37 protein-coding genes and 4 pseudogenes are annotated in these 40,454 nt (G+C 38.0%); 7 read left to right on the plus strand and 34 right to left on the minus strand.

Going from position 1 to position 40,454, the window contains the following annotated elements; translation table 11 throughout:
- Nucleotides 1–125 precede the first annotated feature (125 nt).
- From ACQKMR_RS23455 to speB, 8 genes are all read right to left on the minus strand, one after another.
- Nucleotides 126–659 (minus strand): GNAT family N-acetyltransferase, encoded by a 534-nt coding sequence (locus ACQKMR_RS23455; RefSeq protein ID WP_427699442.1) that lies wholly within the window; start codon nt 657–659, stop codon nt 126–128.
- Between the two features lie 186 nt (nt 660–845).
- A complete protein-coding gene (locus tag ACQKMR_RS23460; protein WP_427699443.1) occupies nt 846–1,025 on the minus strand; it encodes a DUF3885 domain-containing protein in 180 nt (59 codons plus the stop codon).
- Nucleotides 1,026–1,448: 423 nt separating this feature from the next.
- A complete protein-coding gene (locus tag ACQKMR_RS23465) occupies nt 1,449–1,976 on the minus strand; it encodes a DUF4309 domain-containing protein (protein WP_427699472.1) in 528 nt (175 codons plus the stop codon).
- 660 nt (nt 1,977–2,636) lie between these two features.
- On the minus strand, nt 2,637–2,729 hold the full coding sequence (locus tag ACQKMR_RS23470; RefSeq protein ID WP_220126990.1) for a putative holin-like toxin: 93 nt from the start codon (nt 2,727–2,729) through the stop codon (nt 2,637–2,639).
- Between the two features lie 170 nt (nt 2,730–2,899).
- Nucleotides 2,900–3,835 carry a D-2-hydroxyacid dehydrogenase gene (locus ACQKMR_RS23475; RefSeq protein ID WP_427699473.1) on the minus strand — a complete coding sequence of 312 codons (936 nt, stop codon included), beginning with the start codon at nt 3,833–3,835 and terminating at the stop codon, nt 2,900–2,902.
- 220 nt (nt 3,836–4,055) lie between these two features.
- Nucleotides 4,056–4,817 carry a class II aldolase/adducin family protein gene (locus ACQKMR_RS23480; RefSeq protein WP_427699444.1) on the minus strand — a complete coding sequence of 254 codons (762 nt, stop codon included), beginning with the start codon at nt 4,815–4,817 and terminating at the stop codon, nt 4,056–4,058.
- A gap of 46 nt (nt 4,818–4,863) precedes the next feature.
- A complete protein-coding gene (locus tag ACQKMR_RS23485; RefSeq protein ID WP_427699445.1) occupies nt 4,864–6,285 on the minus strand; it encodes a sodium:solute symporter in 1,422 nt (473 codons plus the stop codon).
- Between the two features lie 104 nt (nt 6,286–6,389).
- Nucleotides 6,390–7,388 carry an agmatinase gene (gene speB, locus ACQKMR_RS23490; protein ID WP_427699446.1) on the minus strand — a complete coding sequence of 333 codons (999 nt, stop codon included), beginning with the start codon at nt 7,386–7,388 and terminating at the stop codon, nt 6,390–6,392.
- Between the two features lie 528 nt (nt 7,389–7,916).
- On the opposite strand from speB, the gene ACQKMR_RS23495 reads away from it, so the two are divergent.
- The 3 genes from ACQKMR_RS23495 (at nt 7,917) to ACQKMR_RS23505 (ending at nt 10,837) form a co-directional block, all read left to right on the plus strand.
- Nucleotides 7,917–9,308: a sigma-54 interaction domain-containing protein gene (locus ACQKMR_RS23495; RefSeq protein ID WP_427699474.1), complete on the plus strand. Its 1,392-nt coding sequence runs from the start codon at nt 7,917–7,919 to the stop codon at nt 9,306–9,308.
- 491 nt (nt 9,309–9,799) lie between these two features.
- The gene (locus ACQKMR_RS23500; protein ID WP_427699447.1) at nt 9,800–10,306 is read left to right on the plus strand and encodes a hypothetical protein; all 507 of its coding nucleotides are present in this window, start codon (nt 9,800–9,802) and stop codon (nt 10,304–10,306) included.
- An 18-nt stretch (nt 10,307–10,324) separates the two neighbouring features.
- The gene (locus tag ACQKMR_RS23505) at nt 10,325–10,837 is read left to right on the plus strand and encodes a hypothetical protein (RefSeq protein WP_427699448.1); all 513 of its coding nucleotides are present in this window, start codon (nt 10,325–10,327) and stop codon (nt 10,835–10,837) included.
- A gap of 241 nt (nt 10,838–11,078) precedes the next feature.
- On the opposite strand, the gene ACQKMR_RS23510 is transcribed toward ACQKMR_RS23505, so the two are convergent.
- The 7 genes from ACQKMR_RS23510 to ACQKMR_RS23540 all read right to left on the minus strand — a co-directional run bounded on the left by ACQKMR_RS23510 (nt 11,079) and on the right by ACQKMR_RS23540 (nt 18,734).
- Complete coding sequence (locus ACQKMR_RS23510; RefSeq protein WP_427699449.1) at nt 11,079–11,762, minus strand: YjjG family noncanonical pyrimidine nucleotidase; 684 nt, start codon at nt 11,760–11,762, stop codon at nt 11,079–11,081.
- Nucleotides 11,763–11,979: 217 nt separating this feature from the next.
- A complete protein-coding gene (locus tag ACQKMR_RS23515; RefSeq protein ID WP_427699450.1) occupies nt 11,980–13,530 on the minus strand; it encodes a BCCT family transporter in 1,551 nt (516 codons plus the stop codon).
- A 175-nt stretch (nt 13,531–13,705) separates the two neighbouring features.
- Nucleotides 13,706–14,809 (minus strand): tartrate dehydrogenase, encoded by a 1,104-nt coding sequence (locus ACQKMR_RS23520; RefSeq protein ID WP_427699451.1) that lies wholly within the window; start codon nt 14,807–14,809, stop codon nt 13,706–13,708.
- 17 nt (nt 14,810–14,826) lie between these two features.
- On the minus strand, nt 14,827–16,278 hold the full coding sequence (locus tag ACQKMR_RS23525; RefSeq protein WP_427699452.1) for an aldehyde dehydrogenase family protein: 1,452 nt from the start codon (nt 16,276–16,278) through the stop codon (nt 14,827–14,829).
- Complete coding sequence (locus tag ACQKMR_RS23530) at nt 16,271–17,353, minus strand: aromatic ring-hydroxylating oxygenase subunit alpha (RefSeq protein ID WP_427699453.1); 1,083 nt, start codon at nt 17,351–17,353, stop codon at nt 16,271–16,273. Before ACQKMR_RS23530 ends, ACQKMR_RS23525 begins: the two co-directional genes overlap by 8 nt.
- A gap of 87 nt (nt 17,354–17,440) precedes the next feature.
- Nucleotides 17,441–17,689: a ferredoxin gene (locus tag ACQKMR_RS23535; RefSeq protein ID WP_427699454.1), complete on the minus strand. Its 249-nt coding sequence runs from the start codon at nt 17,687–17,689 to the stop codon at nt 17,441–17,443.
- A 25-nt stretch (nt 17,690–17,714) separates the two neighbouring features.
- On the minus strand, nt 17,715–18,734 hold the full coding sequence (locus ACQKMR_RS23540; RefSeq protein ID WP_427699455.1) for an NAD(P)/FAD-dependent oxidoreductase: 1,020 nt from the start codon (nt 18,732–18,734) through the stop codon (nt 17,715–17,717).
- A 297-nt stretch (nt 18,735–19,031) separates the two neighbouring features.
- Here ACQKMR_RS23540 and ACQKMR_RS23545 point away from each other — a divergent pair, with 297 nt between their 5' ends.
- Complete coding sequence (locus tag ACQKMR_RS23545) at nt 19,032–20,405, plus strand: sigma-54 interaction domain-containing protein (protein ID WP_427699456.1); 1,374 nt, start codon at nt 19,032–19,034, stop codon at nt 20,403–20,405.
- Between the two features lie 433 nt (nt 20,406–20,838).
- On the opposite strand, the pseudogene ACQKMR_RS23550 reads toward ACQKMR_RS23545, so the two are convergent.
- The 14 genes and pseudogenes from ACQKMR_RS23550 to ACQKMR_RS23615 all read right to left on the minus strand — a co-directional run.
- Nucleotides 20,839–21,060, minus strand: a pseudogene (locus ACQKMR_RS23550) (gluconate permease); the annotation flags it as partial.
- A 209-nt stretch (nt 21,061–21,269) separates the two neighbouring features.
- Nucleotides 21,270–22,081 (minus strand): annotated as a pseudogene (locus ACQKMR_RS23555) (transposase); the annotation flags it as partial.
- Between the two features lie 405 nt (nt 22,082–22,486).
- Nucleotides 22,487–24,007, minus strand: a complete 1,521-nt coding sequence (locus ACQKMR_RS23560; RefSeq protein ID WP_427699457.1) for a CoA-acylating methylmalonate-semialdehyde dehydrogenase — start codon at nt 24,005–24,007, stop codon at nt 22,487–22,489.
- Nucleotides 24,008–24,018: 11 nt separating this feature from the next.
- The gene (locus ACQKMR_RS23565) at nt 24,019–24,939 is read right to left on the minus strand and encodes an NAD(P)-dependent oxidoreductase (protein WP_427699458.1); all 921 of its coding nucleotides are present in this window, start codon (nt 24,937–24,939) and stop codon (nt 24,019–24,021) included.
- Between the two features lie 97 nt (nt 24,940–25,036).
- The gene (locus ACQKMR_RS23570) at nt 25,037–26,266 is read right to left on the minus strand and encodes a GntP family permease (protein WP_427699459.1); all 1,230 of its coding nucleotides are present in this window, start codon (nt 26,264–26,266) and stop codon (nt 25,037–25,039) included.
- A 169-nt stretch (nt 26,267–26,435) separates the two neighbouring features.
- Nucleotides 26,436–28,277: a sigma 54-interacting transcriptional regulator gene (locus ACQKMR_RS23575; RefSeq protein WP_427699460.1), complete on the minus strand. Its 1,842-nt coding sequence runs from the start codon at nt 28,275–28,277 to the stop codon at nt 26,436–26,438.
- Between the two features lie 625 nt (nt 28,278–28,902).
- Nucleotides 28,903–30,009: a GerAB/ArcD/ProY family transporter gene (locus ACQKMR_RS23580; protein WP_427699461.1), complete on the minus strand. Its 1,107-nt coding sequence runs from the start codon at nt 30,007–30,009 to the stop codon at nt 28,903–28,905.
- Nucleotides 30,010–30,141: 132 nt separating this feature from the next.
- Complete coding sequence (locus ACQKMR_RS23585; RefSeq protein ID WP_427699462.1) at nt 30,142–31,236, minus strand: GerAB/ArcD/ProY family transporter; 1,095 nt, start codon at nt 31,234–31,236, stop codon at nt 30,142–30,144.
- A gap of 616 nt (nt 31,237–31,852) precedes the next feature.
- Nucleotides 31,853–32,011 carry a GerAB/ArcD/ProY family transporter gene (locus tag ACQKMR_RS23590; RefSeq protein WP_427699475.1) on the minus strand — a complete coding sequence of 53 codons (159 nt, stop codon included), beginning with the start codon at nt 32,009–32,011 and terminating at the stop codon, nt 31,853–31,855.
- Between the two features lie 209 nt (nt 32,012–32,220).
- Complete coding sequence (locus ACQKMR_RS23595) at nt 32,221–32,424, minus strand: hypothetical protein (RefSeq protein ID WP_427699463.1); 204 nt, start codon at nt 32,422–32,424, stop codon at nt 32,221–32,223.
- A 14-nt stretch (nt 32,425–32,438) separates the two neighbouring features.
- Nucleotides 32,439–33,626 carry a Ger(x)C family spore germination protein gene (locus tag ACQKMR_RS23600; RefSeq protein WP_427699464.1) on the minus strand — a complete coding sequence of 396 codons (1,188 nt, stop codon included), beginning with the start codon at nt 33,624–33,626 and terminating at the stop codon, nt 32,439–32,441.
- A gap of 53 nt (nt 33,627–33,679) precedes the next feature.
- Nucleotides 33,680–35,272 carry a spore germination protein gene (locus ACQKMR_RS23605; protein WP_427699465.1) on the minus strand — a complete coding sequence of 531 codons (1,593 nt, stop codon included), beginning with the start codon at nt 35,270–35,272 and terminating at the stop codon, nt 33,680–33,682.
- Nucleotides 35,273–35,520: 248 nt separating this feature from the next.
- Complete coding sequence (locus ACQKMR_RS23610; RefSeq protein ID WP_427699476.1) at nt 35,521–35,652, minus strand: glucuronate isomerase; 132 nt, start codon at nt 35,650–35,652, stop codon at nt 35,521–35,523.
- 186 nt (nt 35,653–35,838) lie between these two features.
- A complete protein-coding gene (locus tag ACQKMR_RS23615) occupies nt 35,839–36,093 on the minus strand; it encodes a BCCT family transporter (RefSeq protein ID WP_427699466.1) in 255 nt (84 codons plus the stop codon).
- 32 nt (nt 36,094–36,125) lie between these two features.
- On the opposite strand from ACQKMR_RS23615, the pseudogene ACQKMR_RS23620 reads away from it, so the two are divergent.
- Nucleotides 36,126–36,257: pseudogene (locus tag ACQKMR_RS23620) on the plus strand (IS3 family transposase); the annotation flags it as partial.
- A 282-nt stretch (nt 36,258–36,539) separates the two neighbouring features.
- Here ACQKMR_RS23620 and ACQKMR_RS23625 read toward each other — a convergent pair.
- Nucleotides 36,540–36,743 (minus strand): zinc ribbon domain-containing protein, encoded by a 204-nt coding sequence (locus tag ACQKMR_RS23625; RefSeq protein WP_427699467.1) that lies wholly within the window; start codon nt 36,741–36,743, stop codon nt 36,540–36,542.
- 391 nt (nt 36,744–37,134) lie between these two features.
- Between ACQKMR_RS23625 and ACQKMR_RS23630 the strand changes: the two genes are divergently transcribed.
- Both ACQKMR_RS23630 and ACQKMR_RS23635 read left to right on the plus strand, forming a co-directional pair.
- Entirely contained in the window at nt 37,135–37,329 is a 195-nt protein-coding gene (locus tag ACQKMR_RS23630; protein WP_427699477.1) for a CDGSH iron-sulfur domain-containing protein, read from the plus strand.
- 150 nt (nt 37,330–37,479) lie between these two features.
- Nucleotides 37,480–37,722 (plus strand): annotated as a pseudogene (locus tag ACQKMR_RS23635) (transposase); the annotation flags it as partial.
- A 292-nt stretch (nt 37,723–38,014) separates the two neighbouring features.
- Here ACQKMR_RS23635 and ACQKMR_RS23640 read toward each other — a convergent pair.
- The 4 genes from ACQKMR_RS23640 to ACQKMR_RS23655 all read right to left on the minus strand — a co-directional run bounded on the left by ACQKMR_RS23640 (nt 38,015) and on the right by ACQKMR_RS23655 (nt 40,135).
- The gene (locus tag ACQKMR_RS23640) at nt 38,015–38,320 is read right to left on the minus strand and encodes a cell division protein FtsK (protein WP_427699468.1); all 306 of its coding nucleotides are present in this window, start codon (nt 38,318–38,320) and stop codon (nt 38,015–38,017) included.
- A gap of 259 nt (nt 38,321–38,579) precedes the next feature.
- A complete protein-coding gene (locus ACQKMR_RS23645; protein ID WP_427699469.1) occupies nt 38,580–38,918 on the minus strand; it encodes a hypothetical protein in 339 nt (112 codons plus the stop codon).
- Nucleotides 38,919–38,934: 16 nt separating this feature from the next.
- On the minus strand, nt 38,935–39,591 hold the full coding sequence (locus ACQKMR_RS23650; RefSeq protein WP_427699470.1) for a hypothetical protein: 657 nt from the start codon (nt 39,589–39,591) through the stop codon (nt 38,935–38,937).
- Nucleotide 39,592: 1 nt separating this feature from the next.
- A complete protein-coding gene (locus ACQKMR_RS23655) occupies nt 39,593–40,135 on the minus strand; it encodes a sigma-70 family RNA polymerase sigma factor (RefSeq protein ID WP_427699471.1) in 543 nt (180 codons plus the stop codon).
- Nucleotides 40,136–40,454 lie beyond the last annotated feature (319 nt).

The raw sequence follows: 40,454 nt of genomic DNA on the forward strand, positions 1-40,454 counted from the left end.
ATGGCCTTTCACTAAAGTAATTTCATACAAAAAAATGAGAATATGGTGGGCTTATTTAAGTATGGCCTTTCACTAAAGTAATTTCATACAAAAAAAGCTGATCGTCACAGTCCTTTATCCGTTGTTTACTTATTATTTTTAAGTAATGAATAGACATATGTATCATGTGCTTCACCATTTTGATACATATATTTCTGCAAAACTCCCTCTTTTTGAAAACCAATTTTAGTTAGTAAACTATTAGATGCTTCATTGTCAATAAATACAACAGCACCTATACGAGTTAAATCCATAACATCAAAACCATATGAAAGAACTCTAGATACTGCTTCTGAAGTATATCCTTTTCTCCACTGCTCTGGATGGATTTCGTACCCTATTTCTGCTCTTTTATGTTTAGGCAACCAAGCATTAAAGCCAATTGTTCCAATTATACCTTTGGTCTCTTTTCTTTCAATCCCCCAGCGTATGCCTCTTTTTTCATTGTAGTTATTTGAAAAGAAATCAACGAACTTCTCTGCTTGTTCTATACTCTCTAATGTATCTTGTCCATAATAACGTGTTACATTTTCGTTAGAAAAGCAAGCAAAAATACCTTCTGCATCCTCTTTTGTAATTTCTCTTAATATTAGTCTTTCTGTCTCTAATATTGGAAACATTTCATCTCTCCTTCTTTTTATTACTATAATTAACTATTCTTTTTAAATGGTAAAAATCCCTTTATAAATTGAATTTTGTATTGCACTATCCTGAACTGTTAGTTTGCATAAAAAAAAAGCTTCCATAAAGACAGCCCCGATCTTAAGCAAATTCACCATTAGTTGAAGAAGAATATCATTTTCTACCTAAACATAAGGTCTTCGGTCATAAACCAAAATCCAATCGGTACATTCTTCATAAAGGACTCTAATAGCTTCTTTATCAGCTGCTAAGATATCGCACCCATGACCATCGTACAAATGAAAAATTTTATTGGGGAGATTAACAAAATAAATCTCATACCCACTTACAGGATTTTTTTTCAAAATAGTAGATGGATGAAGTTTTCATAACTAAAAGTCTTGAGGATGTTTTATTTCGGTTTTCTTGTAATAAGCACCAAACGATGAGTCACAGATTGATCACCTTCTTCGTCTTCATCTTTGAAAACATTGGTAAAAGGAAATGCTGTAATTTGTATAATTTTTGTTTATCTTTTATGTATTTTAGATATAGGTTTAACGGTTTTTTTGAAGAAAAAGCTTGTTATTAGAAGTATGTAAGTATGTAAGTCCGTAACAAATAGAATTTCATCTTCCTCCCCATACACCTTATTAGCTCATTGAGAAATTTTCTTCAAATTCGTCTTTCCAACATGGCGGATTTTCTTTGCTATTGCCAACATTTTTTTGAATGAACCGTCCCTATAAAATACAGAGACGATTCCTTATGTGACTTGTTACTTATCATTATTCATCTGCAGATTCAGCTGTATACATATACAATTTTGGATCAGGGTTTATCCAGGCGCTTTCAAACAGGAAGACCACTTTATAATTTTCGTTATCAGTATAGGTGACATAGTACATTCCTTCTTGCTCCTCTTCACTTACAGGTTTACCAATCAATCCCTTCAACTCAGATAAATGAATGGTTTGCAACTGCGGATCAAAGTCATCAATGCCGGTAATCTTTTTTCTACCTGTTGAATCGTCATAGAGGAATCGAACATTACGGCTCCAATAATTGGCTGCAACAGTACTTAGATCTTCAGGTGGACCCCAGGCTTTTTCTACTTTTTTCAACGAATCACCAACAGAAAAAGGTTTACTGTTAATCGATTGTTGGGATTCATAAGCTAAACCCATGATTTTCCGAATCAAGAGATCTGGCGTAGAATTCGATGATTCTGAAGCAGCAGAAGCAAAAGCTGCCCCTCCGCTAAACATGAGAAATGCAAGTGTTAAAATTGTGAAGCTTCGGATAAAACCTTTCACTTGTTTCAAAATTAAACACCCTCTCTAAACAGGAATTGACAATTACCATATATTGCTCCCTAAATATAATACGCATTTTCCCCCAAAAAAGAACACTGATAATTATCGGTAATCCAGCAGTACTCTACCGAGAATAAGCAACCCACCACCACTCCTCTCGTACTGAAGAGTAAAGGTCTCTGTTACATCAAAATGAGATAGTTAAAAAAAGACTATCCTTATACCTTTATAAGCTATTAAAAGCTAATAAGTGCGTTCTAGGCTTTTGCAGTCTCTCACATTTATGTCACTAGTTTCACATGCAAAATTTGAATTTTCCATATTCCCAAACCCAGGTTTCATTCTCTAATCGTTTAAGCTATATATCAGACTATCCTTGGTGATTCAACTTACTTATTTTTATCTGCCCTAGCAGAATCACTCCTCGAGATTTATATCAATCGGTCTATTATGATATGTTATTTTTTGTAAATATAGATAGCAACATGTTAAATGAAGGATTTACTTCAATTAAGGCATACCTATACAACAAAAAGAACACCTCATATTGGTGTTCTCTGCAAGTTTAAAGAAACGAGGAAATCAATACATTCTATACAGAATCCGGTATTTTTTTAACGCTTCCATAATTAATCAAAACATCCGCCTGTCTTCGTTACTTCAAGGATTCTTGTCATGATTTTTGAAATCAAGAATAGCAATTACAAACATGCCAAAGCTTAGCATTAGGGAAATAACTTCGAAAGTACCCATTCATACATCGCCTCCTTACATCCAGCTTTTCCTGTTCAGAGATTGTCCTATACAAGAAAAACATAAGCAGTGGCTTTTAAACAAAAAAAGCAAACCCTATCAGGGTCTGCTCTCGTACTCCATTCTTATCATTGATCTTTGAAGCTTTCTTTTCAAATGGCCCATTACTGTCAATAACCCAGTTTTTTTTCAACAACATTCATTAGGGGTTTACCGTCAGAAAAAAGCTTTAAATTTTGCAAAAATAACTCCATCACACGATCCAGATGTTTTGAAGAGTTGTATGCGTTATGTGGAGAAACTATTACATTTTCCAGTTGCCAAAAAGGATGATCTTTAGGTAAAGGCTCTACTTCAAACACATCCAGTGCCGCCCCGGCTATGTGCCCATTGCTCAAACATTCAATTAAATCTCCATCCACAATAGTATTACCACGACCAACATTAACTAAATAACTACCTTTTTTCATTTTATTTAACCGTTCTTTATTTAAAAAATTAGAGGTCTCTTTGGTAAATGGTAGAGCTAATACAATAAAATCTGATTGAGAAAGTACTTCATCCACTTGATCCATTCCCATAATCAAATCAGCAGGTTCATATTCTTTGTTCTTTTTGTCCGGATTCCGACGACAGCCTATCACTCTCATTCCAAGTGCTTTACATCTTTTTGCAATTTCAAAGCCAATATGAACATACCCAATAATTCCCACTGTTGATTTTTCAATATATATCACAGGAATTTCCATCCAATTTTTATTTATTTGATTTCTGATTATTGTCGGCACACCTCTTGCTAATGAAGATAGCATCGCAATTGTATGCTCGGCAATCGGGACAGATGTGCAACCTTTTACATTGGTGATGGTAACATCGCTGTTTTGAATGTCTTCATTCAGCATGGCCTCCACTCCCGCACTGTCAGAATGGATCCATTTAATCTTTGAAGCCTTTTTAAGAATGTTAAGGTTATCGTGAAGTCCCATCGTGTAGAGGACATTAAACTCTGATAAATCTACAGTGGACTCTGGTTCAGGTTCGCCAAATTCCCAAGGTTCGATAATGACTTCAGAACAAATCTCCTTAAATGTATTTTTCCGGTATATCGACCCTTATATAAAGTGAAGGAGCTGCTTTCTTAGAACCGGGCATTATAAAAACCTCCTCAAGAACCTATTGATTCCTTTTTATTCATTGTAGGGGCGGCAATCTGTGAATTTGAATTCTTCGTCTATTTCGCTGCATCTTCATTACAATAGGTGAAGCCTAACCAAGAACTCCACCGTTTGATTCTTTGTATCTTCTTTCTGAAATTACTTTTTATGTTCACTTCAAGAAATCTGGTTGCTCTTTTCTAATTCTATCCCAAAGAGGTTGAAAACTCAGCCATCCCTCATATTCAGTTCCGGTTTGTTCTGCTGTTAATTTTGCATACTCTTCTTCTATAAAAATAGGCTTACCGACAGATTCAGCCATAATCTGCGCTTGACACGAACGTTCCATTGTTATGAACCACCAAGCAGCTGAATCTACAGATTGCCCTACTGTTAACAGCCCATGGTTTCGAAGGATAACCGCTTTGTATTGACCAAGAGCCCTAGCGATTCGTTTCCCTTCTTCAGTCGCATAAACCACACCAGTAAAATCATCGAATAATGCATGGTCATTAAAGAATTGGCAGGCATCTTGCGTAATCGGATCTAGTAATCTCCCTAAAGAAGACCACGTCTTACCGTAGACCGAATGAGCATGTGCCGCTGCAATGGCATCCGGTCGGGCTTTATGAATTTCTGAATGAATGGCAAAGGCAGCACCATTCACTGAATGTTCACCCTCTACAATTTCCCCCTTATGGTTAACCAGTAAAAGATCAGATACGGAAATTTGACTAAAATGCATCCCAAACGGATTGACCCAGAAATGGTCTGTATATTTAGGATCGCGGACCGTAATATGGCCCGCTATCCCTTCATCGAAACCAAACTTTGAAAAAAGACGGAATGAAGCTGCTAACCGTTCTTTCCGATGATTACGTTCTTCTTCCAGTGTATTAAATGTTGCGGGTTGCAGTGATATTGTCTTTGTCATTTTTCTTTCCTCCTCAAATCCGTTTCTGCTTTTTTTAGGTGAAACATCAATTAGCTATGGTGTCCACGTCTTTACCTTTTACATCTTTATTTACGTGTTCATTTTTGGAACTTAGCAATGTAAGTGTGGTGATGACCACAAAACTAGTAGCCAGTCCGTATAGAATTGGTTGAGTGGAGGAAGGCCCAGTAATGATCAATCCAACAATAATAACGATCATGCTAGCTAGTATGGAGTAAAATGCAGCTGTTGCCGTGACTCTCTTCCAAAAGAAACCAAGGATGATTGGAAAGAAAACAGCGCCGGATAAAATTGCGTAAGCTACATCCAAGGCAACTAAAATGTCTTGAATCCATATCGAAACGATTATGGTTAATACACCAATCGTTAAAGTTGTAATCCGAGATGTTTTTAAAAATTGACGTTCACTCATTCCTGGACCGATATATTTTTTAATGATGTCATTTACAACTAAAGTAGATGAAGCAAGTAATGTTCCTGAAGCAGTGGACATAAGGGCGGAGACCACACTTGCAATGACAACACCTAATAGACCAACAGGCAGAGTTTCCATTGCTATACTAGTAAATGCATTTTGTGGATCGCCTAAATTAGGAAGGATAATAAAAGCGCACATTCCAATGATACTGATTGCAATCGCGTAAAAAACACTATATATTCCTGCTCCAACCGTTCCGCCACGAGAGATCGTTTTGGTTCGTGCGGTAAAAAGACGCTGCCAAATATCTTGACCCACAACTACCCCTAAAGTAAATAGTAAAAAATATTGAAAAATTGTCTCTCCGCCAATGTTACCTAACTCAAAATGTGATGTAGGGAGATTTTCTTTAAGCGAGCCCCACCCTCCTGCCTTAGAGATGCTCATTGGAAGCATGATAAAGAAAATACCGATCGTCATAATGACGAATTGCACGACATCAGTCATGGTGACTGACCACATTCCTCCTAATATTGTATAAAATAAAACGATTCCACCCCCGACTATCATGGAAATTGTTAAATTCCAACCAGCCAAAACATGTAAAATCGTCCCCATTCCAATCACTTGTGTTACAGTCAACATAAATGTATAGATAACCGAGACTAAGGCACTGATCAATCGTGTTTGTGAATTGTAACGCTTCTCCAGCATTTCACTGATCGTCAAAACTTTTAAATCAAATATCTTAGTTGTTAAAAACAACCCTATTGCGATAATGCCTAGCCCGATCATTACCACTAGCCAAATACCGGATATTCCAAACTGATAACCCAACTTTGCCGTTCCTAGTGTTGAAGCGCCCCCTAATATTACAGCCGCTAAACATGATAAATACATAAAATGACCTAGATTACGCCCTGCTACAATGAAATCATCTGCTGTTTTTGCCCGTTTAGATCCGATTACTCCAACAATGATTAAAACAGAAAAATATAGAATCATGATCGTTATATCCAAAAAATGCATTTACACATCTCCTTTTGGGTTTGTTTGGTTTTATATATCACTGTGTTTTAAAGATGGAAGGAAGGGTATTTTCACTGATTCCTTCCATCCAATTGAAAAGGAAATTATTTGTTAAGCTGTGTTTCCAAATCTTCCAATCTCTCTTTTTTCTCCAGTTTTTCTTTTTTTGCAAGAGCGATAAGTGTGATGAACTCATAGACAATATTAGCGGCGGCGGCGGCCGTGATTTGTCCGTGATCGTATGCAGGTAAAACCTCAACAAGGTCAAATCCTACAAAATCAATATTCGTCAATCCTCTTACTAAAGTTAAAGCATCATCAATGCTAGCCCCTGAAACTTCTGGTGTCCCCGTTCCAGGTGCATAAACAGGATCTAGAAAATCAATATCAAAGGATAAAAAGACAGGACCATTTGCTACACGCTCATGAATGACCTCTAGCGTCTTTTCGACACCCATTCGTTTATAATCGTTTGTCGTATAAACGCCTAAGCCTAAATCCCGAGCATCCTGAAGATCTTCCGGTCCGTACAGACCTCCCCTCATACCAATTTGAAGAGATCGAGATACATCAATGAGACCTTCTTCTATTGCGCGGCGAAAAACGGTTCCATGATTATATTTTTGATCAAAATAGCTATCCCATGTATCGGAGTGGGCATCGAATTGAAGCAAGGCAACTGGCCCATGTTTTTTTACGATTGCGCGTAACTCTCCTAGAGTAATAGAATGATCGCCTCCTAATGAAATAGGAATGATCCCTTTTTCAATGACAGGAGTAAGTTCTTCTTCAATCTTTTTATATGTTTCAGAAATATAGCCCGGAATGATTGGAATATCCCCATAATCAATCCCTGATATATAGTCAAAAATGTTAATATCCTGTTCAGGATTATAAGGACGCAAAAGAATCGAAAAATCGCGAATAGCTTCTGGGCCAAATCTTGCCCCCGTTCTAAATGATTGCCCTGAATCAAATGGAATACCCGTAATGACAAAATCCATATGTTCATCTAGCTGTTCAACAAATGGAAGCCGCATAAATGTGCGTACTCCACAAAAACGTGGTGATTTGAATGAGTCCTTCGGTTGATACTTCATCATGTAATATCCTCCTAAATTTCTACTATATTTTTATTATTACAAATTCCACTCCTGCCCAACCCTGGCATATATTCTAATGTGATTTTTTAAATATACTTTACGATTAGTAGGAAGGAACACTCTCAGATTTTCATAGTAAATCTATCGATTAAAAGTATTACCATGTGCTCAAGCACCTGTTTTTTCTATTGCAAATATTTTTGTAGCCTTTATTAGAACGCTGTATTTGAGACCCTCACGTGTGAAAACCATAGTAGAAGCACTGGCAATATGTACTGGATATTTGCTACAGCATAGTAAACGCCCCCATGTTTTCATAATTTTCATCTTACATATTACTAAGCAAGATTCACGCCAACTATTTTTCAGATAATTACGACGATTTTAGCTATTTTTTTATATGGATTTGATTTAAAATTAAATCAAATCCATATTTCCTAATTTAATTTTTGATTATTTGCTCTTTTTGATTAATATTTTAATCAACAACTATAGTAATAAAAGGAGGAAAACTTATTGGATGATAGAATGCTGGAGCAGGAGTTAAAAAAAATTATCGAAACTTCGAATAATAACATTACAATTACAGATGAAGAAGGAATCATTTTATACTCTAATCCAAAACTCTGGGAGATTTATGGTATGGAACCTGACTCATACATCGGTACATCTGTTTATCAATTAGAAAAAGAGGGACTTCTCACACCATCTATCAATGCACTCGTTTTAAAAGAAAAAAAAGCGATGCGTATTATGCAGCATACACAAACAGGGCATGTTGTCATGTCTACGGGCTATCCCATTTTTAATAAAGAAGGCCTTCTCGTTAGGGTAATTAGCTATGGCCAGGATCAAACCGAGATTTTGCAATTGCAGGAACAATACGAGCAATTACAACGAATAGTAAAAGGCTATCAAACAGAAGTAGAGGATTTAAGGGAAAAAGAACTAGATTTCCACGATTTGATTGCAAGAAGTAATGCAACCAAGCAGATTTTAAAAACGATCCACAATGTTGCTAAAACAGATGCCACGATTCTATTATTAGGACCAACAGGGGTAGGGAAAAGTACATTTGCACGTGCTGTTCATAATCAAAGCAATCGAAAGAAAGAACCCTTTATTGAGGTGAATTGCAGCACAATACCGGAAAGTTTGTTTGAATCAGAGATATTTGGCTATGAACCTGGATCTTTTACAGGGGCCAACAAACAAGGAAGGCAGGGTCTGATAGAACAAGCTGACAGTGGTACTCTTTTTTTAGATGAAATCGGTGAACTTTCACTTGCCATGCAGGCTAAATTATTGAAAGTGTTACAAGAAAAAAAGATAAAGCGCATCGGTGGAAAAAAAGAAAGCTTTATTAATTTCCGGCTAATCGCAGCAACAAATCAGGATTTGAAGGGGATGGTAAGTGAAGGAAAGTTTAGATTAGACTTGTTTTATCGTTTGAATGTGATACCTATCCAAATTCCTGCATTACATGAACGTAAAGAAGATATACCTCTCTTAATTCAACATTACTTACAAAAAACAAATGATAAATACCAGAAATTAAAAAAATTCCATCCAACGACATATGAAGTATTGACTCATTATCAATGGCCTGGTAATATACGCGAATTAGAAAATTTAATTGAACAGTTAATTCTGATCATTGAAGAACCCTTCATATTTCCCAAACACCTTCCCCAAGCCATCACAGGACAAATAGAACAAACAGAAAATTCCTCTTCCCTGGCAATCGAACAGGAGTCAGACGAGAATCACGATCTAAAGAAGACATTAGAAAAGGTTGAAATACAACTGATTACAAAAGCATACAAACAATGTAAAACCACATACGAGATGGCAGATTATTTGGGAATTAGTCAGCCTACAGTCATCTATAAATTAAAGAAATATAAGAAGCACTTTTGAATGATATCTTGTTAAAAATCTTCTTAATTCAGCCCTATAAAAATTAATTTTTTCAAGCAACTACTCCCTGTCTCCGAGCTTGCGTGTGTGGTAATTCGGATTAGAATAAGAGTGACCATGAACTTGTTATCATTCTGATATGACACTTAAAGAAGGAATAGAAAAGAAGAATACTGAATGTAAATTTATATAAAAAATTTAAATTTACATACCTATTTTGAGTAAAAGAAAAGCCTTGCAGCTGGCTGGTAACCATCCAGAACTTCTGCAAGGCTTTTTTCTATTTGGGTAGTGCCAAAAATGGGCATGGCCTGCTATTTTATTTAAATCTAGCCCAGTTGACTCAAAAACTTCCGACTAATTATTTTTGAATACGGTGAAATATAATCTTATTCAAGGGAGTATATTTCTTAACAGTAGAGCAAAATCATTAGTTTCAAGATTTAGGATTTAAAATCCTAATCATATAATGCTAAGGGGGAAACAAATGAATGACATCTACTTTTACGGGGATGAATTCCAATCAACAGGATTTTTATCTTGAAGCCATTGATAATACCTTAGAAAAAGGTCTAGCTGCTAAAGAAGTCGTTTGTTCCATTACCACAGGTTTTCGAGATATTCCATCCATCCGTACTGCACCGGGGCTTAATCCTTACCACGCTTCAGTAGCTGATATTGGCTACGGTTTTGATGCAGTACGTGGAACAATCATGAGAATACATCAAGGAGAATCCATTTCTCTTGCAAAGGATATGCTTGTGTTTGAACTGGATACACTACGTATTAGCGAAAAACAATTAAACCCTAATTTTGAACTAGCAGTAAAAGGTGCGAAGCCGGATACTTTTTATTTGATTGAACAAAGTAGATATTTAAACCGCCAAATCGCAGAATCAATCAAAGAAGCGATACGTCTTGGCAAAGCCTTTTTTGGACCTGAATGGAAGATCAGTCGTGCACGGATCCAGAATATTCAAGCAATCCCACGTCTATAGGAAGGAGAGAAGAGCATATTGCCTAATTCACAACCCTTGGAAATAAGTATGGAAGATCACCAACATTTGATGGAATGGTGGAAAACAACGGAGTCAGCTAAAATAGTGGTTCAACATTTAATTTCGTTGATAAGTGAACTTCGGTTGCACCCAGAATCCAGTCACGCGGATGGAATAGTTCTTTTTTATCGGGCCGCTTCCGAGATTTCATACGGTTACGCCGGAACACGCGGATGCATCCGAAGGGCTTTTACAAGTGAATATTCTTATGCACTTCGGAAAAATATGGTGATGTGTCACAGCTTCGCACAAAAATATTCAGTTGATACGAAAGTTCTCCTTGAGCGTGTAGCAAAGCAAATCACAGGACCAAACGCCCTACAATTGATAGATCGCATAAGGGGGGAATTAATTGAAAATGACGTGATGTTAAATGAAATGGCTAAAAGAGCTCAAGCTTTCTTTGGAAAAGAACCCTTCCAGTCCATTCAAATGGAAGTGAAGCAATCTAATACCTTGCCAAGAGAATAGCCTGACGCTACGCAACTCTATCTGAAAAATAGGAGCCGATGATTCTTAAACATAAGGAAATCGGCTTTTTATAGATAAATCGGCACAGGGATTTCTATATAAAAAACTAACACACCCATACTTGTTTTATTCATTTCTTATCTTGCTTATTATTAGAAAGACAGGTAATCAATCTTTTATCGCACCTGTTATTCTCCCAAAAATCTAACATTCTACTTCCAATCCACTCTTTTTAAAAGGTTCACTCTACAACCTGCATAAGATCTATCAGCTTCCAGATTTCATATGTTGGCTTAATTCCTAGATTATTTTCCTTTTGATGCGGATTGAACCAGCAGGTGTCAATCCCATAATCTATTCCTCCTTGAATATCGGAGGTCAAAGAGTCGCCCACAATTAAAACTTTAGCTTTGTCTGTAATCTGTAACTTAGAGAACGCATAATCGAAAATACCCTTTGCAGGTTTCTGGAATCCCACCTCTTGAGAAATTATAATATGCTCAAAAGTATTGCTAAGAGGAGAACCGCCAATTCTTGATGTCTGCACATCAGTGAATCCATTAGTAATTATAGCTAGACGACAATCTGCTAGATTCTCGCAAACTTCCACAGCTCCCTGTATAAGATGGATTTCCTTACTCAAATAGTTAAGATACACACGGCTGAACATCTCTGCCTCTATGTCAAGCTCATGCTTGAGGAACAACCTCTTAAATCTCTCCACTCCTAGATCTGACAAATCAGTAAGTCCTTGTTCCAAATCTCTCCATAATACCCTACTAATCTCTTGATAACTAGTCTGATAATCCTCCAACCCAGTAGGCAATCCGAACTTTAGAAAAGATTCATGTAACGCCTTTTTTTCCGATATACCAAATTCCAATAATGTATCATCAACATCAAACAAGATAACCTCGTATTTCATTACTACCTCCATTAATCATTACCAATAAGTCTAGAACGCCTATTTGCCATTCCTTCTATAACAATACCATTTACCTCCTTTTAATCTATATTTCCTAAAATTTATCGGGAACAATTTATATAAAAAAGTTTCCACAAGGATAAAAAAGACTCAAATAATGGACACCCTTATTGCAGTGCCCATTATTCGAATCGGTTAAAAAACCGCTTCATTTAATTTATAAGGCTTTTTTTTCAGCAACTGTTACTTTTTTATCCGTTTTTTTAATTTGCTTCTCCTTCATAAGATGCATTTCCTCTTTAAGACCTTTATACGTTGAATAACACATAATAAGCATGAGTATTGCCAACGGAACTGCCGTAGCTACAAGTGCAGATTGCAAGCCTGCCAGACCGCCAGTCATAATCAATACAACCGAGATTGCAGCAATGATAATCCCCCAAATGATTTTAATGATATGAGAAGGATTTGGATTTCCATTTTCACTAAACATGCCTAAAACAAAGACCGCTGAGTTGGCAGAAGTGATAAAGAAAATTAGTACAAGTGCCATGGCTAAGATACTTAAAAATGTTGCCATTGGGAAATACTCAAAAAACTTAAATAACGCCGATGTCACATCTGTTGAAACAGCAGTAGCTAGTGCTGTTTCACCCATATTTTGAATTAAATGAACGGCTGAGCCCCCCATAACGGCAAACCAAAAGAATGATCCAAGCACCGGGATAAAGACGGCACCCATCATAAATTCTTTAATCGTTCTGCCTTTTGATATTCTGGCTACGAAACTTCCTACAAGTGGAGCCCAAGCGATCCACCAACCAAAATAAAACAGTGTCCAGCTAGCTATCCATGTCCCTTTACTATCGCTATATGGCTCTGTCCTGAACGACATACCAACAAAGTTTTGAACGTAATCGCCTACACCTTGAAAAAAGACTTTAAAAATCGTTTGTGTCGGTCCTAGAAAAAGAACAAAGGCCAATAACGCAAATGCAAGAAACATATTTAGATTGGATAAATGTTTCATGGCTCCTTGTAACCCTGAGACGGTTGATGCTACATAAATTATGGATACCACAACGATTATAAATGTTTGAACACTAACATTTATCGGTAGACCCCATAGAAAATTTAACCCACTGTTGACTTGCAACGTACCAAAACCTAGTGACGTTGCAATCCCGATGACAATGGAGAGAATAACAATCACATCGATTCCCTTGCCAATGGGGCCTCTGACCTTTTCTCCAATTATCGGATAAAAAACTGAGCTTAATGAAGACGGTAATTTTTTTCTGAATTGGAAGAATGCTAAAGATACTCCTACAAGTGCATAACAGGCCCAAGCGGAAACTCCCCAGTGCAGGTAGACTAACTGCATTGCGAGCTTTGCTGACTCTTCGGAGGATGCTTTACCAAAAGGAGGATTAATATAGTAGGAAACAGGTTCTGCTACACCCCAAAATACTAGACTGATTCCGATAGAAGCACTAAATAGCATGCCAATCCATGTTGCTGTTTTATATTCAGGGCGATCGGTATCGTCACCTAAACGTATGTGACCAAATTTAGAAAGTCCAATATACATACAAAACACAAAGAAAATAAAGACACTTCCAAGAATAAACCATCCCAAATTATTATAGATAAAATTTAGCGATCCATTAGAAAACTTTTCTAGTTGTTTCGGCAAAAACACACCAATGCCTATTAAGCCCAGGCTGATCACTAATGATGTATAAAAGACCAGGTTCTTACTTCTCATCTAATCACCTCTTAATAATATGTTAAAAACACATCCAACAGCTTACACTCCTTTATTTGTAAACGCTTTCTAATCACGCAAAATAAATTCTATAGCTTTTAGTTATTAGTCCTCGAATCGATTCCGAGGACTAATGAATTAGATAGGGTTAACATTCTTTAAAAACGTAATATCGTTATATACGTGATTTCACTGCCATACCTTTAGATAAAATGATTGACTCGATGATTTCCGTTACCCGGTTACCCACTTCGGAAGTAGTAGCGGTACCATTCATATCCGGGGTGAGCACCCGATCCTCCAACAGAAGTTGTTCAATCGAATCAAGAACAATTTTTCCATGTCCTTCATATCCAAAAAAGTCGAGCATTTGACTTGCTGACCAAATGGAAGCGAGCGGGTTACCAATTCCTTTGCCTGCAATGTCAGGAGCTGAACCGTGAATTGGCTCAAACATCGATGGAAAGTCCCTTTCAGGATTAATATTGGCTCCGGCAGCAAGACCGATTCCTCCAGCAAGCGCTGCACCTAAATCCGTTAAAATATCACCGAACAAGTTCGAAGTTACAACGACTTCAAAGCGCTTCGGATCTTTAATCATCAGCATCGCCGCTGCGTCGACGAGATATGAAGCCGTTTCGACTTCAGGATATTCTTTGCTCACTTCTTCAAATACCTGATCCCAGAAAACCATCGAATAATTAAGGGCATTTGCTTTAGATATACTCGTCAGCGATCTTCCTTCTTTTTTCGCCGTTTCAAAGCCGTAACGGATAATTCTTTCCGTGCCCTTACGGGAAAATACACCGTTTTGCAAAACAACTTCATTTTCCTGCCCTTTAAACAGCCAGTCCCCTGCTCCTGAATATTCACCTTCACTGTTTTCGCGGATGAACAGCATATCAATATCTTCACGTTTCACATCAACGAGAGGCAAGTGAGCCCCTTTTAACAATGTCACGGGCCGGATATTGACATACTGATCAAAACTTTTACGGATTTTCAATAATAGCTCCCATAGTGAAATATGGTCTGGAACGCCCGGAAACCCTACCGCTCCCAAATAAATCGCGTCAAACTCTTTCAGCTTATCAATCCCATCATCATCCATCATTCTACCATTTTCAGCATAAAATTCGCAGCCCCATGGGAAGTATGTGAAATCCAATTGAAAACCTGAATCCAGTTCAGCCACTTTTTTTAATACTTTTATGCCTTCATTAATCACTTCAGGGCCAATGCCATCTCCTGCGATGACCGCAATTTTGAATTGTTTCATAAATGATCTCCTCGATTTCAGTCTTGGTTCCAAACGACCAATTTCATTTCGGTCATTTCTTCCACAGCGTATTTAATTCCTTCACGACCAGTCCCGCTTTCTTTTACTCCACCGTATGGCATTTGATCGACACGATAGGTTGGCACGTCATTGATGATTACTCCTCCCACATGTAATTCCTGAGATGCGTACAATGCGTTTTTCACATTGTTTGTGTATATCCCTGCCTGTAATCCAAAGCGGGAATCATTCACTTGATCAATCGCTTCCTTCACAGAACCCACTTTATTTACAATGACAACCGGGGCAAATGCTTCCTGGCAAGAAACTTTTAGCTTATGATCCGCATCTGTAATTATTGTCGGCTCAAGAATGCCCTCTTGCAGCTTGCCGCCAGCTGCGATTATTGCCTTGCTGTCTTTAGTTTCTTCAATCCAGCCCAGCACACGTTCTGCTTCCCCTTTAGAGATTAAGGAAGAAATGTATGTGTCCGGATCAAGCGGGTCGCCAATTTTCAGCTTCTTTGTAGCTTCAGTGAATTTCTCAACGAATTCTTCATACACATCTTCATGAGCATACACTCGCTGTAGAGAAATACAAACCTGCCCCTGATTGGAGAAGGCACCCATGATGCAACGATCAATAATTTGATCAATTTCAATGCCTTTGTCAATAATTAATGCCGAGTTTGAGCCAAGTTCAAGGGTCGTCTTTTTCAAGCCCGCTTTATTACGGATGCCTATTCCGACGCTCGGGCTGCCTGTGAATGTAACCATGCTTACTCGGTCGTTTTCCACAATCGCTTCTCCAACCGTACTGCCGGGACCTGTCACCACATTTAATGCACCAGCTGGAAGACCCGCTTTTTCAAAAATTTCTGCTATAAAAAGCGCAGACAGTGGAGTTTGCGACGCTGGCTTCAAAACAATGGTATTTCCTGCCGCGATTGCTGGTCCGACTTTATGAGCAACAAGGTTCATAGGGAAGTTAAATGGAGTGATTGCACCAATGACCCCAATCGGCTCTCTTAATGTGTAACCAATTCTTCCAACTCCACCAACGGCTGCATCAAAAGGAATCGTTTCACCGTGAATTCTTTTAGCTTCTTCAGCCGAGAACTTATACGTTTCGATGGTCCTTCCAACTTCCGCTTTTGCGAACATGATCGGTTTGGCTGATTCACGGGATATGATTTCTGCCGCTTCTTCCGCATTCTCCATTAATAACGCGACAGCCTTCTCCAATATATCCGCCTTTTGATATGCTGGCATTTTTGCCATGACTTCGCGCGCATTGTAGGCGGCTGCAATCGCCCTTTCCGTCAGCTCTTTATCCGCCATGGCAATTTGGGCGATTTCTTCCCCGGAATAAGGGGAATATAGCGGGGCATAGCTTTCCGTTTCGACTTTTTCACCATTGATCATCAGATATTGTTTCATTGATTTCAATTGATTCGCTAATTTACTCATTTAGGGCCTCCAATACCATTTCATGAAATTGAACAATTGCTTTTTCCGAAGACGAATATCTACCTTTATTAAATGCACGAGAGCGGAAACCAATTTGTTCTAGCTCTACAAGTTCCACATCTTCCTGTCGGACTTGTTCAGCAAATGTAACTAGGTCTTTCTCTTCCTGAGTCAAATTCTCATCACGGAAATAATAAGTGTAAACAGCTAAAGTCGTTTCATGATCAATCGGCACCATTTGAATGGTTGCCATATTTCCGGGACCTGGATAAATTGTCAACATCAAGTTAGGCCACAGCCAGAAAAAAGAACCACCTTGCATTTCTGCCTGATTTAAATCCACTGTTCCATAATTTTTATCCGGTTTAACGATTGATCCTTGTAGTGAATAGTTATCACATGTAATGATTTGATAATCATCCATATCGAGTGCTGCAACAAAGCTTGGATGAGCTACATGGCAATGGTCACATTCTAAATAATTATCAATAAACGCTTTCCAGTTTGCCTTAATCACCCGAGTTTTTTGGCTAGTTCTTTTTAACTCACTTAAAAATGGATATTTTCTTAAACGGTCGAAGAAATCGCCGTAAGATTCGCTAAGCGGTTTCGCGTTATCATCCAAGTTGACAAAGATTAAAGATTCCAAGATTTCCATACGAACGGAACGTAGACAGGCATCTTGTACACAGGCTTCATCTTCTCCTTTAAAATTCGGCGCTTTGTTCAATTTCCCATCCAATTTGAACGTCCAACCATGATAACTGCATTGTAAAATTTTCTTCTTGCCTGATTCACTTTTTTCAAGCTTAGTGGCACGATGCGGACAAACGTTATAAAAAGCGCGGATCACCTCATCCTGGCCGCGGTTTACTATGATCGGCTCATTTGCTACTTCTGTCGTAAAGAATGATCCCACTTTTTCCAATTGACTGACATGACCCACAAGCTGCCAAGATTTAGAGAATACTAGATCGATTTCCTTTTCGAGAACTTTCGGATCCGTGTATTTGTCATATGTCAATGTTCTTTCAAATGTACGATTTGTAACATTTTCCACCTTGTTATAAGCCATCATTATTTCCCCCTAAAAATGATTACAAGCATTCCTGCCATACTGGATATTAAGATTGATATTTCTTAATTGATCAGCCCTTCCGCTTCAGCCAGCTGACACTGGTATATTGGCGAAAGGTTCTGTAGCTAACTTAATCGAATCTGTCGGACAACCATCAAAAGCATCTTCCAAGTCCTCCTCCAGATCTTCGGATACTTCAGTTATTCCTGTGTTGGCATCCAGGATTGAAAAAGCGATTCCTTCATCGTTATAATCGAAAATTTCCGGTGCAGTCGCTCCACATGCCCCGCAAGCGATACATGTCTCCTGGTCAACTATTGTGTATATAGCCATGTGGTTTCCCTCCCCTTTTACATAATTAAACGGACGTTGTGCTTTTCTCTTTTCCTCCCATTGTGCTCGTGCTGTGCAGCGGCTGAACTTTTGCACTTGGATCAATATAAACCTTTGCATTACTGACAGCTGTCGGCGCTTCTCCAAACCCGCTCGCAATCAGCTTCACTTTTCCTTCGTAGGTACAAATATCCCCTGCTGCGTAAATGCCTTTGATATTCGTCTCCATTTTAGAGTTAACAACGATAGAATTGTTTTCAATTTCAAGACCCCAATCTTTTATGGGACCTATTGAAGAAACAAAGCCATAATTGACAAGGACGTCATCTACTTCAACTTCAAGTGATTCTCCGCTCTTTGCTTCCGTCACAATCACTTTTTCTATTTTTTCATCACCGCTTAATTGAGCTGGTACATAAGGAGTCAAAATTTCCACTTTAGATTGCTTTAAACGTTCCACACTGTGTTCATGGGCACGAAATTTGTCTCTTCGGTGAATGAGTGTTACTTTTTCCGCTATTGGTTCGAGCATTAGCGACCAGTCAACTGCTGAATCACCGCCGCCAAACACCACCACTTTCTTTCCGGCGAACTGACTAATATCCTGAACGAAATAATGAAGGTTAGCATTTTCGAATTTTTCTTCGCCCTCAATTTTTAGCTTTCGAGGCTGGAATGCTCCATTTCCAGCTGTGATAATAATTGCTTTCGTATAATGTGTTTCTTCAGTCGTCGTAATTGCAAAAATACCCTCAGTTGAACGAACAATGGTCTCTACAGATTGTTCAAGACAAATTTCCGTGTCAAACTGATCCATTTGCTCCAGTAATTGATTCACCAGATCTTGAGCCAGCACTTTTGGGAAACCTGCGATATCATAAATATATTTTTCAGGGTACAAAGCAGATAACTGTCCTCCCAATTGCGGAAGACTTTCGATAATTTTCACAGAGGCTTGGCGCATTCCTGCATAAAAAGCGGTAAACAAGCCAACCGGCCCTCCCCCGATAATTGTGATGTCAAAAACCTCAGATTGTTTCTCCAAATTCATTCCTCCCTTGATGTCATACTTAAAAAATTTTTTTTACTAGAATCTTGCTTTGCTAAAGTGTCAAATAATGCAATAATTATCGACATGCAAAAAGGAAAACCTAGCAACTCGTCGATTTTATATAGTGCAATTCGCATGCCAAACATCAAAAACACTATAAGTACGGTATTAATACACTAAATATTTAGAATTTTTTTTTGAAAACGCTGTCACATCGAGTTATAATTAACTCAATATCGCAAAATACTCATTCGAAATTCACTCATTCCCTTGAAAAGAGAGGATCATTCTATGAAAAGTAAGGATTCAACGGAAAGTGTTGAGATGACGCTACAAACCCTTTTGAAAATTCTGGATCATTCGTCAGACGAAATTTTTGTGCTTGATGGCGAAAAGCGCATCCTTTACGTTAACCAAGTATGCGAGCGCCATTATGGCCTAAAGCCGACTGATGTAATCGGCAAATATAATGTCGACTTATTTGAAAAAGGTTATTGGAAACCATCCATTGTACCGGAAGTTTTTAAAAGGAAAAAGCCTTGCTACATAAAGCAGCAAACTTATATCGGGGCTGAACTGATGACGTCAGCCATTCCAATCTTAAATGATGAGGGGGAAATCGAACTCGTCGTTACTACATCAACAGAAATACAAACATATAAAATGCTAAAAGCAAATGAAACGGATGATGAGTTAAAAACCACTCAAGATGAAGATGAAATGGGTCGTTTTATTACTAATAGCGGAAAAATCAACCGAATTCTGACCTTTTGCGAAAAAGTAGCTCCAACAGATTCTACAATTTTAATCCAAGGCGAATCAGGTACAGGAAAAGGAGTGCTAGCCCAATTTATTCACAGGATTAGTAAACGGAAAAACAAGCCGTTCCTGACAATAAACTGCGCAGCCATTCCAGAAGAACTGCTAGAATCAGAACTATTCGGTTATTCTAAAGGCGCATTTACAGGAGCAAACAAAACTGGAAAACGGGGATTGATTGAATCCGCGGACGGCGGCACTATTTTTCTTGATGAAATTGGGGAAATACCTCTTTCTCTGCAGGCTAAGCTTTTACAAGTAATTCAGGACAAACAGTTCATTCCCGTTGGCAGCAGTGAAATGAAAAAAGTCGATATTCGCATCGTCGCCGCTACAAACCAGAACTTAATAGAAATGGTCAATGACAAAAAATTCCGAGAAGATTTATTTTACCGTTTGAATGTGATTGATATTCAATTGCCTCCACTGCGTGAGCGCAAAGAAGATATCATTCCCCTTACGTACAATTTTTTAAATAAGTTCAATGAAAGATACCATGAGAGTAAAGTTATCTCGGAAGAATGCTTAAACATATTAATCCAATATTCGTGGCCTGGTAATGTGCGCCAGCTCGAAAACTTGATTGAACGATTAGTCCTAATAAGCGACTCCGTTATCCTGATGGCTGACTTGCCGGAAATGATCACCGAAAACGTTGAACAAGTCACCCAGATCGCTCTTCCCACTTCGCTCGATAAGGCACTTGACGAAACAAAGCGAATCTTAATCAGAAAATCTTATCAAACATACAAATCATCTAGGAAAGTCGCGAAGGACCTTTGTATCAGCCAAACAAAAGCTTCGACATTAATCCGAGAGTACTGTGAGGATTTAATGAATAAATAAGCACAAAAACTACTCTGTCATGATAGAACTTAAACGCTTTAGTTTGAAGTACAAAACAACAAACCTTGTCTTACTCCCTTTTTCGAATTTGAGAAGCAAGTCTGGTATTATCCCCTACAGGTAGACAGAGAAAAAATAGAGAAAGATAAAATGTTCTAAACAAACTATCTGGGTGGTGATGTTTCTATGGCAAAAAAGGGGCAAACCTTTCAAACATATACAGAAGAATTGGAGAGAGAATTCGTTCGTTTGAAGGTGGAGGAAGGCTGGACATGGTAATATCGTAACGAAAAAGTAAATACTTAAAGGATTCATATAGTAATCTGTGGATTCTTTACCGAAAGTATGGATGAAAATAAAAGAATTCTTGTTGAACCATAAAAAAACCCTATCCTTTCTATAACTTTATAGAAAGAATAGGGTTTTTCTATTATTAGAACATATTGATGATGAGTACACCAGCCAGTCTTACTAGGAAAATAATGGTGACCATAACGGACCAGGTTTTAATGGTTTTACCTATTGAAAGGTTAAAGTATTCCTTGTAAATCCACAAACCTGCATCATTCACATGAGAAAAAGTTATACTTCCTTCACAAGCATCTAAGACCATAAGTTCTGGACTTACACCTGTGGCCCCGACAAGAGGTGCAGACCCAATCCCTTAATATTGAGCAAAATTCAAAGGGAATTTCAAAAGGGGTTCGGAATGTTTTAATTCCGAACCCCTTTTGTCTACAAACTGAAAGCATCTGTTTAAGCAGATGCATTTTTAATTAAAAGTTTCCGGATTTAATGATTTAAAACCAAAGCATGATGTTCCTCAATCAAAAACGGCCGTTTTCCTTACTTGGCGAATAGCTGCTATCCTAAGGGTAGCAATTGGTTGGGTCTGCTACCGTAGCTGGTAAGACTGCGGCTGGGATTGCGCCATGTCCAATTGGACATCTTCTTTAAATTCATGGCAGCGAAAGTGAGCATCGCCTGCATCGACAATTTTTTAAGTCCCCTTAAAGTAGTCCAACGCATGCCATGCTTTTCTTTTGCATCTGCGAAAACACGCTCAATCGTTTCTTTACGTTTCGCATAGATAGGTTTTACATCTTGATGATGACGCAGATGATCTGCTTCTTCCATATAATCTTGCCAAATATGACGTGTCACTACTTTTTGATGGTCTTTACATTCGGTACACTTTGATAAAAATGGACATGTCACACAAATGTATTTTGGTGATTTGTACCCGCGATAGCCCTCTCTATTCGTTGTTGAGTACTTTAAAATCTCGCCCGATGGGCAAAGGTAATAATCAAAATGTTCATCGTAAACATAGTCATGTTTGCGGAAGAATCCTTCTTTTGTTCGAGGACGTGTATACGGTAAAGCCGGTGTTATTTTATTACTAAATAGATAGCTTGTAATCGCTGGTGTTTTATAAGCTGCATCTGCGGCAACAGCTTCTGGTTTCCCAACTTTTTCAATTACTTGTCCAACAAGTGGCTCTAAGATGTGACTATCATGCGTATTTCCAGGTGTTACAATTGTCCCCAGTACAAAACCGTTGCGGTCGGCAGCCGCATGAAATGAATAGGCAAACTGTTTTGTTCGTTCATCTTTGACATAGTAGCCACTCTCACGGTCAGTTGTACTTGTTTAATTTCTTTGGTTTCTTCCTTGAATAGAATCATGTTTAGAAAGCATCCTCATCACCTCAAGTTTTAATACTTCCATTTTAAAACAAAAAAGACTGTTGGCAAAAGGGGTTCTATCTAAATGTTAAAACAAAGTTGATTGGAGCGGAAGGTGCGAGACTCCTGCGGGAAAAGCGCGTCTAGGGGAGACCCCGCAGGCGCAAGCCGAGGAGGCTCCCGGACCGCCCGCGGAAAGCGAGTGCCTGGAGTGGAAAGCAACGTTCAAATTGTACAAGCCATAAAAAAACTGTAGGCAAACTCGATTTTCATCGAGTTTGTCTACAGTCTGAAAGCATCTGCTTAAACAGATAATTTTTTAATTAGAAAATATTTCATACATAAAATACCCGATCGAAAAAGGGTCCTTTTTCGATCGGGGCATTACATTAATTAATTACTAGGAAAAGAAAAATCCGTTTTATTTTCAATTTCTTTGGATTCAGGCCATCTTTCTGAAACGGTTTTGGTTTTTGTGAAAAAGCGGACAGTGTCTGGGCCAAACATGTGACCTTCTCCAAATTTTGAACGTTTCCATCCACCAAAGTTGTGATATCCTACTGGGATTGGAATAGGTACGTTTACTCCTACCATCCCTACTTCAATTTGTTCAGAAAATTTTCTAGCTGCAGCACCGCTTTCTGTAAAGATCGTGACACCATTCCCAAATTCGTGATTATTAACTAATGAAATAGCTTCATCTAAGTTATTAACACGTACTACAATACGAGCTGGACCAAACACTTCATCACGATAAATTTTCATTTCAGGAGTAACATGATCCAAAAGTGTTGCTCCTAAATAAAAACCTTTGTTTGTTTCGCAAATTTCTGGATTACGACCATCCACACATAATTCTGCACCTTCTTCAAGACTTTCATCTATATACTTGATGATCGTATTTTTCGATTCTTGAGTAATAACGGCTCCAAAGTCTGCATTCTCGTCGTTATATGCTCCCACTTTTAATTCGTCAACGCGAGTTTTTAATTTTGTCACGAATGCTTCAGCTGTTTTTTCGCCAATTGGCATTGCTGCTGAAATTGCCATACAACGTTGGGAAGCCGAACCATACGCTGCACCCAGGAAGGCATTAACAGCTTGATCTAAATCAGCATCAGGCATAATGATCATATGATTCTTTCCGCCACCAAAAGCAGCGACTCGTTTATTATTTCGGCATCCCTCGTGATAAATATATTCAGCTACCCTCGTGGAACCTACAAAAGAGATAGCATGTACTTTTTGATTTTTAAGTATGGCATCAACTGCCTCTTTATCACCATTAATAACACTCCAAATCCCGTCTGGCAAACCAGCTTTTTTCCATAATTCTGAGATGAATAAAGCTGCATTCGGAACACGTTCAGATGGTTTCAAGATCACTGCATTACCACAAGCAACTGCCATCGTCGTCATACCGAGCGGCACCATTGCCGGGAAATTAAAAGGAGAGATTGCTGCAACTACGCCTAATGGTTGTTTCATGGAGAAAGCATTGATATTTCCTCCAACATTGACCGAATATTCACCTTTTAACATATGAGGAGCATTAATAGCGAAATCAACAGATTCAATCCCTCTACTAATCTCCCCTTTTGCATCATCGATCGTTTTCCCATTTTCCAGACCTATTATATTGGCCAGTCTATCTGTTTCTTCTACTAAAAGACTTCTGAAACGGTGGATGACCTCCACTCTTTTTCCGACAGAAGTATTTTTCCATCCTGCAAATGCCTCATGTGCAACATTAACTATCTCATTCACATCTTCTACAGAAGCATATGGACACAAATTAATTACTTCACCCGTTGAAGGACTATACACATTACCAAATCGTTCACTTTTTCCCGCTCTCATTTCCCCGCCAATAAAATGTGTTAATTTTTTTGTATCATTTTTAATTGTAGTCATTTTTATTCCTCCTAATTTTTATTAGTTACTAAACCATCTTTTTTACTTGCTATTAATTCCTTGACCATTAGATATACAGAGGCCATATCCTGCTCACCATATCCTTTTTCCACAGCCTCAGAATATAAATCAATTAACTTATCCCCAATTGGCAATGGAGTCTGGTTTTCGTCTGCCATTTGTTTTGCCAGCTTTAAATCTTTTAATAAGAGATTTGTTGAAAAACCTGGATTAAAGTCGTTTTGTGCAATATGTCCTTTATAGTTTCTTTCATATATTCTGCTTTGACCAAAACTAACACTTAAAACATCATAAATCGTATCAGCTTTCACACCCATTTGTTCTCCAAGGGCAACTGCCTCTGCGACAGCTTGTGTATAAAAACCAATCATTAGATTATTTAATAGTTTAATAACGGTCCCCACACCCACGCTTTCACCTAAATGAAATGGATTGTCACCCAATACCTTCAGGAGTGGCAGAACTTGTTCATAAACCTTTTTGTCTCCACCTACCATTATCGTTAGGGTGCCATTTACTGCCCCAGAAACACTTCCACTTACTGGTGCTCCAAGATAGTCGATTCCTTTTTCCTTGGTAATGGTATATATCTTTTCATTTAATTGAGGAGAAATGGTACTAAAATCAATAATAGTTAGAGCAGAATCAGCGTTTTCAACGATTCCACCATCACCTAAGTAGACGTTCTCAACAATTTGTGGATTAGGAAGACTTGTCATGACAATGTCTACTTGCTTTGCCAAAAGCTCGATAGGGACACCTATTTTTCCACCATCTTGTGAAAACTTCTTTTCTGCTTCAGAATTTGTATCCACACCGTAAACGGTATATCCAGCTTTCACAAGATTAGTAGCCATGGGCAGTCCCATATTTCCTAAACCAATAAAAGCTATTGTTTGAAATTCCTTCATATAGTTCCCTCCATATTTATTAAACTGTTTTCATGTTAATAAAAGATTGTATATAACAAGACCGCTAAAACCAATGCGATCATTGGAACAACAACACTCAGAATAAAAATTGGCTTATAAGCCCGTTTATGTTATGCGGAAGCGAATCAAGTCCCCCAGAAGCAAGTGACGATATACGGTGCATTGCCCCTGGATCTAACCCTTGTGCATTATAAAGAGGAGCCAAAATCGGAAGGGCAATTCCAAGGCCGCCCGAGGCCGAACCTGTAACGCCAGCAATAATCGTTACAGCTGCTGCTAATCCCGCATAAGCCATTCCAGGCATACTAACAAGTGAATCTACAATATATGTAAACGCTGGAGACTCTTTTGCAACTGCACCGAAACCAACAACTCCACAGATATTCGCAGTTGCAATGATAGCGTTTTCACTTCCTTTACCAAAAATCATGCCATATTTCCGGGTATATTTATTCATCAGTACAAGCCCAACGATAACCCCTAAAAATAAAGCCACTAACGCTGCACCAGTTGGAGAAAGAAACTTTGACACGATATTCAAAACAATGACTACTACAACCAGTGGTAAAATAGCAATCAGAATATTCGATAATTTTTCATCCTTTTTCATTTCTACTGTTGCTGCTGTTTCTGCTAATGCTGCCCCACCCGTTTCCGAATTCGGCAAATTGAAAACCTCACCATCTTTGACTGCTTTAGAGACCATGCTCTTAAGCCAAAAACCACCTAGAATCATGATAAATACAGCAATGATAACACCAATCAAACCACCTGCTGTTGGCTGAGTATTAAAGAATTCCATAGGTATCAGATTCTGAACTTCCGGTGATCCTGGTGAAGTCATTGAGAATGAGATAGATCCAAATACAATAGCACCTGGGATAAATCGATGAGGCAGATTTGCTGCTTTAAATAAAGAGACTGCAATTGGATAAACCGAAAATGCGACGATGGCAATACTTACTCCACCATAGGTCATCAAAGCACAGGCTGTAACAACAGCAAACACAGCTCGATTTGCACCTACTTTGATTTTTATCCATTCTGCAATAGCATCTGCTGCCTTCGTTTCTTCCATAACTTTTCCAAACACAGCGCCAAGTAAATACACTAGAAACCATGAAGCAAAATATCCAGTGAACCCATCCATATAACTAACTGTAAGCGCTTTCTCCAAAGGCAACCCGCTTGTTAACGCTAGGATTGCTGAGGATACTAATGCAGCAACGATGATATTAACTCCTCGCATAGTAAAAAGAATTAATAAAATTAAGGCGGCAAAAAATCCTATAAAGCTAATGACCATTTAGCACCTCCATCATTATTTAGTTTTTTTCATTCGACTCTTGCCTATAAACAATGCAATAACTGTGCCAATTTTGATTACTGTGCAAACACACAATTATTTTATATTCAAACTAAAAAAACTGTATAACTTATTATACAGTTGTAAAATATTTTGTTCAGCCGTCTAATTATGTAGACAACTCTATGTTATATTCCTTCAATTTATTGTATAAAGTAGCTCTTGAAATCCCTAATTTTTTTGCTGCACGTGTTTTATTTCCCTTTTCTTCTTTAATAATTAGAAGTAATAATTCTTTTTCCTTATTTAATCCTGCATTTTTAAGGCTTTCAAATGAGCTAAAACTTTCAAGCTTCGTTTTTTCAATTGTTGTGAATTCTGGTATCTGCTTTTTTTGTTCTAAAAAATAGCGCTGAAAATCATCAAAATAAATATCATGACCTTCTACCAATGTAACTAGCCTCTCTATTACATTCACCAGCTCCCTGATATTCCCTGGCCATTCATACTCCATCATAGCTGCTACCGTTTCTTTACTAATCTCCTTAGATGGTATCTTATACTTTTTACAAATTAATTTTATAAAATGACCAACAAGGAGAGGAATATCCTTTTTTCTTTCCCTTAATGGTGGAATATAGATGGGAATGACATTCAAACGATAATAAAGATCTTCTCGGAATTTATTTTCTTTTATCATATCCTCGATTGGGCGGTTGGTCGCAGCAATAAGTCGGAAATCGACAGTAATAGGCTTTGATCCACCAACCGGTTCTACTTCTCGTTCTTGCAGGACACGTAATATCTTTGATTGCATATGTAAAGGCATATCACCAATCTCATCGAGAAAAAGGGTCCCTTTGTGCGCTAAAAGAAACTTACCTGGTTTCCCTTTTTTCTTTGAACCAGTAAAAGCCCCTTCTTCGTAACCAAATAGTTCTGATTCTAATAATTGTTCAGGAATAGAAGCACAGTTAACACTGATGAAAGGACCTCCGCTATAATTACTAAGGGAGTGGATTGTCTGGGTAAATATCTCTTTTCCTACACCACTTTCACCCGTTATCAAAATGGATGCAGGTGACTTTGCTGCACGACGAGCAATGTTTTTTGCATGTGCAAAGCTTTCACTCTCACCAATGACTTGAGCAAAGGTTATTGGATCCTCTTTTGGAGGCTGTTGTTCAATATTTATATTAGAAAGTGAAGAATTTTTTGTGACTTTTAAGTCCTGGATTCTATCAAATATCCTATATAATTCAGATACCCCTTGAAAAACGAGTATCCCTATCCCACCGATTATTTCATTATTCCTCCAAATAGGAATACGATGAGCAACCACTTCTTGTCCTTGCAAAAATTGAACTTGATTCCGTTCTGGAATACCGGTTTGAAGAACAATATGTAAGCGAGTTCCTTCTATTACACTTACTACATGTTGCCCAATTGCTGCCCCTTGTTCCACCCCAAGATAACTACTATATGCTTTATTAATCATTTTGACGAAACCATTTTTATCAACTACAATAATTCCTTCATAAATATTATCAAAACAAACATTGAACCATTCTACCTTAGTTTCTAGTAAGTTCATTTTATGATAGGTTTGGGCAAGAACTTCTAAAATATCATGCTGAGTCAACACACCTATCAAAATATTTTGATTATTAACAACAGGTACACTAGCTTTTGTCAGTGGAGAAATGTCTGATAATATTTCTTGAAAGGATAGTGGTTTAATCCCCCGGTCATAATGTATTTCGATTGACTCGGCTAGGGAAGTGTCTTTTAACAAGGATTGCATAATCATAGATAAAGATAATACACCAAGAAAATGTTGATGTTCATCAACAATCGGTACCTCATTCAATTGATTCTTTAAAAGAAGCTCCGCTGCATCTTTTAACGTAGTGGTATTAAGCAAAAAAATAAAATCCGTTTTCATCCAGCGTGCAACTTCTAATTCTTCTCGCTGAAAATGCTCTTCATGTTCTACTAAATTATGTCTCATTGTTTACCCTCCCAAAAAATATAATATTTGGTAGATGAATTCTTTTTTAGTAAAATAATCATATATACCCAAATTATATCATCCCTTCTCATCTTAGTGAGTTTTAACTCGAGACGTATGTTGATAGGTCGAAGCATAAGCATATAGGCACTAAAAAGAGAGGTAAATGTTAATCTAGATTTGATCTAGTAGGGATGAGAAAAAGTTGGCTCCAGCATGGGATTAGACATTACAGAAAAAGAAAGGGAAAATTAAATCCATTCATATTCCTTTTGCCTAAAAATATATGGGGATATAAATAAATGTTGACCGTGTGGTGTACCCTACAGTTTACTATTGAAGTGGGAGGGCAAGGTGTACAAGATTAGTGAGTTTGCTGAGATAGCTGGATAAAGTAAAGAAACTTTACGGTATTATGCAGAAGTTAAATGGCTCGAACCTGCTTATATTGATCCGAATAACAACTATCGATATTACGATGATGGAAGCTACTTTCTTCAATACTTTCATAATAACAAATTTTCCCGCTACACTTATCCAGCTGACCTGTTATTTCCAGGGAAAATCCACATCCCCTTTCTATACCTCAAAAAATTAAAGAATATAGCGACAACAATCTGAAATATTATCCTGAATTGATTCCCTTTCCTTTGCTTTTTCTTTTACGGATAACAGCTATCACCAATAAAGACAGCGGGATAATGGTTTGTATGAATACTGCATAAATAGGGTAAGCTTCGACGTTAAAACGCTCCAAGTCCATTGAGGTAAGCATTGACCAAAAGCCGAAAACTATAGTTAAGATCCCTAACGGCCATATTACGGGCCGATAATCCGAAAGGTTTAACCACTGTGCAGTACCTAAAGCAGTTGCATAATAAAACACAGAAATTTTCACAAATGCCCCTACAACCCAAATGGCCATGACAACGGACTCCATATGTTCAAAAAAGCGGCCGAAACTTATGTACCGAACTACGTTCATCAAAGGATAAACCTTAGAGGCTGTCGTTGTTCCGAGTACAAAAAGAACGACAAGATTTACCACAACTAACGTGATCATCACAGCAAAGACCGTCAACATTCCATATTTCATTCCTTTTTTCTTATCCGTTAAAAAAGGCAGGAAAAAAGTAATAAGAAAAAACTCCGTGAACCATCCACCCGGAACAATTGAACCCTTGATAGGAGGCATAATCCCATCCCCTAAAATAGGGAAAATGTTCTTAAATTCAAAATCGGGGAACATAAGAATGATTGCGATAAGCAGTGGAATAGTTAAAACAGGGAAAAACAATTGGGCAGCCCTCCCTAATCCTTCTAAACCACCTCGTACGATGAAGGCACAGAGGACTACCATTGATCCCATGACCACGATTATTGGTGTATTAATTAGAAAAGAGGCGATAACAAATTCTGCATACTCTTTGACAATGATTCCCATGATTTGAAGATAAAAAAACATGAAAATAAAACCGATAATTTTCCCCGCTACTCGGCCAATAATCTGTTCACTGAATTGGATAACCGTTTGTTCCGGATAAAGTTTGTGCAGTTTATAAGCGATATACACCGTCACATACCCCATGAGGGACGCCAAAATAGGAGAAAGCCAAAAATCAGTTTTTGCAAATTTCGATGTGACACTTGGAATTCCAAGAATAGCAGTAGCCACAATCGTAGGATACAACATGACAGCCATTTGAAGTGATGAAATTTTGCCTTTCTCCATCATCTTTCTCCTTTCTGTGATAGAATGGAAAATCGAATTCCCTCAGCCCACTGAAAGATTCACTTTTCCATAAACTCTCAAAGCGCTTATAATGAGTTTCAATCTATGTAACTAGCCCTATACATAAGTCAGCTAGTTATCAGTTTCCTTTTTTCTATTCCTTACAACAGCGATTACCAATAAAAACAGAGGAATAATCGTTTGCATCAAAATTCCATGAAAAGGGAAAGCGATAACATCATAACGATCGACTTCAATAGCGCTAGGAAACGACCAAAAGGCGAATACTACAATCAAAATCCCTATTGGCCATACAATAGGTCGATAGTCGGATAGATTCAGCCACTGGGCGGTACTTAAAGCAGCCACATAATAAAACACAGAAATTTTGACAAACGCTCCTACTACCCAGATGGCCATAACGGTGGACTCCAAATGCTCAAAAAAGTCGGCGAAACTGATGTATCGAGATACATTCATCAAGGGATAAACCTTAGAGCTTGTCGTTTCTCCGAGTACAAAAAGAACGATTAGATTTACCACAACTAACGTAATCATCACGGCAAAAACAGTCATCATCCCGTATTTCATTCCTTTTTTCCTATCCGCTAAAAAAGGGAGGAGAAAAATCAACATGAAAAACTCGCTGAACCACCCCCCCGGTATAATCGCACCCTTGATTGGGGGCATAATCCCATCCCCCAATATCGGGAATATATTCTTAAATTCAAGATCAGAGCCCAGTAAGATCATTAAGAAAATGAGGGGAAAGATAAAAATAGGTAAAAACAAGTCGGCAGCTCTCCCCAATACCTCTATACCCCCGCGGACGATTAAGGCACAGAGGAGTACCATCGATGTCATAATCACAATAATCGGGGTATTGACCATAAAGGAGTCGACAACAAATTCTCCGTACTCTCTTAGGATTTGCCCCGTGATTGGGATATAAAAAAACAAGTATAAAAAACCGAGTATTTTCCCCGGAATCCACCCAATGATCTGTTCACTGAATTGGATAACCGTTTGTTTTGGATAAAGTTTGTGCAGTTTATAAACGATATACACCGTCACATACCCGATGAGGGCCCCGAAAATTGGGGACAGCCATAAATCATTTTTAGCATATTTCGCTGTGACACTTGGAACCCCGAGAATAGCTGTAGCCACAATCGTAGGATACATCATGATCGCCATCTGCAGGGATGAAATTTTGCCTTTCTCCATCACTTTTCTCCTTTCCTTTGCATGAGGTAAACGATATCCGCTTTAATCACGGACGTTTACTTTCCATAAACTGTCCAAAGGGCCTGAAAAGATTTTCAATCAAATGCAGTAAGCACTCCATTTAAGCGAGTACGAACATGGATAGCGACCAATCGAAATGTACTTTAGGATGAAAACTCCACTCAGCTGGTTTTAGTTCCTTTACGTTTTCTATTCCTAATAACAGCAATCACCAACAAAAACAAAGGAATAATTGTTTGCAACATTAGTCCGAGAGGGGGAAAGGCCCCGAAATTATAACGTGACACTTCCATTGAGCTAGGAAGCGACCAAAAACCGAATGCTACGATCAGAATCCCTAACGGCCATACAACAAGTCGATAGTCTGAAAGATCTAGCCACTGTGCGGTACCTGAAACAGCTGCATAATAAAACACAGAAATTTTCACAAAAGCCCTTACTACCCAAATGGCCCTAACGATAGTAAAAATAATTCGGCAACCCTCCCTAATCCTTCTAAACCACCTCGTACGACAAAGGCACAGAGGACTACCATAGATACTGTGATCACGATAATCGGGGTTTTGAATAGAAAAGAGTTGACTATAAAGTCTGCTTAAGCTTTGGTGATATGTCCCGTGCCCTGGATATAAAAAAACAAGTATAAAAAACCGAGAATTTTTCCAGCGAATCGACCAATAAACTGTTCACTGAACTGGATAACCGTTTGTTTCGGATAAAGCTTGTGCAGTTTATAAGCGATATACACCGTCACATACCCGATGAGGGCTGCCAAAATGGGGGACAGCTATAAATCATTTTGGGCATATTTCCCTGTGACGCTTGGAACCTCGAGAAGAGCCGTAGCCACAATCGTAGGATACATCATGATCGCCATCTGTATCGATGAAATTCTGCCTTTCTCCATCATTTTTCTCCTTCCCTCTGCATGAGGTAAACGATATCCGTCTCAATCACGGGCTTTTACTTTTCCATGAACTCTCCAAACGGCTTAAAAAGTGTTTCAACCCATGCAGTGGGTCCTGACATGTATTGAATATTGAACATGGACAGAACCAAACCCATGAGGAGCAGTGAAAAAAAAGCTATTTTGTCTTTTTTAGGATTTTGTTTCATTTTCGGCCACTCATACAAAATGATTAGAGCTACAATTACGGTTGTACACAAAAAAGCCCCCCATCTCACTTGTCCTTCACCTCTTTCTCAGGCAGCCCCGCCGGCTTGTCTATATAACCCTGTCTGCGAATATGGGCCTCAACATCAATTTCCAATTTAATCTCCTCAAATTTCTCATTCCAGTGGTTTTCGACTTTATTAAACTGCTTAGGATATTTCCGATAGAATTCTTTAGCTACCCCTAAAATGTCAGCTTTCTTATTCTGAGTATGCAGAAAAGCCATCTCGATACGCTTTTCTATTTCTTTTTGATAAGCTCTTTCTGCATCCTTTAGTGCTTTTGGATTTGAAAGGTTCATATTCGTTCCATTCTGAATAACAGATCCCTCTGTATTAACCTTCACCAACAATTTCCATTTCTTTTTTTGAATTTGCGGAACCAGCTTCACTTGTGCTGACACTGGGTTTAAAGATATCTCCCCTTTTTCACCTTTGGGTTTTAAGGTCACTGTGTATGATTCTATTTCATCTCTTAACCACAATACCCCTCTTGTTTCTTTTTCCGTCATCGTGCCAGTCATTTTATCTTTATTTAACACGGCTGCTCCGACAATGTAAGGAATCCCCTGTAATTTCTTTTGACCTTTCCCAGGCGGTAAAATACCAATTAACGGAAGTGCGGCAGCTTGAGATTTACCCGTTAACATTTCATTTAAATTCTGTAATGTGACCCGCATCCCTATATGTAAATCAGTTAGTTCCTTCAACACATCCCCTGAATAGGTTTCTAGAGGAGGCAATGATTCAAGGATAGGCTTCGCTTTCCCTTGGCTGACATACACATATGCTCTCTCCCTTGGCTGCGGATGGCGCAGCAAGAAATCCAGGTGCTCTTGTATTCCTTCCTTTGCTGCCTTTTCGCCGAATACAAATACTTTACATTGTCCCCAAAAAATTTTGCGTGGAACCTTGGTTTGAAGCTTAGACAATGCATCTGAAATATTAGATCCTTTTTCGGATCTCACCAATGTTGTAGCTACTCCACCTCCTGTACCTGGCCCTCCTTGACCGCCTCCGCTGCTTAATGACTTAGGGATAAATACTTGGATGGATAGCTCGATTTGATTTTCTTCCTTTTTTTCGATTGCTGCTGCTGTGACAATCGCCAAATCATTGATCTCCACTCGATCCCAGCAACCGCTTACTAAAGGGATTGCTCCACAAATGCCGAGAAAAAGCAGGACGCTTTTCATGAAGTGACGCCTCTTTACCTTCTCCAATATCCTTGATCGCCTCCAACCATTCTTCACTCCGTTCCACTTCCCATTTTGGGTTTTGGCCCTTGTTCCTGAGACTGACGGTATTCGTTAGATTTTCCTGTAAAGCTCGGGCGTGTATCCATCATCCACAAAGGAGATCTCCATAGTACATCTTTCAGTTCTTTACCTTTTATAGGTGCAAGTGGTGCTAAATAAGGTACGCCGAAGGAACGCAAGTTACACAAATGAATGACTATGGCAATAACCCCCATTATTATGCCAAGCAGTCCTAAGGTACCGGCAAGCAGCATCATTGGAAAACGCAGCATCCTTATAGCAATTCCTGCAATATAACGAGGCATCATAAAAGAAGAGATCCCCGTAATCGCAACCACAATCACCATTGGTGCTGAAACCAACCCTGCTTGTACGGAAGCTTGACCAATCACTAGCGCTCCAACAATGCTGACAGCTGAGCCTATCTGCTTTGGCAATCGAACCCCTGCCTCTCTTAGTGCTTCAAACGTAACTTCCATGATCAATGCCTCGACTATAGCAGGAAAAGGGACCGCTTCCCGGGATGCTGCCATGCTAAGCAGCAGTGCAGTTGGGACCGCCTCATGATGGAACGTCAAAATAGCAACATAAAAGGAAGGAAGCAATAGAGATAACACCATAAAAAAATAACGTAACCAACGGATAAGAGTGCCTATCATAAAACGTTGATAATAATCCTCTTGTGATTGAATCAAAGAAAAAAAAGTTATTGGAGCAATTAAAGTAAAAGGGGTTCCTTCTACAAGAATGACAGCCCGTCCCTCCAGCAAGCACGAACAGGCTACATCCGGCCGTTCGGTTGACAAGATTTGAGGGAAAGGTGAATATGGGTTGTCCTCAATCATTTCCTCAATGTATCCACTTTCTAAAACACCGTCCAGCTCAATTCGTTCTAGCCGAGTCGTAATCTCTTCAATCAGTGTTTTATCCACAATTCCATCAATATAAGTAATCACAACAGTCGTCTTGGTATATGTCCCGATTTTCATCGATTGCATTTTAAGAGCAGGGCTTTTAATAATACGTCTCAATTGAGACGTATTTACCTTTAGAGATTCATTAAATCCCTCTCGCGATCCCCTAATTCCTCCCTCTGCAACAGGTTCTTCAATCGCCCGCTTTTCCCATTTGGACAACCCTAAAGAAAATCCATCACTCTCCCCTTCATATAGAAGGAGCGGGTTTCCAATGGAGATAGATTCAATGCAATCCGTTATCGTTTTCACTCTTTTCACTTTTGAAACGGGCATTTTAAGTACTAGAAAGTCATTTAATGGTTGTGGCACATCTGCCGATTCCTGCATGAGTGGCGAAAGCACATATTCTTCTATCCCCTCGATGTCTGAAAGACCCTCAATGTAAATAAGCATTGCTCTCGTTTTTCCGAAAAGCAAGAACGGGCGGAACGCGACATCTGAACAATTATCATAAACCAAACGAAGTGTTTCTACATTTTGGCTAAAATTTTCATTAAGAGGATCCTCTGGTTTAGAATCCTGGTAATTATTTTGTACAAGAGGTTTTTTTTCTTTCGTTTTTCTTAACAATTTACTCACATTACGAATCAAGCTGGTTACCCCCATTTTTTTGCAGGTCGCTCTAACTCCATTTTTCTATGTTTCTTCATCCAGGTTATTTTATACAGAAAATCCTGAAACTCACATTACATAATTTTCATATTGAAAAGATTTTTCATGAAGAAAAATAAAGAGACACTTGGAGGAAATGATTATAAATGCTAAGTAACTGGGGATTAATCAGGTAATAATGGAACGTAGTTTTGAAAATAAGGTGAGGGAATTACAGCCTATACTTAATTTGAGTAAAAGAGTTATTTTTGACGAGTTTCTTCTATAGCTTTAAGTTTGCCGTCAAGCCACAATTGTGTAATGTTGTTTTCATAGGGTTTGTTTTTCCAAACCTCTTGTGGGGATAAATGACAGTTAAAATCAATAATCGGCAGATTTCCACCAGCATTTTCGTATAATTAATTGCTGTTTTCGAGTTTAACAAGGAATGGTCATCCAAAAAGACTTTCATTTTACGGTTGCATCAGCAACCACCAAACAGGCACCAGCTGTTCTTTTAGCTGGTGCCTGTTTCTTTTTCATCAAAACTTCAGCACATTTCTTTCAGTTTGAATAATATATTAAGATGTTAGTTTTGTAGGTTCTTCATTGATAGTTTTTTCTATGCTACTGCTTTCTGCGTGATCCTCTTTTATCCATTTAATGATTGATATCGATGCCGTCGCCATTATTAATATGAGTGGAATGGAGGTAATGACTACTACTGATTGCAGGGCATGAAGTCCTCCACCGAACATCATGGAAAACGCTACAAGCTCTATGACCAAAGTCCAAAATATTTTGTCCCATCGAGCTGGCTCTTGATCTAATGACAATTTTTTTAAAGCTGCGGTTGCTAATTCAGAAGTTCTACAGCATGGAGCACTTCAAACAAGAACTAGAAGATTATATCCATTACTACAATCACCAACGAATCAAAGAAAAATTAAAAGGCATGAGCCCGGTAGATTACCGGGTTCATGCCCTCAAGGCTGCCTAATTAAATAAAGTGTCTAACTTTTTGGGTTCACTTCACTATTGTGGTCTCCTTAGTGTATCCTACTGTACGAACACACCCGTTAGTTCGATAAAAATTTGATTTAAAAACCGTCCAGACGGTATAATAATAAATTCTTCTGCTGTTTTTTTATATAGAGTTATCCTGCTTCGTTGCTTTAAGTACATTTATTCACAATTTCAATAGATAATATTGACTCTCATTTTTAAAGAACTTTATTGTTTTTTAAACTCCAAACACATTAATTGTTCGTAAACACAGTGATCATCCAAAGAATAGATCCAGCAGATTACTGCCTGCTGATGATTGCTTATTATAAAACTCCGAATAGCCGCACTTCTTGCAATACACAACCGTAAATTGATTATTCTGGACATCAAACATTTTCGACAATCCTGTTCCAGTCATTGCCACGTCCTTCTTAGCAGCATCATTGCTTCCGCATTTCATGCATCCTTTTTCATTCATGATTCTTCATCTCCCAATTTATATAGGTTTATTCTAAATAGCTTATCTATTAATCCCTTAGTTTTATCTTGGCAGTACTAACAGACACTGAACAGAGTCAGTTATTTCAGTTGATCTATGTTAAGTTAAAATAAAATTATTTAATTTTATAACCTACTTGTTATGATAATAAAATATACGGATAAAGTGAAATAAAGTTTCGGTACCGTCAATAATTTTGTGTAAATGAGTAGGGGAGGGCGATAAAATGTGGGGTGTTTTTATTGGTATAACACTTCTTCTTTTTGTAATTGCAGGATGTCAATCAAATAATATTGAGGAAGTAGAACATCTTATTTATCGTTTAAAGTTATTCCCCCTTGGGAAAAATGTTTTAAAAAAGAGGTGATTTATTATAGCTACTATTAAAGTTAATGATAATGGTTCATTACGTGTATCAGGGAATGTAGAGTTAGTCGATGGTGAAGGGAATAAAATTGAAACCAAAGAAACCTTTTCCCTATGCAGATGTGGACTTTCAGATAATAAACCTTTTTGTGACGGGTCCCACAAAGGTAATTTCGAAAGCGTTGTTAGAGCAGAATAAAGCTAGTGGGACAGAAGCTTTAGGGCACCCCTTTTGGGAAATCGAAGCCCAAAAAGCCGCCCTAATCTTCTTCTTTTATTTTTATAGGATTAGGCTAAGGTTGTAATGGGAATCATCACAACCAGTTGGGTGATGACAATGAGGGTTTGAGTATTTCACAGGTACGTGGAAGAAGCAGATCATCTTCACCATCACGAAGATATAAAACCAATTTATGCGAAACGCAAAGAAACAATTGAACGAGTATTCGCAGATGCAAAAGAAAAGCATGGCATGCGTTGGACAACGTTAAGGGGACTTAAAAAATTGTCGATGCAGGCGAAGCTTACTTTCGCTGCCATGAATTTAAAGAAGATGGCCAACTGGACTTGGCGAGGGCCAGAAATGGCCTAAATAATGACCTCGGAGAGGTCAACTATTCTCTATAACTGCTTCAAATCCAATAAAATATCAAAAAGGTTTCGGAATGAGACCATTCCGAAACCTTTTTGTCTACAATCTGAAACCACTTTGTGTGGTTTTTTATTTTTCTGCTTCAAAATTAAACACTTTACATCTCTCATTTCGATTTGATGGAGATGCTGCAAACTTAATGATTAAGCACGGTTGGTTTGAAAGACCACCTCAAGCCATTGACCGTGAATATCTAGCTAAAGAAATAAACAAATAAATATAGCAGAAACATCTAGCCCAATACGTGTACATAATGTAAAAAGTTCAATATTAATCCTGTAAAAGCAAATAATAGTCCAATGTAAAAAGTCCAAGGATTATCCTCTTTTTCAGAATCAAAGGTCCGGTAAGTAATAAAACCCAATAACAAAGATACGATAGGAATAATTATATACTGTGGCCCAAAAATAAAGGATGCTAGACCTAATAATAGAGTTAGCATCCCATAAGGATTTTGTCCTTTTATAGTATTTAAATGCTCAATTTCCTCCGGGGTCAGACCTTCGTGTTCGTACTTAGTTATTATTCGTTTAAGCATCCCTTGCACCATCCCTTGAAAAATGATGTATATAACAAAATTAAGCTTATTATAATTGTTAATTATTGGTTATCTTGATTTGTAAAAAAATTGTAGAAACATCACCGTACCCTCTTACAACTTGCCTTAAGCAGCCCTTTTTCGCCCTGTAATTCAACTAACGCACCCGTTAATTTAAGTACAATTCTTCACAAACTATAAGAAATTTCCTAAAGAAGGACGTTAACATTATTGATAACGTCCTCCCTTGCTTATTTAATTAATCATTTATGTTATAGGCTAATACATCGAATAATTTCCCATCAACATAAAGTAATATCGCCCATTCTCCTGCCGTTGGAATGTTTACGCTTGAAGGTGCGTGTGAATCTGCTCCATTGTTCTCTCCTCCAAGACCTATCGTCCAACCTGTTGTTAGGATTTGATTGACAGTTCCCTTTTCTCTGTGAAAACCAACGACCGTTAGTTTGGTTTCTTTCGGATTTTCAATCCCCCAAAGGTGCCACATCCACTTTTGGTTGATGTTTATGCTTGGCATATCAGCACCAATAACACCTGATTTATTTTCATTCCCTAAGATATTGTTACGTAAATCCACGGCTTTTCGGTTCCAGTCAAAAGATAGGAATATTTGTAGGTAATATTAATTTGTTTTGGATGGTTTCTTCTCCAACTGACAATACTACATCACCATATAATTTCTTATCAAAGAAGACTTCAAATTTCCAAAGTCCACCTTCTGGTACTATTAACGTTGTTGTAAACCTACCTAAACTTGAATATCCAGAGGAAGGTTCGGTAATTTTTTTTGAAGGTAATACATTTATACGCTCACCTGTCTCTCTATGGATTGCGTATATTTCTATTTCTTTTCCCTTATAGGTATCAAAAGGTTCCTTAAAACTAAACACATAGCCATAAGGTTTACCGGCAGAAAGATTAGGATCTGGGTAAACACTGAACAGTACCTTACTATTCCTTGAGTATTCATCTCGAACCTTCCATTCGCTTTCAAGAGTCTGCTTAGCTCCTTGATTTACACCGCTATTAGAAGATAAATTGGCTAATAAACCTGTATAAAACAATAAAACAAACAAGGATGCTGCCAGAGTGGTGATTAAATAAATATATAAATTTGGTTTTCTAATCACACTTATTTCTTGCTGGTCAAGTGAGGCTCTAATCTTTTTTTTCTGTATATCTGTAAAGTGTATACCTTTGTGAGTGGAAGAATTCATTGCTTTCCGTAAGTTACAAAGTTCTTTCTCCATTTTACTTCCACCTTTCCATCAATGCTTTTAATTTCATCCTTGCCCTATTCAGTCTAGTTTTTATTGTATTTCTATTTTTCTTCAAGATTTCACTTATTTCTTCAATCGATAATTCCTCATAATAATATAGTGTTATAACCTCACGATATTTAATTGGTAGTACTAAAACACAAGTAGATAAAAATTCCTCTTCGCTGCTCTTCATTATGGACATTTCCGGTGATAATTCTGAAGATTTTGTAAGTGTAAGTAGGTCAGAGTTCGTAACAACCCTTTTAAAAATTGAACTCTTTAATAAATCTTTACACTTGTTTATTGTGATCCTAAATATCCAAGCTTTTAAAGATACAATTTTATCAATGTTTTCATATTCTTTATAACAAGTAATGAATACATCCTGAACTATATCTTCTGCAAGATTCCAATCCTTTGTATAGTTATAGGAAAGCTTTGTTAATCTGTCACCATATTCATCCATAATTATTTCAAACCACGCGTTTTTATTTTCTGGATTTACATTTTCCTTACCCATTACTCTACTCAAGCTTATACCACCTCATTTCTCACTTAATGCTAAGACGACTGAGTTATGTATTGGTTTCATTTTTTATTTTAACAATAAAAAAGCTACTCTACTGAGTAGCCGTAAGTTAAATAAAAAATATCCACTTATCCTTCTTCCACTAACCTGCCCCGATAGTTGCATAATCGAGTAGGGGGAAAATAAGTGTATTATTTTCGCCCCTCTCACAACACCGTACGTACGGTTCGCGTATACGGCGTTTCAATTTATATCACAGTGTGTACTTTTAGATAATGTTCTAAAGCAGAGGGGACTCCCCTCTGCTTTAGTCTTTTGTTTG

Source organism: Peribacillus sp. NPDC096540 (assembly GCF_050278525.1).
Taxonomy (GTDB): Bacteria; Bacillota; Bacilli; order Bacillales; family DSM-1321; genus Peribacillus.

What these genes read in the sequence shown, in the direction of transcription:
- ACQKMR_RS23455 (WP_427699442.1), bottom strand. Translation starts at nt 659, where the DNA reads ATGTTTCCAATATTAGAGACAGAAAGACTAATATTAAGAGAAATTACA.
- ACQKMR_RS23470 (WP_220126990.1), bottom strand. Translation starts at nt 2,729, where the DNA reads ATGGGTACTTTCGAAGTTATTTCCCTAATGCTAAGCTTTGGCATGTTT.
- ACQKMR_RS23480 (WP_427699444.1), bottom strand. Translation starts at nt 4,817, where the DNA reads ATGACAAAGACAATATCACTGCAACCCGCAACATTTAATACACTGGAA.
- ACQKMR_RS23485 (WP_427699445.1), bottom strand. Translation starts at nt 6,285, where the DNA reads ATGCATTTTTTGGATATAACGATCATGATTCTATATTTTTCTGTTTTA.
- speB (WP_427699446.1), bottom strand. Translation starts at nt 7,388, where the DNA reads ATGATGAAGTATCAACCGAAGGACTCATTCAAATCACCACGTTTTTGT.
- ACQKMR_RS23495 (WP_427699474.1), top strand. Translation starts at nt 7,917, where the DNA reads ATGCTGGAGCAGGAGTTAAAAAAAATTATCGAAACTTCGAATAATAAC.
- ACQKMR_RS23500 (WP_427699447.1), top strand. Translation starts at nt 9,800, where the DNA reads ATGACATCTACTTTTACGGGGATGAATTCCAATCAACAGGATTTTTAT.
- ACQKMR_RS23510 (WP_427699449.1), bottom strand. Translation starts at nt 11,762, where the DNA reads ATGAAATACGAGGTTATCTTGTTTGATGTTGATGATACATTATTGGAA.
- ACQKMR_RS23515 (WP_427699450.1), bottom strand. Translation starts at nt 13,530, where the DNA reads ATGAGAAGTAAGAACCTGGTCTTTTATACATCATTAGTGATCAGCCTG.
- ACQKMR_RS23520 (WP_427699451.1), bottom strand. Translation starts at nt 14,809, where the DNA reads ATGAAACAATTCAAAATTGCGGTCATCGCAGGAGATGGCATTGGCCCT.
- ACQKMR_RS23525 (WP_427699452.1), bottom strand. Translation starts at nt 16,278, where the DNA reads ATGAGTAAATTAGCGAATCAATTGAAATCAATGAAACAATATCTGATG.
- ACQKMR_RS23530 (WP_427699453.1), bottom strand. Translation starts at nt 17,353, where the DNA reads ATGGCTTATAACAAGGTGGAAAATGTTACAAATCGTACATTTGAAAGA.
- ACQKMR_RS23535 (WP_427699454.1), bottom strand. Translation starts at nt 17,689, where the DNA reads ATGGCTATATACACAATAGTTGACCAGGAGACATGTATCGCTTGCGGG.
- ACQKMR_RS23545 (WP_427699456.1), top strand. Translation starts at nt 19,032, where the DNA reads ATGAAAAGTAAGGATTCAACGGAAAGTGTTGAGATGACGCTACAAACC.
- ACQKMR_RS23560 (WP_427699457.1), bottom strand. Translation starts at nt 24,007, where the DNA reads ATGACTACAATTAAAAATGATACAAAAAAATTAACACATTTTATTGGC.
- ACQKMR_RS23565 (WP_427699458.1), bottom strand. Translation starts at nt 24,939, where the DNA reads ATGAAGGAATTTCAAACAATAGCTTTTATTGGTTTAGGAAATATGGGA.
- ACQKMR_RS23570 (WP_427699459.1), bottom strand. Translation starts at nt 26,266, where the DNA reads ATGGTCATTAGCTTTATAGGATTTTTTGCCGCCTTAATTTTATTAATT.
- ACQKMR_RS23575 (WP_427699460.1), bottom strand. Translation starts at nt 28,277, where the DNA reads ATGAGACATAATTTAGTAGAACATGAAGAGCATTTTCAGCGAGAAGAA.
- ACQKMR_RS23580 (WP_427699461.1), bottom strand. Translation starts at nt 30,009, where the DNA reads ATGGAGAAAGGCAAAATTTCATCACTTCAAATGGCTGTCATGTTGTAT.
- ACQKMR_RS23585 (WP_427699462.1), bottom strand. Translation starts at nt 31,236, where the DNA reads ATGGAGAAAGGCAAAATTTCATCCCTGCAGATGGCGATCATGATGTAT.
- ACQKMR_RS23600 (WP_427699464.1), bottom strand. Translation starts at nt 33,626, where the DNA reads ATGAAAAGCGTCCTGCTTTTTCTCGGCATTTGTGGAGCAATCCCTTTA.
- ACQKMR_RS23605 (WP_427699465.1), bottom strand. Translation starts at nt 35,272, where the DNA reads ATGGGGGTAACCAGCTTGATTCGTAATGTGAGTAAATTGTTAAGAAAA.
- ACQKMR_RS23625 (WP_427699467.1), bottom strand. Translation starts at nt 36,743, where the DNA reads ATGAATGAAAAAGGATGCATGAAATGCGGAAGCAATGATGCTGCTAAG.
- ACQKMR_RS23640 (WP_427699468.1), bottom strand. Translation starts at nt 38,320, where the DNA reads ATGCTTAAACGAATAATAACTAAGTACGAACACGAAGGTCTGACCCCG.
- ACQKMR_RS23650 (WP_427699470.1), bottom strand. Translation starts at nt 39,591, where the DNA reads ATGGAGAAAGAACTTTGTAACTTACGGAAAGCAATGAATTCTTCCACT.